Source organism: Thiorhodococcus minor, from assembly GCF_010820565.1.
Lineage (GTDB): Bacteria > Pseudomonadota > Gammaproteobacteria > Chromatiales > Chromatiaceae > Thiorhodococcus > Thiorhodococcus minor.
In genome coordinates, this window is record NZ_JAAIJQ010000043.1 from 1 (window position 1) to 47,600 (window position 47,600).

44 protein-coding genes and 2 pseudogenes are annotated in these 47,600 nt (G+C 65.1%); 17 read left to right on the forward strand and 29 right to left on the reverse strand.

Annotation, left to right across the window (positions count from 1 at the left end; all coding sequences use genetic code 11):
• Positions 1 to 134 precede the first annotated feature (134 nt).
• The 3 genes and pseudogenes from G3446_RS14810 to G3446_RS14820 form a co-directional block, all read right to left on the reverse strand.
• A pseudogene (locus G3446_RS14810) lies at positions 135 to 440 on the reverse strand (HepT-like ribonuclease domain-containing protein); the annotation flags it as partial.
• A complete protein-coding gene (locus G3446_RS14815; RefSeq protein ID WP_164453607.1) occupies positions 412 to 702 on the reverse strand; it encodes a nucleotidyltransferase domain-containing protein in 291 nt (96 codons plus the stop codon). The gene G3446_RS14815 and the pseudogene G3446_RS14810, both read right to left, overlap by 29 nt.
• Before the next feature lie 393 nt (positions 703 to 1,095).
• Positions 1,096 to 1,611 (reverse strand): MOSC domain-containing protein, encoded by a 516-nt coding sequence (locus G3446_RS14820; RefSeq protein WP_164453608.1) that lies wholly within the window; start codon positions 1,609 to 1,611, stop codon positions 1,096 to 1,098.
• 149 nt (positions 1,612 to 1,760) lie between these two features.
• Here G3446_RS14820 and G3446_RS29450 point away from each other — a divergent pair, with 149 nt between their 5' ends.
• On the forward strand, positions 1,761 to 2,336 hold the full coding sequence (locus tag G3446_RS29450; protein WP_483414735.1) for a Y-family DNA polymerase: 576 nt from the start codon (positions 1,761 to 1,763) through the stop codon (positions 2,334 to 2,336).
• Positions 2,337 to 2,427: 91 nt separating this feature from the next.
• Here G3446_RS29450 and G3446_RS29455 read toward each other — a convergent pair.
• Both G3446_RS29455 and G3446_RS14835 read right to left on the reverse strand, forming a co-directional pair.
• Positions 2,428 to 2,670, reverse strand: a pseudogene (locus G3446_RS29455) (threonine/serine exporter family protein); the annotation flags it as partial.
• A gap of 285 nt (positions 2,671 to 2,955) precedes the next feature.
• Positions 2,956 to 3,186: a DUF1640 domain-containing protein gene (locus G3446_RS14835; protein ID WP_164453609.1), complete on the reverse strand. Its 231-nt coding sequence runs from the start codon at positions 3,184 to 3,186 to the stop codon at positions 2,956 to 2,958.
• Between the two features lie 459 nt (positions 3,187 to 3,645).
• Here G3446_RS14835 and glgX point away from each other — a divergent pair, with 459 nt between their 5' ends.
• The gene (glgX, locus tag G3446_RS14840) at positions 3,646 to 5,943 is read left to right on the forward strand and encodes a glycogen debranching protein GlgX (protein WP_164453610.1); all 2,298 of its coding nucleotides are present in this window, start codon (positions 3,646 to 3,648) and stop codon (positions 5,941 to 5,943) included.
• A gap of 201 nt (positions 5,944 to 6,144) precedes the next feature.
• Here glgX and G3446_RS14845 read toward each other — a convergent pair whose 3' ends face one another.
• Together G3446_RS14845 and xseA are read right to left on the reverse strand one after the other, a co-directional pair.
• The gene (locus G3446_RS14845) at positions 6,145 to 6,834 is read right to left on the reverse strand and encodes a histidine phosphatase family protein (protein WP_164453611.1); all 690 of its coding nucleotides are present in this window, start codon (positions 6,832 to 6,834) and stop codon (positions 6,145 to 6,147) included.
• A gap of 122 nt (positions 6,835 to 6,956) precedes the next feature.
• Positions 6,957 to 8,333: an exodeoxyribonuclease VII large subunit gene (gene xseA / locus G3446_RS14850; RefSeq protein ID WP_164453612.1), complete on the reverse strand. Its 1,377-nt coding sequence runs from the start codon at positions 8,331 to 8,333 to the stop codon at positions 6,957 to 6,959.
• A gap of 141 nt (positions 8,334 to 8,474) precedes the next feature.
• On the opposite strand from xseA, the gene guaB reads away from it, so the two are divergent.
• From guaB to tadA, 4 genes are all read left to right on the forward strand, one after another.
• Positions 8,475 to 9,941, forward strand: coding sequence for an IMP dehydrogenase (gene guaB / locus G3446_RS14855; protein WP_164453613.1), 1,467 nt, complete (start codon positions 8,475 to 8,477; stop codon positions 9,939 to 9,941).
• Positions 9,942 to 10,042: 101 nt separating this feature from the next.
• The gene (locus G3446_RS14860; protein WP_164453614.1) at positions 10,043 to 10,660 is read left to right on the forward strand and encodes a Uma2 family endonuclease; all 618 of its coding nucleotides are present in this window, start codon (positions 10,043 to 10,045) and stop codon (positions 10,658 to 10,660) included.
• Between the two features lie 15 nt (positions 10,661 to 10,675).
• A complete protein-coding gene (guaA, locus tag G3446_RS14865) occupies positions 10,676 to 12,250 on the forward strand; it encodes a glutamine-hydrolyzing GMP synthase (RefSeq protein ID WP_164453615.1) in 1,575 nt (524 codons plus the stop codon).
• Positions 12,247 to 12,756, forward strand: coding sequence for a tRNA adenosine(34) deaminase TadA (gene tadA / locus G3446_RS14870; RefSeq protein ID WP_342450123.1), 510 nt, complete (start codon positions 12,247 to 12,249; stop codon positions 12,754 to 12,756). Before guaA ends, tadA begins: the two co-directional genes overlap by 4 nt.
• On the opposite strand, the gene G3446_RS14875 is transcribed toward tadA, so the two are convergent.
• The gene (locus tag G3446_RS14875; RefSeq protein ID WP_164453617.1) at positions 12,735 to 13,832 is read right to left on the reverse strand and encodes a transporter substrate-binding domain-containing protein; all 1,098 of its coding nucleotides are present in this window, start codon (positions 13,830 to 13,832) and stop codon (positions 12,735 to 12,737) included. The genes tadA and G3446_RS14875 overlap by 22 nt on opposite strands.
• A gap of 264 nt (positions 13,833 to 14,096) precedes the next feature.
• On the opposite strand from G3446_RS14875, the gene G3446_RS14880 reads away from it, so the two are divergent.
• The 3 genes from G3446_RS14880 to G3446_RS14890 all read left to right on the forward strand — a co-directional run bounded on the left by G3446_RS14880 (position 14,097) and on the right by G3446_RS14890 (position 18,819).
• Positions 14,097 to 15,866, forward strand: a complete 1,770-nt coding sequence (locus tag G3446_RS14880) for a hypothetical protein (protein WP_164453618.1) — start codon at positions 14,097 to 14,099, stop codon at positions 15,864 to 15,866.
• A 74-nt stretch (positions 15,867 to 15,940) separates the two neighbouring features.
• On the forward strand, positions 15,941 to 16,732 hold the full coding sequence (locus tag G3446_RS14885; RefSeq protein WP_342450121.1) for a DUF2272 domain-containing protein: 792 nt from the start codon (positions 15,941 to 15,943) through the stop codon (positions 16,730 to 16,732).
• A 221-nt stretch (positions 16,733 to 16,953) separates the two neighbouring features.
• Positions 16,954 to 18,819: a DUF4082 domain-containing protein gene (locus tag G3446_RS14890; RefSeq protein ID WP_164453619.1), complete on the forward strand. Its 1,866-nt coding sequence runs from the start codon at positions 16,954 to 16,956 to the stop codon at positions 18,817 to 18,819.
• A 196-nt stretch (positions 18,820 to 19,015) separates the two neighbouring features.
• Here the strand turns inward: G3446_RS14890 and xthA are convergent, their stop codons facing one another.
• Positions 19,016 to 19,834, reverse strand: a complete 819-nt coding sequence (gene xthA / locus G3446_RS14895; RefSeq protein WP_342450122.1) for an exodeoxyribonuclease III — start codon at positions 19,832 to 19,834, stop codon at positions 19,016 to 19,018.
• 342 nt (positions 19,835 to 20,176) lie between these two features.
• Here xthA and G3446_RS27645 point away from each other — a divergent pair, with 342 nt between their 5' ends.
• From G3446_RS27645 to G3446_RS14925, 6 genes are all read left to right on the forward strand, one after another.
• Positions 20,177 to 20,956 (forward strand): peptidoglycan-binding domain-containing protein, encoded by a 780-nt coding sequence (locus G3446_RS27645; RefSeq protein WP_209262440.1) that lies wholly within the window; start codon positions 20,177 to 20,179, stop codon positions 20,954 to 20,956.
• Between the two features lie 347 nt (positions 20,957 to 21,303).
• Positions 21,304 to 23,124, forward strand: a complete 1,821-nt coding sequence (locus tag G3446_RS14905) for a SulP family inorganic anion transporter (RefSeq protein WP_164453620.1) — start codon at positions 21,304 to 21,306, stop codon at positions 23,122 to 23,124.
• On the forward strand, positions 23,121 to 23,783 hold the full coding sequence (murU, locus tag G3446_RS14910) for an N-acetylmuramate alpha-1-phosphate uridylyltransferase MurU (protein WP_164453621.1): 663 nt from the start codon (positions 23,121 to 23,123) through the stop codon (positions 23,781 to 23,783). The genes G3446_RS14905 and murU overlap by 4 nt, the downstream gene beginning before the upstream one ends.
• 143 nt (positions 23,784 to 23,926) lie before the next feature.
• Entirely contained in the window at positions 23,927 to 25,348 is a 1,422-nt protein-coding gene (locus tag G3446_RS14915; RefSeq protein ID WP_164453622.1) for a glutamate-cysteine ligase family protein, read from the forward strand.
• Between the two features lie 49 nt (positions 25,349 to 25,397).
• The gene (locus G3446_RS14920) at positions 25,398 to 25,805 is read left to right on the forward strand and encodes a secondary thiamine-phosphate synthase enzyme YjbQ (RefSeq protein WP_164453623.1); all 408 of its coding nucleotides are present in this window, start codon (positions 25,398 to 25,400) and stop codon (positions 25,803 to 25,805) included.
• Positions 25,806 to 26,092: 287 nt separating this feature from the next.
• Positions 26,093 to 27,130: a M14 family metallopeptidase gene (locus tag G3446_RS14925; RefSeq protein WP_164453624.1), complete on the forward strand. Its 1,038-nt coding sequence runs from the start codon at positions 26,093 to 26,095 to the stop codon at positions 27,128 to 27,130.
• 21 nt (positions 27,131 to 27,151) lie between these two features.
• Here G3446_RS14925 and G3446_RS14930 read toward each other — a convergent pair whose 3' ends face one another.
• The 20 genes from G3446_RS14930 to G3446_RS15025 form a co-directional block, all read right to left on the reverse strand.
• The gene (locus G3446_RS14930; RefSeq protein WP_245232522.1) at positions 27,152 to 27,943 is read right to left on the reverse strand and encodes a YdcF family protein; all 792 of its coding nucleotides are present in this window, start codon (positions 27,941 to 27,943) and stop codon (positions 27,152 to 27,154) included.
• A complete protein-coding gene (gene lipA / locus G3446_RS14935; RefSeq protein WP_164453625.1) occupies positions 27,940 to 28,914 on the reverse strand; it encodes a lipoyl synthase in 975 nt (324 codons plus the stop codon). The genes G3446_RS14930 and lipA overlap by 4 nt, the downstream gene beginning before the upstream one ends.
• Before the next feature lie 102 nt (positions 28,915 to 29,016).
• Positions 29,017 to 29,589 (reverse strand): isopentenyl-diphosphate Delta-isomerase, encoded by a 573-nt coding sequence (idi, locus tag G3446_RS14940; protein WP_164453626.1) that lies wholly within the window; start codon positions 29,587 to 29,589, stop codon positions 29,017 to 29,019.
• Positions 29,586 to 30,941, reverse strand: coding sequence for a RuBisCO large subunit C-terminal-like domain-containing protein (locus G3446_RS14945; RefSeq protein ID WP_164453627.1), 1,356 nt, complete (start codon positions 30,939 to 30,941; stop codon positions 29,586 to 29,588). The genes idi and G3446_RS14945 overlap by 4 nt, the downstream gene beginning before the upstream one ends.
• Before the next feature lie 3 nt (positions 30,942 to 30,944).
• Complete coding sequence (locus G3446_RS14950; RefSeq protein WP_164453628.1) at positions 30,945 to 31,373, reverse strand: secondary thiamine-phosphate synthase enzyme YjbQ; 429 nt, start codon at positions 31,371 to 31,373, stop codon at positions 30,945 to 30,947.
• Positions 31,374 to 31,466: 93 nt separating this feature from the next.
• Positions 31,467 to 31,655 (reverse strand): light-harvesting antenna LH1, alpha subunit, encoded by a 189-nt coding sequence (gene pufA / locus G3446_RS14955; protein WP_164453629.1) that lies wholly within the window; start codon positions 31,653 to 31,655, stop codon positions 31,467 to 31,469.
• A gap of 90 nt (positions 31,656 to 31,745) precedes the next feature.
• The gene (gene pufB / locus G3446_RS14960) at positions 31,746 to 31,886 is read right to left on the reverse strand and encodes a light-harvesting antenna LH1, beta subunit (protein WP_164453630.1); all 141 of its coding nucleotides are present in this window, start codon (positions 31,884 to 31,886) and stop codon (positions 31,746 to 31,748) included.
• Between the two features lie 131 nt (positions 31,887 to 32,017).
• Positions 32,018 to 32,152, reverse strand: a complete 135-nt coding sequence (gene pufA, locus G3446_RS14965; RefSeq protein WP_164453631.1) for a light-harvesting antenna LH1, alpha subunit — start codon at positions 32,150 to 32,152, stop codon at positions 32,018 to 32,020.
• Positions 32,153 to 32,235: 83 nt separating this feature from the next.
• Complete coding sequence (gene pufB, locus G3446_RS14970; RefSeq protein ID WP_164453632.1) at positions 32,236 to 32,382, reverse strand: light-harvesting antenna LH1, beta subunit; 147 nt, start codon at positions 32,380 to 32,382, stop codon at positions 32,236 to 32,238.
• A gap of 160 nt (positions 32,383 to 32,542) precedes the next feature.
• Positions 32,543 to 33,628: a photosynthetic reaction center cytochrome PufC gene (gene pufC / locus G3446_RS14975; RefSeq protein WP_164453633.1), complete on the reverse strand. Its 1,086-nt coding sequence runs from the start codon at positions 33,626 to 33,628 to the stop codon at positions 32,543 to 32,545.
• Positions 33,625 to 34,596, reverse strand: a complete 972-nt coding sequence (pufM, locus tag G3446_RS14980) for a photosynthetic reaction center subunit M (RefSeq protein ID WP_164453634.1) — start codon at positions 34,594 to 34,596, stop codon at positions 33,625 to 33,627. The genes pufC and pufM overlap by 4 nt, the downstream gene beginning before the upstream one ends.
• A 16-nt stretch (positions 34,597 to 34,612) precedes the next feature.
• Positions 34,613 to 35,449 carry a photosynthetic reaction center subunit L gene (gene pufL, locus G3446_RS14985; RefSeq protein WP_164453635.1) on the reverse strand — a complete coding sequence of 279 codons (837 nt, stop codon included), beginning with the start codon at positions 35,447 to 35,449 and terminating at the stop codon, positions 34,613 to 34,615.
• Positions 35,450 to 35,566: 117 nt separating this feature from the next.
• A complete protein-coding gene (gene pufA, locus G3446_RS14990; protein WP_164453636.1) occupies positions 35,567 to 35,761 on the reverse strand; it encodes a light-harvesting antenna LH1, alpha subunit in 195 nt (64 codons plus the stop codon).
• 83 nt (positions 35,762 to 35,844) lie between these two features.
• On the reverse strand, positions 35,845 to 35,985 hold the full coding sequence (pufB, locus tag G3446_RS14995; RefSeq protein ID WP_164453637.1) for a light-harvesting antenna LH1, beta subunit: 141 nt from the start codon (positions 35,983 to 35,985) through the stop codon (positions 35,845 to 35,847).
• A gap of 1,250 nt (positions 35,986 to 37,235) precedes the next feature.
• On the reverse strand, positions 37,236 to 38,684 hold the full coding sequence (gene bchZ, locus G3446_RS15000; protein WP_164453638.1) for a chlorophyllide a reductase subunit Z: 1,449 nt from the start codon (positions 38,682 to 38,684) through the stop codon (positions 37,236 to 37,238).
• 214 nt (positions 38,685 to 38,898) lie between these two features.
• Positions 38,899 to 40,365, reverse strand: coding sequence for a chlorophyllide a reductase subunit Y (gene bchY / locus G3446_RS15005; protein WP_164453639.1), 1,467 nt, complete (start codon positions 40,363 to 40,365; stop codon positions 38,899 to 38,901).
• Positions 40,366 to 40,385: 20 nt separating this feature from the next.
• On the reverse strand, positions 40,386 to 41,339 hold the full coding sequence (locus G3446_RS15010; RefSeq protein ID WP_164453640.1) for a chlorophyllide a reductase iron protein subunit X: 954 nt from the start codon (positions 41,337 to 41,339) through the stop codon (positions 40,386 to 40,388).
• Positions 41,336 to 42,304 (reverse strand): chlorophyll synthesis pathway protein BchC, encoded by a 969-nt coding sequence (gene bchC / locus G3446_RS15015; protein WP_209262442.1) that lies wholly within the window; start codon positions 42,302 to 42,304, stop codon positions 41,336 to 41,338. The genes G3446_RS15010 and bchC overlap by 4 nt, the downstream gene beginning before the upstream one ends.
• A 333-nt stretch (positions 42,305 to 42,637) precedes the next feature.
• A complete protein-coding gene (locus tag G3446_RS15020) occupies positions 42,638 to 43,714 on the reverse strand; it encodes a methyltransferase (RefSeq protein ID WP_425338405.1) in 1,077 nt (358 codons plus the stop codon).
• A 105-nt stretch (positions 43,715 to 43,819) separates the two neighbouring features.
• Entirely contained in the window at positions 43,820 to 44,689 is an 870-nt protein-coding gene (locus tag G3446_RS15025; protein WP_164453642.1) for a polyprenyl synthetase family protein, read from the reverse strand.
• A gap of 117 nt (positions 44,690 to 44,806) precedes the next feature.
• Between G3446_RS15025 and crtD the strand changes: the two genes are divergently transcribed.
• Positions 44,807 to 46,303, forward strand: coding sequence for a 1-hydroxycarotenoid 3,4-desaturase CrtD (crtD, locus tag G3446_RS15030; RefSeq protein WP_164453643.1), 1,497 nt, complete (start codon positions 44,807 to 44,809; stop codon positions 46,301 to 46,303).
• Positions 46,304 to 46,386: 83 nt separating this feature from the next.
• Positions 46,387 to 47,217, forward strand: a complete 831-nt coding sequence (locus tag G3446_RS15035; protein WP_342450124.1) for a carotenoid 1,2-hydratase — start codon at positions 46,387 to 46,389, stop codon at positions 47,215 to 47,217.
• The last annotated feature ends 383 nt before the right edge of the window (positions 47,218 to 47,600 follow it).

The following is a 47,600-nucleotide window of genomic DNA, read 5'->3' on the forward strand; positions in this document are numbered from 1 at the left end:
GTACGCGCCGCGTCGGGGATGTCTGGGAGGGTGATCGGAGCGGGCATGCCGGGAGCGATTCGAAGGTCAGGATTCGGAGCCGAGGCAATACTCTAACGGATCTCCTCAGCCAAGGCTGCCACGACTTATTGAGAAGTTACGTCATCGATTCCCAAATAGCCGCGGATCAAACGATTTCGTGTCGCGATGATGAGACGCCAAGGGATTTGAGGGTTGGCCGAATGCACATCATCGGGAATATGCGTCGCGGCCTCGCCAATCAGCTCAAGGTTTCGGAGCGTGGCGTCGTAGACGAGCGAGTTGCCGACGAATGTCTGCTGGTCCAGTCCCTGTGAATAGGCCGATACCTTCTCTCCAAATGCGATCATGTCGTCGAGGTAGAAGCCCCACTCTCGTTTGCTCTCGGTGGGGTCAGACACGAATCGCCTCGCGTTCGACATAAGGCACCAGCTCTCGGCGCAGTGCCTTGCGAGTGACGAGATCAACCGAGCGCCCAAGAAGGTCTTCGAGATAGAACTGAACGCCGAAGTAGCGCTGCGAGGTCGAGGGTCCATCGAAGGACACCAGGATATCGATGTCGCTGTCCACCCGCTCATCGCCACGAACGGTTGACCCAAAGAGCGCCAGCTCGGAAACACCAAAGCGTCGAGCCAGATCCGCCTTGTGCTCGGCTAGAAGCTTCAGCGTTCGTTCTCGGTTCACGTGTTCACCTCTACAGCAGGAGCAATAGCTCGATGTCGCGCCTTATGCGCGTTGATTGGATCAAGTTGCGCTGCAGCAAGCCTAGCATGGGACTCCCTGAGTCGCGATGACCTGAGGTGAGGCTTTTCAGCCAGAACCGAGCTTACACGGATCGCAACCAACACCTGGCTGTCCGCAAGAGACAATGTGCATGGCACGTCGAAACGTCACTCGCTTAAGCCGCTCGCCGATGCCGTTGCAACAGGGTCCATCAAGACGGGTCGGCGCGGCCAAGCCCCAGAACGCCATGAGAGCAGACTGAGTGACTCACTCGAGCGCACGGCTCTCAAGACGGCCAAATCCTCGAGGCTCCGATCGAATCGCGCGCATCTGAGGCCTCTCGCGGGCTCGGATTCACTCGACCTTGTCATCGGCGCCATCCTCGACGGGACCAAGCGCAACGACGTCATCCCCAACCGCAAGACGACCGGCGCGGATGATGCGGGCCGTCAAGCCGCCGTGCCCACGCATCGCGTTGTAGCCACCGGCGCCAAGGACCTCCTCCATGCGCGAGCAGGGATGGGCTAACCCCGAGCCCTCCAGCACAGCCGCGCCGATCTGGAACCGCCACCCCTTGAGTGCGAGCAGGTTGATCCCGGAGACCACCAGGTTGCGGCGCAAGACCTCGGGCGCCGGTGCAACACAACCCAGCAGCGCCCCGATCACCGCCAGGTGCTCGGCCTGAATCAGGGTGACTTGGCGCGAGCCGCGCCCGCGTGCGCGATAATGGTCGCCCTCCAGACCCTGGCCAGCCAGGGCGACGACAGTCTGGGGCGTCTGAACGGATGCACGCCGTTCGGGACGCAGACCGATCCACTCCAGGCGCCCGGAGCGCGGGAAGCAGGCCTGCAGCGCATGAATATCTGGCATAGGATTCAGAGAAGCCGAAGTGAAGGATGACACAGCCTGCCGTGGATACCCGTTTGGCTCAACCAGGGTGTCGTGCCCGCCCCTTGGACGAAGCCCGCCAGCGCAGGGAACCTCACCAAATGACGACAATACCTGAGCCCGATCGACCCATGTCCCGTCTGATCCTACATGTCGATCTCGACGCCTTCTACGCGTCGGTCGAGCAGCGCGACCATCCCGAATGGCGCGGTCGGCCGGTGGTGGTCGGTGCCGAGCCGGGTACGCACGGGGTCGTCGCTACCTGCTCTTACGAGGCTCGCCGCTTCGGCGTGCACTCGGCCATGCCGATCGCGCACGCGGTGCTTCGGCTGCCGCCCGAGACGGTCCCCGATGTGGATGAGGATCTGCGCGACGGGCGCGGCGTCAGTGATGAAGGCGATGATGCGCATGTCCGCGCCGCAGTTGGGACAGACCAGGGGCAGCGACGCGAACAGCCGGGCCAGCAGCATGGCCCAGAGATCGCTTGCCGGGGAGCGAGCGTTCGGCGCCGGGGCGGGCAACGGTTTGGCGACCTCATCGCGGGCACTTGGGTTGTCGGCTGCAGCACGTCCATACGCGATGGCTGGCGCACGCAGGGGCGAGTTGGGGGCGATCACGCCGTGGTAGCGATGGCGGTGGCACCGAGGCGGCGGCCAATCTGCGAACAAGCTGTGCCGCGAGATGGTCGATCACTTCCAGTGGCGTGAGCGTCAGCGCCCTGGTGCCAGGCGCTCGAGCGCGAACGGGGGCCGAGCACAATCGCGCAGCAGCGGGCGTGGCTCCGGGCCTCAGCTCCAGCGTCAAGGACTCCATGGCGGCGATGCGGCCGGCGTTGACGCTGATGGCCGGAATCGTCTCAACCAGGGTGTGGCTGCGACCGCCCTGCCGGCAGGTCGCGATCAGGGTGTTGAGCGTCACCGCGGCGTGAACCGCGTCGAGCCCCAAGGCAGCGCCAACCCGGCTCGTCTCCTCCTTGACGCGATAGACGCCAGTGCCGGCGGCGGCCATCAGCGCGCCTGCGCGAACGACCGTCTGGCACAGGGCGTCGAGCGCGGAGGCGTCCCGACAGGGCTAGATCGACGAAGGGGGCGGGGTCACAAGGGCACACCAGTGGGGGCGGAAAGGACTAGGGACAGGAGAATGGCGGGTCGGTTCCGGGCGGGCGTCCGCGTGGTGAACGCCGGCGCCACGTCAATCAGGTCTGCGAAAGAGGCGGCAGGGAAGGGATCGCGCGACGAGAGGCGCGACCGAGCTGTTAGTCGCTGCGCGTCGATCGTTCGGTAAGGCGGGGAAGAGAGGCGGACTCGATCGGCGTCGATCGCCCGGCTACAGCAACTCGACCAGCGTCGCAACCGCCGCGATTGCCGCCATCATCATGGCGCCAAGCTTGATGACCAAGCGATACTCAGGCTCACGCAAGTCGGTCTTGGTCGCAAGCTCAGCCTCGATATGCGCCGCACGAAACGCCTCGGCAATGGCCCCCGCCTGGCTCTCTGGATTGCCAAAGTCCTTCAGGGTCCGGATGAATTTGTGCGTATCGAGGACAATCGTACTCATCGAGCCGTCCCGTTCAGGTCAAGGGAAACAGTGTGAGCTCCGCCTAAGCCAGTCAATACCTCCTGACCTGATACTCACAGAAACCGACAGGTGTCCCGCTGGAGCGACGCGAGCAAGTCATCACCCCGCGCACATTGCATCAGGCTGGCGGCGCGATCGAACGCCATACGAGCTCACGAGGCTGCTCAGATCAGTCACGACTGGCCATTCCCTGTCGGTTGGCATTAACCTAGTCCCTCTAGCCCACGCTTGAGACCGCGCCTAGGTCTCTGCCCTCACCGCTCGACCCGACGCCCCATCCTTGACCCTTGGAGCGGGGCGCCGGAATCTTTAACCAAGGGGACAATGCCCTTTGGTCGCCGCCCTCCAGTCTGTATCGAGACGGCATCATGCGCGCGGCCCCCATGGCCGCGGCGAATCTCCAAGACCCCCAGCAGGACGACCGCGAGGCACGCTTCCATGGACCTAACATCTCTTTCCGGCAAGAAGCGGCTCCCCTCCGGGACTTCGCCAAAGCGCGAGTCACGCGTTCAGGAAGGATCGCCGCATCGTCTCGGCGCCACCTGGGACGGCCGCGGCGTCAACTTCGCGCTTTTCTCCGGCAATGCCACCAAGGTCGAGCTGTGCATCTTCGACCAGCATGGCCGCCGCGAGATCGAGCGCATCGAGCTGCCGGAGTACACCGACGAGATCTGGCACGGCTACCTGCCCGACGCGCGCCCAGGCGCCGTCTACGGCTATCGCGTCCACGGCCCCTATGAGCCATCGGCGGGCCATCGCTTCAATCCTAACAAGCTGCTCCTCGATCCCTATGCCAAGGCGCTGGTCGGCAACCTGCAGTGGAGCGACACCCTCTTCGGCTATCGCTACGGCTCCCCCAAGGGCGATCTCTCGTTCGACCGCCGCGACAGCGCCCGCTCCATGCCGAAGTGCCGCGTCATCGACCCGGCCTTCACCTGGGGCCGTCATCGCCGGCCGAAGATCCCCTGGGAGCGCACCATCCTCTACGAGACCCAGGTGCGCGGCTACACCATGCTGCACCCCTTAGTCCCACCGGCCAACCGGGGCACCTTCGCCGGCATGGCGCAGCACGAGGTGATCTCCTACATCAAAGGGCTGGGCGTCACCTCGGTCGAGCTGCTGCCCGTGCACGCCTTCATCGACGATCACTTTCTGGTCGAGCAAGGGCTGCGCAACTACTGGGGCTACAACACAATCGGCTTCTTCGCCCCGGACCCGCGCTATTTGGCCAACCCGATCATCAACGAATTCAAGGAGATGGTCGCGCGCCTGCACGATGCGGGGCTGGAGGTCATCCTGGACGTGGTCTACAACCACACCGCCGAGGGCAACGAGCAGGGACCGACGCTGTCCTTCAAGGGGATCGACAACGCCGCCTACTACCGGCTGATGCCGGACGACCCGAGGTACTACATCAACGACACCGGGACCGGAAACACCTTCAATCTCACGCACCCGCGGGTGCTGCAGCTGGTGCTGGACAGCCTGCGCTACTGGACGACCGAGATGCATGTGGATGGCTTCCGCTTCGACCTGGCAACCATCCTGGGCCGCGAGCTGCACGGTTTCGACCCCAGCAGCGGCTTCTTCGACGCCATCTGCCAGGACCCGGTGCTCGCGGGCGTCAAGCTGATCGCGGAGCCCTGGGACATCGGCCCGGGCGGCTATCAGGTCGGCAACTTCCCGCCCGGCTGGGCCGAGTGGAACGACCGCTACCGCGACACGGTGCGCGCCTTCTGGAAGGGCGACGAGGGCAAGCTGCCGGAGCTGGCGGCGCGGCTGAGCGCCTCGGGCGACCTCTTCCACAAGCGCGGGAGACGCCCCTGGGTCTCGGTCAACTTCGTCACGGCGCACGACGGCTTCACCCTCCAGGACCTCGTCTCCTACAACGACAAGCACAACGAGGCCAATGGTGAGGACAACCGCGACGGCCACGCGCACAACCTGAGCTGGAACCACGGCGTCGAGGGACCGACCGAGGACGCGGCGATCAAGACGCTGCGCGCGCGTCAGAAGCGCAATTTTCTCGGCACCCTGCTGTTCTCGCTCGGCACCCCGATGATCCTGGCCGGGGACGAATTCGGCCGCACCCAGCACGGCAACAACAACGCCTATTGCCAGGACAACGAGACCAACTGGATCGATTGGACGCGCATCGACGAGGACGGCAAGCTGCTGGCGGACTTCACCCGCGAGCTGATCAGCCTCCGCCAGTCCTACCCGCTGCTGCACCGCAACCGCTTCCTGACCGGGGAGTATGACGCCGAGCTGGACGTCAAGGACGTGACCTGGCTGACGCCGGAAGCCACCGAGATGACCCCCGAGCAATGGCACGACGTGCACGCACGCTGTCTCGGCGCACTGCTCGACGGCCGCGCGCAGGCGTCTGGGATCAAGAAACCTGGGGCCGACGCCACCCTGCTCCTGGTCGTCAACGCCCACCACGAAAGCCTGCCCTTCCGGCTGCCCGAGGTGGTGGGCAGCAAGTCCTGGCTCTGCCTCATCGACACGGCGGCACCCGAGCGCAGCGAGCCGCCGAGTATTCAGTCGGGTGGGACCTACGAGGTTGGCGACCGCTCGCTTCTGCTGTTCGCGCTCAAGCCGGAGCGCAAGTCCTGGCTCACCCTGAGGTCGCTCGCAGAGATGATGCAGCGGGAGACCGAGGCGAAGCGCAGGCGGGACCAGGGAATCGACGCAGGCCTGGGCCGGCTGATCAAAGACGGAAGACCGAGGTGACGCGGTAGACGGGTGGAGACGCATACGCGGCCCCGCCAACGATCGGGCAACCCTGGGAATCTTGACCTCTCGATCAACAGGTGTCGGCCTGGAGGCCGACACTCCCAGGGCCGGCGAGACGTCCTCGAAACGCGCATGGGCCATCCCTGACTCATCTTCGCGGCCTTCGCGTCTTTGCGGTTCAAATCGCCGACTTCAGGCTCAGACATCGCCGCCGCGCTTATCCGGCGCGCTCCACCAGCGTGACAGCCGCTGCTCGAAGCAGCGCTCGGGCAGCCTGTCGTAGTGCGAGATGTCGTTGAAGAGCTTCAGCCGGGCGCGGACGTCGTTGGCGAACTCCAGAATGGTCAAGGCGGCCGGGCTCTGATCCAGCCGGTCGCGATATCCGCGCGCGTCGAAGCCCAGCAGGCTGCTGATCAGCAGGCGGTTCGTGCCCTTGTGCGAGACGATCAAGACCGAGCGATGCCGATGCCCTTGAACGATACGCCGGATCACGGGCAGGGCGCGCGCGAGCACCTGCACGCCGGACTCGCCCCCCGCCGGCGCAATGGTCAAGGGATCTTCTTGCCAGGCGTCGTACTCCTCGCCGAACGTCTGCTCGATCTCGTCGCGCGTGCGCTCTTCCCAGTGCCCGTAGGCGATCTCGCGCAGATCCGGCTCAGCTCGCACCTCGCAGCCATGAGGTGCGGCGATGATGCGCGCCGTCTCCAGGGTGCGGCCCATCGGGCTGGCGTAGATGCCATCGAGGGTGTCGCAGCGCAGCCGCTCGGCCAGGGCAGCCGCCTGGCGACGGCCCTCCTCGGAGAGCGGCACATCGGTGGATCCGGCAAAGCGGTCTTCGGCCGTCAGCTCGGTCGCGCCGTGCCGCACTAGATAGATTCGCGTTGGCATGGTGGCTCCTTGTCAGAACTTGGAATGCGTTGGCGATCCACACAGCATGTGGCCCCGTGCAGGGGTTCCAAGGCATTCAAGTACTGAAGCCCCGGACCAGTCGCGGCGGGCATGACAGGCCCTCAGTCGCTCGAATCGTCGTGGACGACGGCCTCGAAAGTGCCTCCGGCGACACGCGCCCGAACCCGGTCACCCGCCTCCACCTGCGCCGGATCGCGGACGATCTCGCCCTCGGGCAGCTTGGTCAAGATGGCATAGCCGCGTGTCAGCGTCCCCAAAGGACTGCGCGCCTCCAAACCCGAGACCGCGCGCATGAGGCGCTCGCGGCGGTGCGCCAGCAGCTCACTTTGCGAGCGGATCAGGCGCTGCTGAAAACTGGCAAGCCTGAGCTGCGCGCGCTCGATTCTGCGATCGGGCGACACGGCCGCAAGGCGATCCATCAAGGGCTGCAGACGCCGCCGCGAGCGCGCAACGCGCTCCGCGATGAGCGCCCGCAGCCGGATCTCGGCACGGTCCAGCCGCTGGGCCTGCTGCTGCAGCCGCGCCGCCGGATGCAAGAGCGCCAGGTGGCGGGTGACGGCGGTCAAGCGCTGACGGGATGCGTCGATCTTGCGCTGCTGGGCACCGTTGAGGCGGGTCGAGAGCGCAAGCACACGTTGACGCAGGTGCTCTGCCGACGGCGCGACCAGCTCGGCCGCCGCCGAGGGTGTCGCGGCACGGCGGTCGGCCGCCAGGTCGGCGATGGTGAAGTCGATCTCGTGGCCGACGCCGCTGACGACCGGGATCCCTGAAGCGCGAATGGCGCGTGCCAAGCCCTCGTCGTTGAAGGCGTTGAGGTCTTCGAGCGAGCCCCCACCCCGGGCGAGGATGAGCACATCACAGTCGGCCCGCGCGTTGGCGGTCTGCAGGGCGGCGATCAAGGACGCGGGCGCGGCCTCGCCCTGGACCTGGGCCGGATAGATCATCACCGGCAGTCCGGCGAAGCGTCGGCCGAGGACCGTGAGCAGATCGCGCAGGGCGGCACCGGATGGCGAGGTGATGAGCCCGACCTGGCGAGGAAAAACGGGAATGGCCTTCTTGACGGCCTCGTCGAAGAGACCTTCGGCGGCGAGCTTTTGCTTGAGGCGCTCGAAGGCCAGTCGCAACGCGCCCTCCCCGCCTGGCTCCATGTGCTCCACGACCAGCTGGAAATCGCCCCGGGGCTCGTAGAGGGTCACGCGGGCGCGCACCAGAACCTGCTGACCGTTCTCCGGTCGAAACGGCAACAGGATCCGCTTGGACCTGAACATGGCGCAGCGCACCTGCGCGGCCTCGTCCTTCAAGCTGAAGTAGATGTGTCCCGAGGCCGGCTGGGCCAGATTCGAGAGCTCACCGCGCACCCAGAGCAGCGGAAAGCTGCCATCGAGCACGGCGCGGACTTCGCTCGTGAGACGAGCGACGCTGTAGATGTCGCGGTTGAAGTCGGTACTGGATGCCGCGGCGGCAGACGTGATGGGCATGCGAATCTGTGACCTCGTGCTCAGTCCAACGCGACGAATGGCTGCACCGAGCGAACATAACCGAGTTTACTGGTCGAAATATAGATTTTATACTTATCTGTTATCTTCCAGCTTTGGAACCGATCCGCGGAGCCGATTTCCATGCGCCTGATCCAGGAAGCCCTCACCTTCGACGACGTCCTCCTCGTCCCTGCCCACTCCACCGTTCTGCCCAACGAGGTGGATTTCCAAACCAAGCTCACGCGCCAGATCGACCTGCGCATCCCGCTCGTCTCCGCGGCCATGGACACGGTCACGGAATCCCGCCTGGCGATCGCCATGGCGCTGGAAGGCGGCATCGGCGTCATTCACAAGAACATGAGCGCCGAGCGCCAGGCCCGCGAGGTGCTGGCGGTCAAGAAATACGAGAGCGGCATCATCCGCAACCCCATCACGGTGCCGCCGAGCATGAGCATCGGCGAGGTCGTTCAGCTGACCCATGCCAACAACATCTCCGGCGTGCCCGTGACGGACGAGGGTGAGCTGGTCGGCATCGTGACCGGCCGCGACCTGCGCTTCGAGACCCGGATGGACGCCCCGGTCTCGGCCATCATGACCCCCAAGGACAGGCTCGTCACCGTACAGGAAGGCGCCAGCCGGCAGGATGTCATGAACCTCCTGCACAAGCATCGCATCGAGAAGGTGCTGGTCGTCAACAAGGACTTCGAGCTGCGCGGCCTGGTGACGGTGAAGGACATCCAGAAGGCCAAGGACTTCCCCAAGGCCTCGCGCGACGGCCAGGAGCGCCTGCGCTGCGGCGCGGCGGTCAGCGTCGGCAAGGGCACGGAGGAGCGCATCAGCGCCTTGGTCGAGGCCGGTGTGGATGTCATCGTGGTCGACACCGCCCATGGGCACTCGCAAGGCGTGCTGGACCGCATCAAGTGGGCCAAGGCGCACTACCCAGAGCTGCAGGTCATCGGCGGTAACATCGCGACCGCGGCGGCGGCGCATGCGCTCGTCGAGGCCGGCGCCGATGCGGTCAAGGTCGGCATCGGCCCGGGCTCCATCTGCACCACCCGCATCGTGGCGGGCGTCGGCGTGCCTCAGATCACTGCGGTCGCGAATGTCACCGAGGCGCTGCAGGGCACCGGGGTCCCCTTGATCGCGGACGGCGGCCTGCGCTTCTCCGGAGACATCGCCAAGGCGATCGCGGCCGGCGCAAATAGCGTCATGATCGGCGGCCTCTTCGCCGGCACCGACGAGTCCCCCGGCGAGGTCGAGATCTACCAGGGCCGCTCCTACAAGTCCTACCGCGGCATGGGCTCGCTCGGCGCCATGGGCTCGTCCGAGGGCTCGAGCGACCGCTACTTCCAGGAAGGCACGGAGAAGGAGAAGCTGGTCCCGGAGGGCATCGAGGGCCGCGTGCCCTACAAGGGCAGCCTGCTCAACGTCATCCACCAGCTCATCGGCGGCCTCGGCTCCAGCATGGGCTACACAGGTTGCGCGACCATCGACGAGATGCGCACCAAGCCGGAGTTCGTCCGCATCAGCGGGGCCGGAGCGCGCGAATCTCACGTCCATGACGTGCAGATCACCAAGGAAGCGCCGAACTACCGGATCGACAACTGACCTCAGCGCACAGGGCGTTGAGCAGCCGCCGGAAGCCCCCTGTGCGACCGGAGGCACAGCCTCGAATCCCGACGCTGACCAGACCTCAGGAGTCCGGGCAAATGCTCAGCCAAACCGACTACCAGCAGCGTGACGACAGCCCGAGCGAAGATCACATCGTCTGCCTCCACGATGTGAGCTGGGAGGGCTACGAGCAGCTCCTGGAGATGCGCGGCGATCACTCGGCGCCGCGCATCTCCTATCTGGAAGGAGAGGTCGAGATCATGAGCCCGTCCCGGACACACGAGGCGATCAAGTCGCTCATCGGCTGCCTGGTCGAGACCTACTGCCTCGAGCGCGATATCGCCTTCTCCGTGCTGGGCTCCTGGACGCTCAAGTCCAGCGACCGCACCCGAGGCGCCGAGCCGGACGAGTGCTATATCTTCGGCGACCCGGGAGTGGAGCGCCCGCATCTCGCCATCGAGGTCGTCTGGACCTCGGGGCGCATCGACAAGCTCGAGATCTACCGCAAGCTCGGCGTGGCGGAGATCTGGTATTGGCGCAAGGGCAGCATCCAGCCCTACCGTCTGCAAGACGAGCGCTACGTCCCCATTGCACAGACTGAGGTCTTGCCCGGGCTCGACCTGCAGCTACTGACCCGCTTCCTGGATCAGCCGACCACATCCCAGGCCATCAAGGGCTTCCGCGAAGCCCTGCGGGCCACATCGAACGACCACTAGCCAAGCCGACCGCACATGTCCAACATCCACGCCGACCGTATCCTCATCCTCGACTTCGGATCGCAGTACACCCAGCTGATCGCCCGCCGGGTGCGCGAGGCCGGCGTCTATTGCGAGCTGCATCCCTTCGACATGGATGCACAGGCCATTCGCGACTTCGCGCCGAGCGGCGTCATCCTCTCCGGTGGCCCGCAGTCGGTTCACGAGGAGGAGACGCCGCGCGCCGATCCGCTGGTGCTCGACCTCGGCGTGCCTGTCCTCGGCATCTGCTACGGCCTGCAGACCATGACCGCCCAGCTCGGCGGCGATGTCGTGCCCGCGACCCACCGCGAGTACGGCTATGCCCAGGTTCGCGCGCGCGGTCACTCGCAGCTGCTGCGCGACATCGAAGACCACACCAGCCCCGAAGGCTATGGCCTGCTCGACGTCTGGATGAGTCACGGCGACCGTGTCGAAAGCCTGCCGCCTGGCTTTCACGTCATCGCCGAGACCGACAACGCCCCGCTCGCGGGTATCGCCGACGAGGAGCGCCGCTTCTACGGCGTACAGTTCCATCCCGAGGTCACCCACACCCGCCAGGGCCAGCGCATCATCGAGCGCTTCGTCCACGACATCTGCGGCTGCGGACGCCTCTGGACAGCGAGCAACATCATCGAGGACAGCATCGCGCGCGTGCGCGAGCAGGTCGGCAGCGACAGGGTCCTGCTCGGCCTGTCCGGCGGGGTCGACTCCAGCGTGGTCGCCGCCCTGCTCCACCGCGCCATCGGCGATCAGCTCACCTGCGTCTTCGTCGACAACGGGCTGCTGCGCCTCGGCGAGGGCGATCAGGTCATGAGCACCTTCGCCCGCCACATGGGCGTGAACGTCATCCGCGTGGATGCGGAGGACCGCTTCCTGGGTCGGCTCAAGGGGGTCAGCGACCCCGAGCAGAAGCGCAAGATCATCGGCAACACCTTCATCGAGGTCTTCGACGACGAGGCCAGCAAGCTCCAGGACGTCAACTGGCTCGCCCAAGGGACCATCTACCCGGACGTCATCGAATCCGCCGGCGCCAAGACCGGCAAGGCCAAGGTCATCAAATCCCATCACAATGTCGGCGGCCTGCCCGAGGAGATGAACCTTCAGCTCGTCGAGCCGCTGCGCGAGCTGTTCAAGGACGAGGTTCGCAAGATCGGGATCGAGCTGGGCCTACCCTCGGAGATGGTCTATCGCCACCCCTTCCCCGGCCCCGGCCTCGGCGTGCGCATCCTCGGCGAGGTGCAGAAGGACTTTGCCAAGACCCTAAGGCTCGCGGACCACATCTTCATCGAAGAGCTGCGCCGCGCCGACCTCTACGAGCAGGTCTCCCAGGCCTTCGCCGTCTTCCTGCCGGTGCGCTCCGTCGGCGTGGTCGGCGACAATCGACTCTACGCCCACGTCATCGCCCTGCGCGCGGTGGAGACCATCGACTTCATGACGGCCCGCTGGGCGCACCTGCCCTACGACTTCCTCGACCTGGTCTGCCGCCGCATCGCCAACGAGGTCGAGGGCGTCTCGCGCGTCGTCTACGACATCACCGGCAAGCCGCCGGGCACCATCGAGTGGGAATAGCCCCATCGCCGGAGGATGAGCGCTGGATGAAACGGGCGCTCATGCTTGCCCGGCGGGCCTCGGAAGTGGGTGAGGTCCCGGTCGGCGCCGTTCTGGTCGGTGACGGCGAGGTCATCGGCGAGGGCTGGAACTGCCCGATCGGCGAGAGCGACGCCACCGCCCACGCCGAGATCCAGGCGCTGCGCGACGCTGGCGGTCACATCGGCAACTATCGGCTGCCAGGCACGACCCTGTACGTCACGCTCGAGCCCTGCGTCATGTGCGCTGGCGCCATCGTCCATGCGCGCGTGGCAGAAGTCGTCTATGGCGCCACAGACCCCAAGGCCGGCGCCTGCGGGAGCGTCTTCGACCTGCTGCCCTCGGACGGCAGGTTCAACCATCGGACCGAGTGCCGCGGCGGGGTTCTCGCGGATGACTGCGGCGAGACCCTGAGGGCCTTCTTTCGCGCGCGGCGTCGCAGCAAGTCGACCGGCGAGGCAGGGGCTCAGCCCGCGTGCCCGAGGTAGCCCTCGACCATGGGCGTCCATTCCGGGCTTTGGATCATTCGCAGAATCCACCGATTGACGGTCTCGCGCAGCTCGGCCTCTGGCGGCAGCGCGATCCCATAATCCTGCCGCAGCAGAATGCCCGGCAGCACACGGAGCTCACCCGCGTGCTCCGAGCTGACCAGATATCTCAGGATGGGGAGGTCATAGACGACGGCATCCGCCCGCCCCGCGGCCAGCCTGTCCAGGGCCTCGGCGACATCCCCGACGGACCTGTAGCGGACGAGCTTCTGGTCGAGGAAACGGGCGCTCGTGCTGCCCTCGGCCGTCACCACCCGCTTCCCATAGAGGTCGCCGAGCCCACTCACGCTCTGCCCTAGCTCGCCCACGGTCAGCGAGCTTGCGATGGCGGCCGTGAAGCTGGACACCACCACGACACTCGTAAACATCCAGACCAGACCGATCAGGCGGCCGGCGAAGGTCACGGGGGCCTTGTCGCCATAGCCGACGGTGGTCATGGTGACGGCGGACCACCAGATCCCCGAGCCGACGCCCTGGGCCGGCTTGCCGGAGAACTGAGCGTTGCGACGACGCTCGGCAAGCCACACCAGGGCCCCAATCAGGGTGAGGACACCCAGCAAGGCCGCCAGGGATTGCAGAAAGGCGCCCGAGGCTACCCCCCGGAGCGCGGAGAACCAGGTCAGCTCAGGCCGCTGCGGGACCGCCACCCCGAGTCCGGAGGTGAAGAAGGGGTGCGTAAAGTCGACCCGCTGCTCACGCTCGGCGGTGATGGTCAGGGCCGCGGCCGCGGCGTCGATCTCCCCAGCCGCAACCGCACCCAACATCTCATCGAGCCCCATCTCCCGGAGCCGGATCCTCAGCCCCTCCTCATCTGCGATGCGACGCAGCAGCTCGATGGTGATGCCATCCCAGCCTTGGTCCCGCTTGATGGCGAAGGGCGGTGCATCACGCGTCGCAATCACGAGCTCGCGCGAGCCGGAGGGCTCGTCGGCCCCCGCCTTTGCAGGCAACATCGCCAGCAACAGCAGGCTCAACGGAATCAGGATCAGGGATGCGTGGCGGTCTATGCTCCTCATCGCGAATACCCTCTCCTCGCATGCGTGCCTTGTCCGGCGCGGACCTGCCGCAAGTCAGCGGCGCGGCGCCTGGACCCCGGGCATGGTACAGGAGCCGTCGCGCAACTGCCTCGACCCCAGAGGGCTCGACGCGCAGGCCAGACGCCGAAGAGCCTCGGGACCCAGGCCTTCCAGCCCGGCCTGAGACTCGGGCCGACGGTCCCACGGGCGGCGAATCCGGGATACACTCACCTGAATGTTGAGCCAGACAGTGGGCAACCTCTGATGTCAGCAGCCAGCTTGCTCAGGGTCCTATGCATCGGCCTCCTCGGCCTCGCCGGATTCATTCAGCCTGCCGGGGCCGACTGCCGGCAAGGCGCGGAGGTCCATCTGTGGACCGCGCCTCTCGAGCCAGCGCCGGGCTATCCGCTGGAGGTCTTCGCGGTCGCGACCGACGGCCGCCTGGACGATGTCGTGGTCACGGATCCCTCGGGCAGCCGCAGCCGCCTGCGCAATCTCAGCAGCGGCGGCCCGCCCTGGAGCAACTACGGGACTGTCTTCCGCCCCACCCAGGGGACCTACCGCATCGAGGCGCTGCGGCGCGGCCAGGTCGCCGCCTGCACCCAGATCCGGGTCGGTGGTGGCAGCAGCGATCGCGGCTCGGGCGAATGGGATCTGGCCGCCGAGGCCCTCTATTCGGCGTGGATCGAGCACCTCTTCAACGCGCCGCTCGATCGGCCGCTGAGCTTCAAATCGCTGGGACCCGTGCTGAGGGATCCGGCGCAGAATTTTCTCTACAACTACCTTGGCGCGCGCGAGGACGAGCGCCTGCCTGCCGAGCCGGATTGCGCGGACCTGCCTTATTACCTGCGCGCCTACTTCGCCTGGAAGCTCGGCCTGCCGTTCGCCTACCGCAGCTGCGACCGGGGAAGCAGCAACCGCCCGCCCAGATGTCAGTCGCCGACCATCGAGACGGGCTTCGTCGGCACCCGAGCTTCGGTAGCCAGGTTCCGGCAGGTCGCACGGGCGGTCATCAACACCGTCCACTCCGGCAGCGTCCGCACCCGTCTGGACGACGACAAGACCGACTTCTATCCGGTTCCGCTGAAGCGCGACGCCATGTGGCCCGGAACGCTCTACGCCGACCCCTACGGCCACATCATGATCATCGTCAAATGGGTGCCGCAACAGGGACGGCGCAGCGGACTGCTCCTTGCCGTCGACGCCCAACCGGACAACTCGGTCACCCGCAAGCGCTATTGGGAGGGCAACTTCCTCTTCGCGCAGACCCCGAGCGCCGGGCCGGGCTTCAAGACCTTTCGGCCGCTGGCCCGCAGCAGGGGAGCAGGTTGGCGCGTCTTGCCGAGCGCGGCCCTCGACGGCCGCTCCGGACTGCCCCGCTTCTCGACCGAGCAGGCCCGCATGGATCCCGAGGACTTCTATGCCCGCATGGAGAAGCTCATCAATCCCTACGGCCTAGATCCGGCGTCCGCTTACGAGACCACCCTGGACGCCCTCATGGAGCAGCTGCAGACGCGCGTCACCTCGGTGGACAACGGGGAGACCTACATGCGCGCCCATGCCGGAACCGTCGTCTCCATGCCCAGCGGGTCCGCCATCTTCGAGACCACCGGCCCTTGGGAGGACTACGCCACGCCGTCGCGCGACATGCGCCTGCTCATCGCCATGAAGGTTCTCGACGAGCTGCCAAGGCGGATCATGCGCTTTCCCCAGCTCTATGTGCTGAACGGCGAAAGCCCCGCACGCGCGGCGAGCCGCATCGAGCGGCTGCACGGGCAGCGCCTGCGCGAGCGCTCCATCAGCTACGAGCGCAGCGACGGCAGCACTTGGCGTCTGACATTGGGGGAGATCTACGACCGGCGGCAAGCGCTGGAGGTCGCCTACAATCCGAACGATTGCATCGAAACACGCTGGGCTGCCCCAACCGGCAGCACGGAGGCGTCGACCTGCCGCCGCACGGCACCGCGGGCCCAGCGCCAGCGCATGGAGCAATACCGATCCTGGTTCCGCGAGACGACACGCCCGCCCCGCTAGGGCGGCGCCCTGCGGAAGGCTATCCGATACACCGCCCACCTCATCTATGCTCACCTCGTTAAGGAGTGCGCCCCGTGTCGATCCAAAGCATCGCCGGAAGCTGGCCAGGAGCGGCAGCCACCATTCTCGTCAGCCTGCTCCTCGTCGCCTGCGCCACCCCGCCGCAGCCGGGCGCCACCGGGCAGCGTGCGTCGGGGAGCTGGGCCGGCACCCCCATTGGCTCCCCTCCGGTGCCGAGCCCGGCCATGAAACGCACCATGATCTCCAGGGCGAATCAGGAATGGAGCTACTTCGGCCGCCAGACCGTCGTCTTCAAGGGCACCGAGGAGAGCATCCCGCACGTCGGCGACTGGGAAGACGACGACTACCGCTACAGCCGTCGCGTCAACAGCTATTGGCGCGCCGTCGGCAAGCCCCGCATCGACGGCATGGACTGCAAGAAGCCTTGGTCCGCCGCCTTTATCAGTTGGATCATGAAATCCTCAGGGGTCCCCGAGAGCCAATTCAGGCGCACGCCAGCACATTGGGTCTACCTCACGGACATGATCCAGAACGCCAGCCTCCCGGGCCGCTATTTCGTGCCCCGCCGCCTCAGCGACTACAGCCCGCAGCCTGGCGACCTGGTCTGCGCCTACCGCAAGCCCTCCTACGTCCGGACTTTCAACGGCTACACCAGCGCATCCGCACTCAAGGGTGTCAGGGGGCACTGTGACCTGGTGGTCACCAACAATGGTCGGACCCTAGACGTCATCGGCGGCAACGTCCGCAATTCCGTCTCCAAGAGCACCCTGGAGCTCGACAGCCAAGGCCGCATGCAGCAAGTCCCCCGGAGGCCCTGGCTCCTGATCCTGGAAAATCGGCTCTAGCCGCGAAACTCGGGCAGGCGTCACGCTTCAGACAATCCAGGCCAGCTGACCCCGCACGTCCTGGATGGACGGCCAACCGAGGGATCGAGGCCTTGCTATCATCGCGACCCGCAAGTCACAACCGCTCGGGCCGAGCCAGCCGCCCTCTCGCATCTGCGCGTCTCCTGATCGCGCAGACGCACGTCCGCTCAAGCATCTGCGATCAAGCAAGGAGCAGCACCATGAATCCACTCAAGCCCAGGCTCGCGGCAGCTAGCGCCCTCCTTCTCCCCCTTGGAGCACAAGCGAGTCTCGGGACCTCACTCTATTTCTTCAGCGAATCAGGCGACTACATCGGCCAAGGCGTCGAGTCGACCTGGACCCAGGCGGACGGCACCTTCAACGTCTCGCGCAACTACGACGACGGCATTACCGTCAGCTTCAACGGCGACGACTGGTGGACGCTCAACTTCGCGGCGCCCGGCGAGGTCACCATCACTCCAGGTGTCTACCAGGACGCCGCGCGCTTCCCGTTTCAGAATGGCGATCAGCCAGGTCTCAGCGTTTCCGGCTCTGGACGCGGCTGCAACACACTCACAGGCCAGTTTCAGGTTCTGGAAGTCAGCTACGAGGCCGATGGAAGCGTGGCGCAGCTCGCGGCGGATTTCGAGCAGCACTGCGAGGGTGACCCGGCGGGGCTATTCGGCTCCATCCGTGTCAATTCGGACCTGCCGGTCACCAGGGGTCACAGCCTGCTTCGCTTCGACAGCGAGACGGGCGACTACATCGGCCAGGGCCTCGTCCACACCTGGACACCAGAAGACGGCAGCTTCGGCGCGGAACGCAACTTCGACCAAGGCGTCTCTATCGATTTCGATGGCCTGACGCCATCCACCTGGTGGTCACTCGACTTTGCGGCGGCCCAGGCCGTCGACCTCGAGCGCGGCGCCTACGAGGACGCGACACGTTTCCCATTCAACGCGGAGAGCGAGCCTGGTCTCAGCATTTCCGGTTCTGGACGCGGCTGCAACACCCTGAGCGGACGCTTCGACGTCCTCGAAGCCCGTTATTCCGACGCAGGCAGCGTGGAGCGCTTCGCGGCCGATTTCGAGCAGCATTGCGAGGGGGCGGATCCCGCGCTGTTCGGCTCGATTCGCTTCGACTCCTTCGAGGAGATCAGCGATGGATTCACGCTTCTGGGCTTCGACAGCGAGCCAGGCGACTACATCGGCCAGGGTCACAGCCAAACATGGCGCCGCTCCACCGGCCAGTTCAGCGTCTCACGCAATTATGACGAAGGCGTCACCCTTCGCTATGAGGACGACGATCCAGGCGAGGACTGGACGCTCGACTTCGCCGCCCCCGGCAACGCAGCGCTCGAGGTCGGCACCTACGACAGCGCGACCCGTTTCCCCTTCCAGGCGGCGACCGATCCCGGGCTAAGCGTCTCTGGATCAGGACGCGGCTGCAACACCCTCACCGGCACCTTCGACGTCCTCGAGATCGCCTACACAGATTCCGGGGACGTGGAAAAGCTGGCGATCGACTTCGAGCAGCACTGCAACGGCGCCGAGCCCGCGCTTCATGGCGCAATCCGCTTCAACTCACGCATTCAGGTATCCGAGACGCCGATCGAGGACGGCGACGGCGCGGCGACGCCTTGGCAGACAAATGCCAGCGGCTACCTGCGGACCGACATCGGCTTCAACTACGCCATGGGCTACCGCTTCACCCCGCAAGAGGCTGGTGAGATCACCGCGCTAGGCGGCTTCTTCAACGGGACCAAGACGGTTCGCCTCTTCGACGACACCACTGGACAGGTGCTGGCGGAGACCAGTGTCACCGCGGCCAACGACTGGGCCTATCAGGAGATCGACGCCGTTCCGGTCGTCGCCGGCCAGAGTTACCGCGTGGCTGTCTACCTCGCCGGCTCGGGTGCGAGCTACCGCTACGGCACTGAGTCTTTTCCGAGGACATACGGGGATATTCGAATCGAAGGCACTGTCTACGCACCGACCTATCAGGACGCATCCGCCCGGCCCAGGTACTTCTGGGCCGGCACCATCATGTACGGTCAAGCGGACGTCCGCTTCGCGCCCCTGCCCTAGGGTTCCATCCATCTTGTATCGCAGGGATGCGTGACGCTGGGAGTGTTGACCTCCAGGTCAACAGGTGTGTTGTCGGCCTAGAGACCGACACTCCCAGGCTGCGAGCAGGCTGAGGCCAATTTCAGGCGCACTCCCCTTGATGCTGGCGGCTGGCGGCTGGCGGCTGGCGGCTGGCGGCTGGCGGCTAATTCTTCACTCAAAGTTCGAGCCGAATCCACACCGGACAGTGGTCGGAGGGCTTCTCCATGCCGCGAATCTCGTAGTCGATCCCGGCATCGACCAGACGCTCGCGCAGCGGAGCAGAGATCAGCAGGTGATCGATGCGCAGCCCGTGCTTCGGGTCGCGCTCGAAGCCCCGCGAGCGGTAATCGAACCAGCTGAACCGATCGTCAACATCCGGATAGAGCGCGCGGTAGGCATCGGTCAGCCCCCAGTCGGCGAGGGCCTGGAGCCACTCGCGCTCTTCCGGCAGAAAGCAGCACTTGCCCGTCCTGAGCCAGCGTTTGGCGTTGTTCGGGCCGATGCCGATATCCAAGTCGACCGGGGCGACGTTCATGTCCCCCATGACGACGACGTTCTGATCCGGCGAGAACTGGTCCTGGAGATAGGCCAGCAGGTCCGCGTAGAACTTGCGCTTGCCGGGAAACTTCACCGGATGGTCGCGGCTCTCGCCCTGGGGAAAGTAGCCATTGATGACCACGACCTCTTCCCCACTCGGTAAGGCATAGCGCCCCGTAATGGCGCGACGCTGCGCGTCGGCGTCGTCATTCGGAAACCCCTTGCCGACCGCGGCGGGCTCGACCTTGCTGAGCAAGGCGACACCATAGTGGCCCTTCTGGCCGTGGAAATGGGTCGCATAGCCCAATCCCCGCGCCCAGTCGATGGGGAATTGCTCGTCGGCGACCTTGCACTCCTGGAGCCCGAGGATGTCGGGGTCGTGCGCGGCCTTGATGGCCTCGACCTGATGGGGCCGGGCGCGAATCCCGTTGATGTTGAAGGACATGATTTTCAGCACGGGCGAGGACCTCCGGATAGTGCAGTGGCGCAGAAGGCTAGCATGGCATCCCGGCAACCCAAAAGGCGCGGCGCCTTGGGTCATACCAGTCGCCCATCCTCCGCTCCTCCCACGCACGACACTGGATCACCGGGCGGCCCGAATCGGACCGATCTCGAGTCGATTTGAGCCTATGCTGAGCAGGACGCCCTCGCATTCACGACAACGATTCTCGCGCTTCTAAGGCGACCGGCCTGGCTCGACGCAAAATCACCCTCGCCGCATGCCCGAATGGCACGCTCGCTGCATCGACCAATCCGTCAGGCGCTCACCAAGCGCAAGCCAACCGAGGAGGCGATTTCCATGAGCTACCCCTATCTCCGCTACGGCGACCAGCTGCCCGCGGTCGGCGTCCTCCAGAAGCTGCTGAGCGCGACCGGCGCATCCCTGAGTGCGGACGGCATTTTCGGCTCGCGGACCCGAGAGGCGGTCCGCCAGTTTCAGCGCCCCAGAGGGCTGGGCGTCGACGGCATCGTCGGCAAGAATACCTGGCCAAGGATCGCGGTCGCCGGAGTCGGCCGAGTCAATGTGGTGGACTGCGTCGACGTCTTCGACCCGGACCTGATGCGCATGGAAGTGCGCGACATCCGGCGCGTCGGCGGCAGCCCCATCGTCATCGGCGGCATGTCGAATGGGGTCGAGCAGGCCGTCATGGACGTCATCCGGGCAACGCGCCCGGGCACGGTCTTCCTGCTGCGCTTCCATGGACATGGCGCAGCCGGCGCGGCGGGGATCTCGGACGGACAGGGCGGCATTCCGGGCGAGCATCTTTCCAGCATTCATACCGGCAACCTGGCCAGACTCAGGCCAGTGATCGGCAGACTGCGCACCATCTTCAGCGCCTATGGCTGCGTGCAGTTCATGCACTGCTCGACCGGGCGAGGCCCGCACGGCCGTCAGCTGCTCAACGACATCGCCAGCGAGCTGCAGGTACCCGTCTCCGCCGGCACCGTGGACCAGCTCGGCGGCGGACTCAGCACCTTCCGCTTCGAGGGTCCGACCTTCACCGCCATTCCCGGCGGCGGGACACTCAGATCATGGTGCCGGGCACTTCCCGACTTCGGCGGGATGAGCGTTCCTTAGGGACAGGTTGCCCTAGAAGACCGTCCAGCAAGTGTTTCCCGCTTTGGGGTATCGGCTCAAGAACGGCTGAGCCGCCCGCAAGCGGGCTCCTGCGCGAGCGGCGGCGCCGTCGGAGGCCGCAAGCGGGCGACGCCCTCGGCACCGGGCGCCCCATGTACGAAGGCATCTCAGCGCAGCCCCTCGATTCAGCAGGATCCGGGCATAGCCATGGACAGATAAACCCCTTACAATAGTAGGAATTTACGCTTCGCCCACCGAATCGGCGCGATGCGGCGCTATACCCCGATCCACCGGAAAGGGCGGCAGGCCGCCGATGTCCTCGCTGATCCGCAGTACGCCATAACCCCATGAATTTCCTACAGTCGCTCCAACAGAGAATTCGCGGCCAGCATCCGCTGGACCTGTCCAAACAAGCCTTGCGCTCGCTGGACTGGTCATGGACCACGCCGTATAAGGCCTGGCTCCCACTCGTCGGTCCAGCCAGCCTGCGCGCCGACCTGGTGGCCGCGCTCACAGGGGCGATCGTCGTACTCCCCCAGGGCGTCGCCTTCGCGACCATCGCCGGGATGCCGCCCGAGTACGGTCTCTATGCGGGCATGATCCCGGCCATCATCGCCGCCTGGTTCGGCTCCTCGCGCCATTTGGTGTCAGGTCCCACGACAGCGGCCTCGGTCGTCCTCTTCTCGACCCTGTCCGCCATGGCCATCCCCGGCACGCCGGACTACGTCATGCTCGCGCTGACCCTCACCTTCATGGTCGGCGTGATCGAGCTTGCGCTCGGCTTCGCGCGCATGGGCGCCCTGGTCAACTTCATCTCCCATTCCGTGGTCGTCGGCTTCACCGCGGGCGCTGCCGTGCTCATTGCAGCCAAGCAGCTCAAGCACTTCTTCGGCGTCGAGATGGACAGCGGCGGCCACCTCCACGACATCATCATCCGCTTCGGGCAGCACGTCCTGGAGATCAACCCCAGCGCGACCCTGGTCGCCGTATCGACCTTGGCGCTCGGCATCGCCTGCAAACGCTGGCTGCCCAAGATTCCCTACATGATCGTCGCCATGCTCGGCGGCAGCCTGGTCGCTCTCGGTCTCGACGCCCTCTTCGGTCCCGAGACCACGGGCATCGCCACGGTCGGCGCCCTGCCCGCAACCCTGCCCCCACTGTCGGCGCCCTCGCTGACGCTGGACCACATCCGCGAGCTGGCCCCCTCCGCCTTGGCCGTGACGCTCTTCGCCCTTACTGAAGCCGTCTCCATCGGTCGCGCGCTCGGCGCACGCGGTGGCTATCGCATCGACGGCAACCAGGAATTCATCGGGCAAGGGCTGTCCAATATCGCCGGATCCTTCTTCTCGGGCTATGTGGCCACCGGCTCCTTCAACCGCAGCGGCGTCAACTACGAGGCCGGCGCCCGGACCCCACTGGCCTCCGTCTTCGCCGCCTTCATGCTGATGGCGATCGTTCTGCTGGTCGCGCCCTATGCGAGCTATCTGCCCAAGGCCGCCATGGCCGGCGTCCTCTTCCTGGTCGCCTGGGGACTGATCGACCGCGACGAGATCAAGCACATCCTGCACTCGTCCAAGCGCGAGACCTCGGTCCTCGCGGTCACCTTCTTTTCCGCCATCTTCCTGGAGCTGGAGCTGGCCATCTTCGCGGGTGTGCTCCTGTCCTTGGTGCTGTACCTGGAACGGACCTCGAAGCCGAAGATTCACACCATGGCCCCCAACCCGCACCTGCCGAGCCAGGCATTCTCCAGCGAGCCGGGCCTGACGGAGTGCCCGCAGCTGAGATTCATGCGCATCGACGGCTCGGTGTTCTTCGGCTCCGCGCCCCATGTCGAGCAGTATTTCGATCGCCTGCGCGCCGAGCACCCGGACCAAAAGTACCTGGCGCTCTTCTCCAACGGCATCAATTTCGTCGACCTGCAAGGCGGGCTTGCGCTCTTCCGCGAGATGCAAAGGCGCCGCGAAGACGGCGGCGACCTCTACCTCATCAACGTCAAGCAGGGCCTCTGGGAGGCACTCGAGCGCTGCGGCTGCCTCGACGAGCGCGGCTCGCGCAACATCTTCCAGTCCAAGACGGCCGCCGTGCGCGCCATCTATCAGAAGCTCGACAAGTCGGTCTGCGCGACCTGTGACAAACGCATCTTCTGGGAGTGCAGGCAGGGGAAATGAAGGCCATGATCCTTGCGGCGGGACGCGGCGAACGCATGCGCCCGCTGACCGACCATACGCCGAAGCCTCTGCTGCAGGCCGGCGGCAAGCCGTTGATCCGCTACCATATCGAACGGCTGGCCGCGGCCGGCATTCGCGACCTGGTGATCAACCACGCGCACCTTGGCGAGCAGATCGAGCAGGCGCTGGGCGACGGCTCCCAATTCGGCGTGCGCATCCGCTACTCGCCCGAGGCGGAGGCGCTCGAGACCGGCGGGGGCATCTTCAAGGCGCTGCCCCTGCTCGGCGGCGCACCCTTCCTAGTGGTCAACGGCGATGTCTGGACCGACATCGACCCAGGCAGCCTGAGGATGGCCGACGGCGATCTCGCCCATCTCGTCCTGGTCGACAATCCGCCGCACAACCCGTCGGGAGACTTCGCCTTGACGGGGGACCGCGTCCAGCCGAGTGGCTCGCCCAAGCTCACCTTCAGCGGCATCGGAGTCTACGACCCCAAGCTCTTCGCCGGCTGTCGGCCCGGCGCCTTCCCGCTTGCCCCCCTGCTGCGGGAGGCCATGGCGCAAGGCAAGGCTGGAGGCCAGCATCATCGCGGCCAGTGGCTGGACATCGGCACACCCGAGCGGCTGGCCGAGCTCGACCGCAGCCTGAGCCAGGCGTAGCGCGCGCTCGACCGCCCCCAGACACCCGCCGAGCGTTCCCGCCGCGCGCGAGCCCGACCGCCGGTCAGCGTCGGACAAAAATCCCCCATCAGGCCCCAGCTCCCGCATAATCAGGCCACGCAAACCACCGCTGGGGAGCGCGCATGGGCCAAGAGATTGCCGCGTCGCATTTCACCAAAGGGGACTTCAATCGGTTTGCCGCACGCTTGCGTGAGGAAACCAAACTGCTCGAGCGCTGGCTGAAGGAGGGGCTGCTCGACGACAGCGAGCCGACCGCGGGGTTCGAGCTGGAGGCCTGGCTGGTCGCCCCGGACGCCACACCCACGCCAAAGGTCGAGGAGCTGCTGACCCGGCTGCGGGACCCGCTCGTGGTTCCGGAGCTGGCTACCTTCAATGTCGAATTCAACGGCACGGCGAGACCGCTGAGCGGCAGCGTCTTCTCCCAGCTCGCCCAGGAGCTCACGCAGACGCTTGCCCACGCCAATGCATCGGCGGCCGAGCTAGACAGCCGGCTCGCCATGATCGGCATCCTCCCGACGGTTCGCCCGGAGCACCTGACGGCGGAGTTCATGACGCCGCGCGAGCGCTACCGAGCCCTAAACGAGCAAGTCTTCGCACTGCGCCATGAACGCCCGCTCAAGCTGTTGATCGAGGGGCGCGACCGGCTCGAGCTGACCTGGCACGACGTCATGCTGGAGGCCGGGGCCACCTCCTTCCAGATCCACCTCAAGGTGCGGCCGAGTGAGGCGGCGCGGGTCTACAACGCCTCCAAGATCGTCAGTGGCCCCATGGTGGCCATCAGCGCCAACTCGCCCTACCTCTTCGGCCGCGACCTCTGGGACGAGACCCGCATCCCGCTCTTCGAGCAAGCCGTCTCAGTTGGCGGGGCGATGCTGCAGGAGCGCGTCAGCTTCGGCTTTCGCTACGCACGTCACTCGATCCTGGAGACCTTCCAATCGAACCTGGACCGCTATCCCGTCCTTCTGCCCCATGTCGTGGAGGATCCGCCCGAGCTGCTGCCGCACCTGCGCCTGCACAACGGCACCATCTGGCGCTGGAACCGTCCCCTGATCGGCTTCGAGCCGGACGGACGCCCGCACCTGAGAATCGAGCATCGCGTCGTCCCCGCAGGACCCTCGGTACCGGATGCGATCGCCAATGCCGCCTTCTATTTCGGCATGATGCAGGACCTGGCACATGCGGAGATCCCCCCGGAGAGCGTGCTCATGTTTCTGCACGCGCAGAAGGGCTTCTACACCTGCGCGCATCAGGGGCTCGAGGCCGAGATCCCCTGGCTGGATGGACGAGCCCTGCCCGTAACCAGCATCTTGGAGGAGGACCTGCTGCCGCGCGCCAGATCTGGCTTGCAGCACCTCGGTGTCGATCCGGCCGAGATCGCGCATTGGCTTGGCATCATTGCGGCGCGGCTCGGCACCAGGCGTACAGGAGCACGCTGGCAGCGTGCCTGGGTCGCGCGGCATGGCCCCGACATGGCCGGGCTAACCTCGGCCTATCTCGCGCATCAGGCCAGCGGCAAACCCGTGCACACCTGGACGCTGGATTGATGTCGAAAGCGCAGTCAGCCGCCAGCGATCAGCAACCGGAGATTCAGTCTTGTATCGAGAAAGCATCCATCTCTCGACCACGACACGCGAGGTCCTGGTGGACATCACGCCGCAGGTGCGCGCCGTGGTGGAGCGCAGCGGCGTTGGCAACGGCCTGGTGAACGTCTACGCCCAGGGCGCGACGGCGGCCATCATGATCCAAGAGAACTGGGACGACAGCGTGCAGACCGATGTCGTCGAGCTGCTGCGCAAGCTCATCCCGCGCGGCGTCTGGCGGCACGACGCCCAAGACGGCAATGGCGACTCACACCTCAAGGCGGGGCTAATCGGTCCCTCCGAGAGCATTCCTCTCATCGAGGGGCAGCTTGGCCTGTCGACCTGGCAGAATGTCTTCTTCTGCGAGCTGGACGGCCCCCGGCAAGCGCGCCAGGTCCTGTGCACAGTTCTCGGTGCATGAGGCGTTAGGCGGTTTCTCAGAGTTGCCGTACCAACAATCCATCGTACTCCGGAAGCCAGCGCAGGAATGAAGACGCAGAGCCGCTGAGTGGAGCCTTGATGGCGCTGATCCCCGAGACGTCGCCCGCAAGCGGGCTCCGACACGCCCGTCTCGGTAGGAGCCCGCTTGCGGGCGATTGGTACGAAGATTCCCGGAAATCGCGTTAGCGGAAGACGACAGCAAGCATCCGACCCCATACTCGTTAGATCGACATCCTCTTCGCCACCGCAAGACCGAGACCGACCCAGATGTTGCAAGAGATCGACACACTCCCCGACGACCTCCTCAAGGCCGAGAGCCGTGAGCTCGGTGCAGTACTTGGCGCACCGACACTGATCCATCTAGAGGGCAGCAAGAAGCCGCCGCTCTTCGTCTCGGTGCTCTTGCACGGCAATGAGACCGTCGGGTGGGATGCCATCCGGGGCCTGCTGAGGGAGCGGCTGGAGCGTTTCGGCGAGCTGCGGCTGCCGCGAGCACTGAGCCTATTCATCGGCAATGTCACGGCGGCGGCAAGCGGCGTCAGACGGCTACCCGGACAGCCCGACTACAATCGTGTCTGGCCCGGAAGTCCGCTCGAGCCCAGACTCGAGCACGACCTCATGGCCCGCGTCATGGACATCATGGCCGAGCGCGGCGTCTTCGCCAGCCTCGATCTGCACAACAACACCGGCCTCAACCCGCATTACGCCTGCGTCAACGTCGTCGACAATCGCTTTCTGCGCCTCGCAACACTCTTCAGTCGCACCATCGTCTACTTCATCCGGCCCGCGGGCGTGCAGTCGATGGCCATGGCACGACTCTGCCCGGCCGTGACCGTGGAATGCGGCAAGGTCGGCGATCAGCAGGGTATCGAGCATGCACGCAGATTCATTGATGCCGCCCTGCATCTGACCGAGCTCCTGGATGAGCCCTTGGCGCCGCAAGATATCGATCTCTACCATACGGTTGCGCAGGTGCGGGTACCGGACGATGTGCACTTCAGCTTCTCGGCCGGGGAAGGGGACCTGATCCTGGACCCCGAGCTGGAGCGGATGAATTTCTGCGAGCTCCCACCCGGGACCCTCTTCGCCACCTGCCGCGACGACGGCGGCATCGGCCTCGATGTCCGCAACGAGATTGGACAGGACGTGGGCCCGCGCTTCTTCAGTCTCGACCAGGGGCAGCTGAGACTGCGCCAGAGCGTGATGCCTTCCATGCTGACGCTCGACGAGACGGTGATCCGGCAGGACTGTCTGTGCTACCTGATGGAGCGCTATGGCAGCCATGTGCCGCATCGCACCGGATAGGACAGCCCCGGCAATTGCCGATCAGGCGGCGACCTGCTCCGCCGGCGAGGCCCCCTGCGCCCAGGCGCGCAGCTGATACCAAAGTCGCCCAAGGTGCTCGTGAATGGCGTAGGCGCTCGTCGAGAAGGCCTTGATGGAGGGCAGCCAATCGGAATAGCCCATGTCGCCGCGCCAATCGGGCCGGTACACGAAGGCGGTCGGGGCGGGCGTCACTTCGAGGCCCACCTGCTCGAACAGCTCCACCGCACGCGGCAAGTGCCAAGCGTCGGTGACGAGCAAGATGCCGCCGATGCCGTCACGCGCTAGTAGGGGCGCAGTCAGGGTCGCATTCTCCCAGGTCGTCCGGCTCTCGGTCTCGACACCTGCCACCCGGACTCCGTAGTCGGCGATGAGCGCATCCGCCATCAGCCGCCCCACTGGCGCGCCCTCGTCCTCCAGCCGCCCGCCCGTGACATAGAGCGGCAGCCCGGTGCTGCGATGCAGCAAGGCTCCATAGCGAATGCGCCGCAAGCTGCCGTCGTCGACCGTATCTCCCCCGTACTCAGGGGCATTGATCCGACGCCCGGCGCCCAATACCACGATGGCCTGCGCTGCTTCGGGGACGGCCTCGAGGTCGATCGGCGGATAGGGCTCGAGCGGACGCATGAGGCTGGTCGCGATCACGGGCAGACACATGAGGGTCAGGGTCGCGAAGGCGACGAAGGTCACCAGCCGCGCTGCGACCCCATGCCGCAGCCAGAGCGCCAGTGCCAGCATCAGGATGATGATGCCGGGCGGGATCAAGAGGCTCTTGATGATGCTGTAGAGCATCATCGAATCAGATCGCCGGCCTGCTGATCCGCGTGGTAGGAAGAGCGCACCATGGCGCCGCTAGCGACGTTGGAGAAGCCCATGTCCTCACCCAGCAGGCGCAGCTCATCGAACTCATCCGGTGTCCAATAGCGAACGACGGGGAGGTGATCTCGGGTCGGCTGCAGATACTGGCCCAGGGTCAGCATCTCGCAGGCGTGATCTCGCAGGTCGCGCATCACCTGCAGGACCTCCTCGCGCGTCTCACCGAGACCCAGCATGAGGCCTGACTTGGTCGGCACGGCGGGATGCTGTGCCTTGAAGTCCGCCAGCAGGCGCAGCGATCCGGCATAGTCCGCACCAGGCCGTGCCTGACGATAGAGTCGCGGCACCGTCTCAAGGTTGTGATTGAAGACGTCGGGAACGGCGTCGCCCACGAACTGAGCAAGGGCCACCGCTTCCCGACCGCGGAAATCAGGAACCAGCACCTCAAGCCGGGTGCCCGGATTTCGGGCTCGCACCGCACGCAAGCAATCGGCAAAGTGCCCGGCCCCACCGTCGCGCAGATCGTCCCGGTCGACCGAGGTGATGACGACGTAGCGCAGCCCCATGCTCGCAATGGAATCCGCGAGGTGCGTCGGCTCGCTCGGATCGATCGCCTCCGGCCGCCCGTGCGCGACATCGCAGAAGGGACAGCGACGGGTGCAGACGTCGCCGAGGATCATGAAGGTCGCCGTCCCGTGATTGAAGCATTCACCGAGGTTGGGGCACATGGCCTCCTCACAGACGGTCGCGAGCTTGCTCTCGCGCAGCAATCTCTTGATCCGCGCGACGCTGGGCCCGACCGGCGCTTTCGCACGAATCCAGCTCGGCTTGCGCAGCGGCGGGTCCTTGGACTCGATCTTGACGGGGATGCGCGAGACCTTGTCCTTGCCGCGCTGATGGGTATCCGGGGTGGCGCGCGATGGCGCGCTCAGGGAATCAGATTCACTCATGGAGCCCTTTTTCATCCAGCTGCAAAAGCCGGTGCTATGGGGTCTGGAGACAGGAGATAAAGGCGCTCGGCGAACAACGCCGAGCGAGAAGGGAAATTTCTCTCAGTCTGGGAGCACCCTCGCCACCAGGATGTGGAACCAGGGGGTGAACCAATCGGGGTGCAGTTGCAGCGCGCGCCGGATCGCAGCCGGTGCCATCCAGCGCCAGGCCCCGATCTCCGTGGGATCAGGATGCGGATCGCCCGCATAGACGCCGCGAAAGATGTGCAGATATTCGTGCTCGATCAGACCCGAGCCCGCGTCTTCCGCGCGATAGACAAGCTCGTCACCCGCGGTGAGGTGCACGCGGATACCGAACTCCTCCGTCAAACGCCGACCCGCGGCCATGCGCGTGTCTTCGCCCGGGCGAGGATGACCGCAGCAGGTGTTCGACCAGCGCGAGGCAAAATGATACTTGCTGTCCGCGCGGCGCTGCAGCAGCAGCTCGCCCTCGGCGTTGAACACCAGGATCGAGAACGCCCTGTGCAGATCTCCGTCGTGGTGCGCCTCGAGCTTGCCGGCCACGCCCGTGGCACGGTCGGTCTCATCGACCACGATGACCCGCTCCCTGGCGTCGCGCTGTGCGGCCCGCTCAAGGTCTTCTGCCCCGAGGGGCGGAACGATCTGGGCACTCAACTATCACCTCCAGTGCGCTTCTGATCGGATTGCTCGGCCGGTGCCGGATCGCCAGGCTTACGGAAGGCGCGGATCGCCTCCCGGAGCGCCTCGTGGGCGGCTGCGTGCGTGTCGATATCGACACCATTGGCGATCGCGTCCCAGGCCTGGCGGACGCTGGCCGCGCCACCGCGCGGTCCCATCGGGTGCCCGAAGACACCGCGCCCTGGAACGAAGCCGAAGTCGGCGGAGCCGACCTTGCGGTAGAGAGGCTCCAAGGTGCCCGCCCAGTCGCTCCCACCAGGAACCGGGAGACTCGGCTTGATCGGCCCCATGGGATCCAGGCAAGCCGCTACATTATCACGCACTTCGTCATCGCTCGTGTGCATCCGCGCGCCGAAGCCGGGCATGATGATGACATCGAATCCCGCAAGCCGCTGCAGCTTGGTGAAGACCTTGGTGTGAATGCCAAAGTGATCGAGACGACTGAAGGGGGCAATGAAGGGAAAATGGGCGATGAGGGGCACCCGCGCATGCTTGCGCAGCATCCGCACGCCGCTCAGGCCAACCGGCATGGCGTTGATCAGGACCGCGTTCGCACCATTGGCCACTGCGATATCGTGGAGATCGACCATGCGATCGACCTCGTCGGTAATGTTGGCGAGATACATCTTCGGAACGCCAGTCTCCTCCTCGGCCCGCTTTCGCGCCGCACCCAGCAGGGCCGAGCGCTTCTCGAGCGGACACCAGGGCGTGTCGGCCAACATCTCGTCGTCCTTCGCTACATCCAGCCCACCGAGCCAGCTGGCGTAGCCAAGCTCGCTAAAGGCCTCGGGCGGCAATCCGATGTTGGGCTTGATGACGCCGAAGAAGATCGGGCGATTGTAGGCCTGAAGCAGATCTCGAATCCCTTGGACCCCGAATCGAGGGCCATCGAACGCCGCGAGATAGGCATCCGGAAAATGGATATCGAGCAGCTTGACGACCGGGAGCCCCGGGGCGAAGAAGGTTCCCTCACCGCAGACCGCGCTGAGCAGGTTCGGAATCCTTGGCCCAAAATTACCGTGCGGATGGGCAATGCGCACACGGCACGCCGACACCCCGCCATCCGGGGGCTTGGCGATGTCGTAGCTGAACTCGGGCCGGCCGGCTGCGAGCACCTCGAGGTCGATGACCCTCGCGCCAAAGGTCGACCTCAGGTCTTCATCGTAACCGACACGCCGCCACTGAGCCGTCGACTGCTCGGCACAGAAATGCGCCGCCGCAAGATCCGGATCGCCAGAGCACTCGAAGTAGTAGTCGAGCGTGATGTAGGCGTCCGGGTCCAGCGTCCTAGCGTCCGCGAAGAACCCCGACCACTCAGCGTCTCTCATGCTCTAGACTTCCCCCGCGACCTGCACCGTCAGCTTGCGCTGCTCGCGCGGTCCATCGAGCTCGACGAAGAAGATCGACTGCCACTCCCCTAGCAAGAGCTTCCCGTCCGCCACCAGGATCGTCTCCGAGGCATTCATGAAGAGGCCAATGAGATGGGAATGGGTATTCGGACGACCATCCACTGGAGCGATGTCGTGTCGGTAGTCGCGCGCAGGAGGGGCGAGCGTCGTCAGGAAGTCCAGCATGTCCCGCTGCAGCTTGGGCTCCTTCTCATTGAGCGCCACGAACGCGGTGGTGTGCGCCGATGCGATGGTGACCTGCCCATTGCGCACTGCGTAGCGCTCGAATATCTCCCGAACGGAGCCCGAAACATCAATGATCTGAATCGGCATTTCAGTTGGGATGATCAGGCTCTCGCATTGAAACCGCATTTCGCACGCTCGCGTTTTCAGAGGCTCAAATAGCAACGGGCGGGGCGAGAATCATGCTCTCCCCCCGCCCGTCGGGACTCTCGACTGCCAGGCTTACTTTCCCGAGGGGAGGACGCTCATACCTGCAGTCACTTCCACGGGCTGATAATCCGGGCCTTGCAGCCAGTCGAATCCATCGGAATACAGCAGCATGTAATGGATCGACAGGGCGAGCAAAAATAGGAACGCGAACAGGCCGATCAGGGCTGTACGTGGATCGAAGATCTGCCAAATCTTGTGCATCTAGATGTCTCCTGAGCAAAGTACGGGAAGCCGGTGCTAGCTTCACCGGCCTCCCGTCTTCAGATCCGCTCGGTGGCGGATACTTGGCAATTACAGCCAGGGACGCCAGAGCCAAGCAAGGATGTGCGCGATGATGACGATGCCAAAAAACATGGTCATGCTCTGCACGAAGATCGCGTGGAATTCTTTCGCCTCTTCTTCGGTCAGTCCGGTCATGCTCTTGTCAGCCATTGAATTAACCTCAATATCTTGTGTTCGACCTGTCGGCCGTTACCGCGAGCACTCTCGCGGCTAGGATCGCTCTGGACGCGTCAGAGAGCACCTTGCAAGCGCCTCGGACGCGACCAATTCCTGAAGTGGTCTCAGGAGCCACTCAGCCAATTGAATGCCGGGCTGCTGAGCAGGATGAAGTGGATCAACAGCGCCAGCACGAACAGGAACCCGAACAGGGCAACCAAAGTTCTACGCGGATCAAAGATCTGCCAGATTTTATGCATGTGTATTCTCCGGTCTCTTACTGGTGGGCGCTGCCGTATACAACAACCGCCCGGTCGGTCACTACCACAAGAACCCTAGGCTATTACAGCCAAGGACGCCACAACCACACGAGGATGTGCGCAACAACGACGATCCCCGTGAACGCGACGAAACTGGACACGAAGATGCCGTGAAATTCCTTGGCCTCGTCTTCACTGAGTCCAGAAGTCGAGCGATTCTCGCTAGCCATTGGATATCCCTCACAGATTGTCAGGATGGCTTAAACGATTCGGTTACTTACCATCGCCGGCCAATGAATGCGATCAACGCCATTCACCGCCAGCTTCCTTTGCAACGCCTTCATCCGTGTGGCGCTGCGCGGGCGTCCCTGCCCTGCGTCTATCCTATGGCTACAGCTTTTGCTGAGCAGGTGCTGCGTCTTCCGCTGGTGCCGGCTCGGCTGGCGCCGCCTCTGCAGCAGGCTCTGCTGCCTTCGGCATACCTTGGAGAGCCGGATAGTCCTTCGCCATCTGCGCACCATACAGCGGCTTGTAGACTCCCTGGTGACAGGTCATGCAGCTGACCTTGAAGGGATCGCCGTAAGGGCCTTTGCGCGACTCGGGAAGTACGTCGTTGAGCGGCCAGATGTAATCCTGGTTGAGCTCACGCACGTGACGGATGGCGTACCAAGCCGTCGTCCGCTTCGGCGTACTCTGGTCCCAGGCGAAGAAGGAGCGCGTGTTGTGGCAGAAGGTGCAGTTCACGCCCATGGCGTCGGAGATCTGCATCATTAGGCCATAAGTCCACTCCGCCTGCTTGATCGACGTGCGGTTACCTGCCGGCAGAGCCGTTTGGCCAATCACCCGGATCTCGTTCGCCTGATCGAGGAACGGCGTGTATGGATCATAGGGCAGCGAAGCATAGGCAACCGTCGAGGCACCATAGTTCTGGCCGGTGGGCTTCATGCCAGACGGCTGACCCGGACCTGGATCGGTCGCCCACACGTACTCAGGAACCGGCTTGCCGCGATGGCAGGTGTAGCAGGTGACGCCAGTGTCAGCGACATGATCCTTCCAGTCGGCATTGGTGTCACGCACCAGCTCGAACATCCGACGCGAGACGACCTTGGTGTAGATGTCGTCCGACGCCCAGTTACCCGGGACGTGGCAGTAGTTGCAGCCTTCCTTCGGAGAGACCCAGGTCGTCACCGCAACCATGGTCCGCGTGAATTCCGCGACCGTCAGATCGCTCAGGACCTGGACGTTCTCATAGACATCCGAGACCTTGGCACCACCCTCCGCCGCCGGAGGAATCGCCGCGGGCGGCATATTGTCCTTTAGGCTTGCCTCGAGCAGACGCGGATTGTAGTTCTGCTCCATGCCAAGACCGCGGTAGCCGTTCTGGACGATTTCTGGCGGCGGACGCTCGCAGCCCAGCAGGACGACGGAAGCGACGACCGCAGCCAAGGGGACAGAGACTTTCTTGCCGATATTCATTGCGCCACCCCCGTTGCATACGGATCGACGACGGTCACTTCCGACGGATAGCCCGGAGCGACGCCGTGCTTCACGGCCCAGAGGTACCAGTTCTCGACTACGGTTCCGGTTAGCAGGATACCGATGCCAGCGGTGATCACCGTCAGAACCGCGAACCACCAAGCCCAACGGTGGATGGATTCCATGGAGGCATTGAAGCCCATGGTCCAGCGCCAGAAGATGGCTGCACGCTCTGCCGCCGTACCGCGATCAGTGATCTGATCGATCTCGCGGTCACCACCGAAGCGGCTAACGGCCAGGATGGTCGCGCCGTGCATCGCGAAGAGCAGGGCCGAGCCATAGAGGAAGGCGATCGACAGCATGTGGAACGGATTGTAGTAGAGGTTGCCGTAGCGAATCGAGAAGGCAGCCGTCCAGTCCAGGTGCGGGAAGATGCCGAAGGGAACCGCTTCCGCCCAGCTGCCCATCATGATGGGACGGATGAAACCGAGGCTGAGGTAGAAGAAGATCGCCGCCGCGAAGGCCCACGACAGATGCTGACTCATCCCCAGGGCTTCGGCGCGCTTATAGGTGCGAACCCACCACAGGAGAATCGACATGGTCAGGAAGAAGCCTGCCATCAGCCACCAGCCACCTTCCGACAGTGGAGGAATGCTCAGGCCGTATTGCGGCGCCGGCGGCTCGAGACCTAGCCAGAAGAAGTGCTTCACGAACTGGATGATGCTCCAGTCCACCGAGGCCAGCATATTGAAGCCGATGATGAAGATGGCAGTGAAGCCAAAGATCAACGACAGCGTTCCGGTAAAGCCGAGGTAGATAGGACCGACCTGAGCGTCACCGATCTTTCCGAGCCAGTAGGAGAAGATCGGATTGCCGATGCGTGGCAGATGGCCTTTCGGCAAGGGTACACCGGGGTAAGCCGGAGAGCGCACCTGCACGCTGTTAAATATGTTCTGATATTCGGGCATTGTAGTCTCCTAGATCCTACCAGAGCGGGAGCTCAAGCCACCAGTTCCACCATTCCGGCCAACCGCGGGTCCAGAAGGGGCCACTGATCACGATACAAACCGCGCTCCAGAACACCGCGCTCAGCGCCAGGAAGAGGCCGAGGCGATGGATCGCCAGTGCACCGATAGAGTAGCCAACGATATCGCGGAAGAAGGTGTTCTCGTGCTCGCTGGTCTTGACCTCTTCGCCCTTCTGCGGATTCGTCACCGACAGGATCAGAGACCCGTGCATGGACAGCGCCAGGCAGTTGGTGAAGAAGAAGGTGATGGCGAGCATGTGAGCCGGGTTGTAGTGGAAATGCAGGAATTGATATCCCACATTCGAGACCCAATCGAGGTGACTCAGGATGCCATACGGGAACCCATGACCCCAAGCACCTAGCAGGATCGGACGCACAACCACGAGCACCAGATAGGCACCAATGGCAAACGCGAAGGCGAAGGGGATGTGAAAGCCGATTCCGAGCTTACGGCAAATCTCGACTTCTCTCAGCGCCCAGCAAATGAAGGCGCCAGCCGCACAGATGGTAATGATCTGCCACAAACCGCCTTCGGTGAGCGGAGCCATTCCAAGGCCGTAACTGAGATCAGGGGGAGCAATACTGATCTGCCAGATATTGTAGGTTTGGAGCTCGGCGTTAGGCCCGATGGTCGCACCCCAAACGATCAGGAGCACGCCCAACAGCGTAAAGAAGGCACCTGCGACCCCGAAGAAGCCGACATAGAACGGCCCCACCCAGAAGTCGAATAGGTCTCCCCCTATCAGCGTCCCGCCACGGACGCGGTATTTTCTCTCAAAACTGAGCATGGCCATCGTAAAATCCTCTGCTGGGGAGGCACCCCTGGCGGCTGCCTCCTCTTAGCACTGCCAGCGGCGGGTAAGACCTGTCATGACGACAGGCCTTACCTACCACCCCCGAGAAGGACGCGATTACCTCTGGGGGACAACCGGCGTCACTTGCTGAACGGTGGCAGCCGGAACACCGTCTTCGAGCCAGTTGAACTCGGCAGTGCTGAGCAGAATCATATGAATGGCGAGGCCAAGGACGATCAGGAACGCGAAGAGCGCGACCAGCATGCGACGCGGATCGACGAGCAGCCAAATTTTCCAGAGATCAGGGGACATCACGTTTCTCCTAGAGATGAATAGATTCAGGGCTTAAAAGGATCGGTTGATCGCAACTGGATCAACGCTCAACCCAATCTGAATTACAGCCAGGGACGCCACAGCCAAGCGAGGATGTGCGCAATGATGACGATCCCGAAGAATGCCGTCATGCTCTGCACGAAGATGCCATGGAACTCTTGTGCTTCTTGCTCGGTCAGACCAGTCATGCTCTTGTCAGCCATTTGTCAATCCTCCGAATCTGGGGATAAAGCCTTAGTTAAGCCGCACTCAGCCCGTGCGGCATGGGGGCGCCGTGAACCAACCCGATCACGGCCGAGAAGCCACCCGAATACACACGGGCACACTCTCTTCAAACTGAGCCCAGTCTGGGCTCGGAACTACTTGAGCGCCTTTCCTGGCACTCGATCAAATACGGCTACCGCTCGGCGGGACGCTATCTCCCTGGAAGCCAATGCGCTGATCGCGGGTGCGACGGCCTGCCGGAGACTGAATCGAGACCTGTTGTACTTGATACCGACTCACGAGCCTTGCGCCAATTGCCAAAACGGGGTGGCTGGATTTGTGGTGTCAGTCTAGCTTGACTGACACAGATGTCAATCTACATTTACACATCAATTCCAGTCGGTGCTGACCGAGGACAGCGAGACCGCATCCGGGTCCGAAGACCTGTCTACGGGCGGACCGACTGGCGCGTCGACATCGCCGAAAATCAGCCGACAGAGGGGTCAGCCAAGACCAAATATCGCGGGAGCTGACCCTGAGGACATGGCCAGGGAGATGTGACACGAATCACGCCGGGCGGAATGCTGACACAGGTGCCATTGCGCCTGAAGGCCTTGATGAAGCTCTACTTGAGCCCCGTCAGGAAACGGCAACTTTTTGGTGAGGGCTGCGAGGGAGGGGCCAGTCCCTGGCGGGAAGGCAGGCCCGAATGGAGAGCCGATAAGGCGCGGCCAGCGGCCAGCTTTTAGGGATCAGTCGGTCGGCCAGCGCGTGCGACTTGGCCAGGCTCACTCAGTGGCCGAAGGCGCGAAAAGGCGAGAGCCTCGACGAGACAACAGCCAGAAGCCCATCGCCAGCGGCTCACGAGTCTCTATATTAGGCAGCAGATCGCGCCAGCGACAGCTCACCCGCAAGCGAGCAGCCGCAAGCCAACCCACAGTTCGGCGTAAGGCGGTTCCCGGAGAAGCTTATACCAGAGAGGAGGCCGAGGCGCCGGCTTCCCCTAGGAGCGGCGCCCCGCCGCCACTGAGGCGGTCGGAGCTAATCCGTCGCGCCGGGGCGGCGCCCCCACCCAATGCCTGCCCGATGGCGCCTGATCGAATCGCCTTTGGTGAGAAGACTCTCGGAGATCGCCTAGAGGCTAGGACGCACCGCCAGAAGGCAGGCTGAGCCAAGGGATCGCGGCGCAAGCGCACAGGGGTCAAGGCGACCAGGAGGGATCAGCCGCCCGAGATACCCCTTGACCGGATCAGCTCAGCTGAGACGCCTGAGCGGCTGTGACGCGCGCCGCGGACACCCGCTCCTCACCTGCAGTGCGGGCAGCGCGCTCCGCGGCATCGCGCAGCCGTTTCGCCGCGGAAATGCGCACCAGGACGGGCTGCGACTCGACGATGCGATCGAAGAGGGCCCGCGCGTCCTCGTCCCAGGGCAGCTCGCGATGCAGCCGCGCCGGCGTGGCATCCACCTTGTCCAGGTCGGTCCCCAACGGCAGGATATTGAAGAGCGCATCGAACAGGGCGTTGCAGACCTCCTGCACCAGGTAGGTCGCGCCGGCGTAGCCCATGAAGGGCGTACCGGTGTGACGACGAATCACGGTTCCCGGGAAGGACGCCGGAATATAGGTGGCGCGGCCGCCGATCTCTGACAGGTACATGCGCTCGTTGTAGCTGCCGAAGACGATCAAGGGCGTCTTCTCGTGCACCGCTTGGCGAATGACGTCATTGTCCGGCTTCACGCCGGCCTTGCGGGCGAAGGCGAAGTTGCATGGCAGACCCAGCTCGTCCTCCAGATAGTGCTTCAGGCCGCGCGCGTAGGTCTCGGTCGCGGCGACACCGAAGCTCGCCGTGCCGAAGAAATCCTGGGTCACCGAGCGCCAGAGATCCCAGATGGGCTTGATGGTCGTGTGCTTTTCCTTCTCGATGAAGGGCTCGGGATCCAAGCCCAGGATCTCGCCCAGCGCGCGCAGGAACTTGGTGGTGCTGTGCAGCCCGATTGGCGCTTGCAGGAAGGGCCTGTCCAGCGCCTCGCAGAGCTTGCGCCCCACCTCCCGATACATGCAGACATTGGCATCGGCATCGGCCAATTTGGCCACATCCCCCAGGTGGCTGCCGAGCGGAAAGGTCATATTGATCTCGGCGCCGATCCCCTCCACCAAGCGACGGATCTCGGCGAGATCCGAGGGCGTGTTGAACATGCCATACATGGGGCCGATGATGTTGACCCTTGGCCGCTCGCCTTCCTTGCGCTTGGGCTTGGGCTTGGGCGCGGCACCCTTCTTCGGACCGTACTGGGTCCACAGCCAATACATGGCGCGGTCGGCGCTCTGCCACTGATCCTCGTCGATGGTGCGCGGCAAGAAGCGCACGATCTTGGTCCCCTCGGGCGTAACGCCGCCGCCGATCATCTCGGCGATCGAGCCCGTGACGACGACAGCCGGGCGCTGCGGATCCAGCGTCTCGTAGGCACGGCGCATCGCCTGCTCGGTACCGCTCTGCCCCAGCTCCTCTTCGCCGAGCCCGGTCACGACCACGGGGAGCTCGTGCGGCGGCAGGCCATCGGTGTAGTGCAGGACCGCGGTTACTGGCAGATTCTCGCAGCCCACGGGACCATCGATGATGACCTGAAGGCCCTTGATGGCTGTGAAAACATAGACAGAGCCCCAATAGCCGCCCGCGCGGTCGAGGTCATTGATCAACATCGGTAAAGCGTCCTCTATCTGGGACCAGAAACCTGAATGGAAGCCATGGCTCGCAGGGCGCGCAAACGGCGCCAGCTCCGTGGGTAGGCGCCGAGAATCTTCGCCTCACGCGAATGCGGGCCGGACCAGCCGCCGCCCCTTCCCGGCCGGGAAGGAAGCGCGGCTTGGAGATCCGATCCACTCACCCGCAGTCAGCACCCCGAGCGACACGGAATCAGGCCGGCTTGGCCGCCCGCTTCGCCACAGCCTGCTTCGGCGCAGGCGACACGGGCAGATCTTGCCAAACGCCGCTGGTATCGCCCTCACCCACACCCTCGAAGAAGGCGCGCATTGCCTTGAAGCGCTCCTTGTTGCCGAGCGCAGCATTGATGACCTGCGCCAGCGAGCCAGCGCCCGCCGGCCCCATCAGCGGACGCGCCGAAATGAGGTTGGTGAAGTAGAGCGCCGGGATCTGCAGCTCCTTGGCCGCCTGGACGACGGGCGTCGTGCCGATCGCGAGATCGGGATCCAGCGACTTGACCGCGGCCAAGTCCTGCTCCAAAGACGCGCGGAACTGAACGGGAACGCCACGCGCCTCCAGCCAGGCGAGATCCGGCTCGTTCCAGGGCGTTCGCGGGCAGGCCGTGCCGACATAGGGCACCTCCGCACCGGACTCGATCAACAGCCGCGCGACCAGCAGCTCAGAGCCCTCGTAGCCCGAGACGATGACGCGCCCCTTGATCGGCATGGCCGAGAGCGCGCCGCCGATGGCCGGCAAGAACTTGTTCTTGGCGGCATCGACCTTGTCCTGAGCGATGCCGCAGGCCTGACCGATCGCATCCAGCCAGGCGGCAGTGCCGTCGCGCCCCACGGGCGCGGAGCCCACGATGGGGCGGCCGGCGGCCGCCAGCTCACGGCAGGAAGCTGTGTATTGAGGATGGATGGCCGCGCCGACGCGGCAATCCAATGCCGCATAGAGCTCACGCCATTCGCGCGTGGGGACCACAGGCCCGACCGCCAAGCCCAGCGGCTCGAGCATCATGCCGATACCAACCGGATCCGCCGGAAACATCTCACCGAGCAGCGTCACCGTCGGACGCTCGCTACGCCCGCCGCGCGGCGCCTGGACCGGCCCCTGCTCCGCCTCGTGACGGGCATACTGCAGCATGGCACCGGCCATGACGTCCTTGGCCTCCGCATGGGTCGGCACGCCAAAGCCAGGCACGTCGATGCCGAGGATACGCACGCCGTTCAGCTCCTTGGGCAGCAGCCGCAGGGGTACGCCGGATGCCGTGGGCACACAGAGATTGATGGCGACGATGGTGTCGAGCTTGTCCGGATCCGCCAGTTTGAGCACCGCCTCGCGCGCATCCTCGAACAGACGCCCAGACACGAGCGATTCCGAATCGAAGGGCACATAGCCAACCGAGCGGCGCGCGCCGTAGAAATGCGAGGTGAAGGTCAGGCCGTAGACGCAGCAGCCGGAGCCGACCAGCACCATGGCCGTGCGCCGCATCCGCAGCCCGACACGCAGGGCGCCGAAAGCCGGACACATGGTCTGCGGCTGATCGTGAGGGCCGGCCGGATAGTCCGCCGCAAGGCGCTCGAGCAGCTCGGCATTGCCGGACGCCGCCGCAGCGGACTTCAGGGTCTCGGCGCTCGCGCAGCCAGGCCCATCAGGGGCTTGATCATGATCGGTCATGAGAAGATTCCGCGGCTGTTTCAGACGTCGTCGTAGACGACTTCGAGCGACGGCTTGGCGATGGCGGCCGCGTCGCACATGTCTTCCGGACGCGCCGGCTCCAGCTTGACGTGGCGCCCGACATCGTCGCCCTTGAAGAGGTCCAGCAGGGCCTCGTGCTGGAGCGGCTTGGGGCGCACCGGCGGGGCCTCGGCGGCGTTGGTCGCCAGCTCCTCGAACAGCGGACCCCAGTCACCGCCGGGGCGGCCGACGATCTCGTAGTTGGCGCTCTTGCGGCGGATCTCGTCGTTCGCCGGGATGGTCGCCAGGATCGGAATACCGGCCGCCTTGGCGAAGGCCTGGGCCTCGCCCGTGCCGTCGTCCTTGTTGATGACCATGCCCGCCACGCCAACATTGCCGCCCAGGCCGGTGAAGTACTCCACCGCCGAGCAGACGTTGTTGGCGACATAGAGCGACTGCAGGTCGTTGGAGCCGACGATCATGACCTTCTGACAGAGGTCGCGCGCGATCGGCAGACCGAAGCCGCCGCAGACCACGTCGCCCAAGAAGTCCAGCAGCACATAGTCGAAGTCCCACTCGTGGAAGCCCAGCCCCTCGAGCAGCTCGAAGCCGTGGATGATGCCGCGGCCACCGCAGCCGCGCCCAACCTCGGGACCGCCGAGCTCCATGGCGAAGACGCCGTCGCGCTTGAAGCAGATGTCGCCAATGGCCACCTGCTCACCGGCGCGCTTCTTCTCGCTCGAGACACCCAGGATGGTCGGACAGTTGCGCCCGCCGAACAGCAGCGTGGCCGTGTCGCTCTTGGGGTCGCAGCCGATCAGCAGCACCTTCTTGCCTTGCTGGGCCATCATGTAGGACAGGTTGGCCAGGGTGAAGCTCTTGCCGATGCCGCCTTTCCCATAGATGGCGATGATCTGCGTCTCCTTGATGGCCGGCGACGCGGCCGGCGCGGGACCTTTGACGGGTACATTCACGAGATCGATCTCCAATCAAGAATCATCTTCAGGCAGCTGGGATCACCGAATGCCGTGCGATAGGCGCTGTCGGCCTCGGTCGCGGGCACGCGATGGGTGATGAGCCCATCCAGGGACAAACGGCCAGACTCCAAGAGGGAGCGCACCGCGGCGAGATCGGACGGCTGGAACTCGGCCGCGATGCGGAAGCGCGCCTCGCGCATGAAGGCGGGCGGAAAGGTGAAGCACACGGGCTGGCTGTAGAAGCCGCCGAGGATGATCTCGCCACCACGCGCCATCCGCGCGACCAGGCTATCCAGGATGCCGGGGTCGCCGCTCATGTCGCAGATGCTGCCGTAGTCGCGACGCTGATCGTCGTCCGGAGACATCACATCATAGCCATGACCCTCGGCACCCGACCTCCGCACCTGGCTGGTCTCCCAGACCACAGGACGCGAGCCCTCGCCCAAGGCCGCAATGCGCGCCAGCAAACGCCCCAGCACGCCATGCCCGACGATCAGCTCGACGTGTGGCGACTCGGGGCCGGCAATGGCATGGTAAGCGGTCGCCGCCAGCGCCAGTAGCACGGCCTGCTCACCGAGCGCATCGTCGACGGGGAGCAGGCGCTTGCCCGGCACCACGACCCGCGAGGCCGCCCCACCGAAGAGGCCGCGAACTTCGCCATAGCACACGGCACCGGGGACGAAGACGCGCTGCCCGACCTCGAGCCCAGCCTGCGCGCCGGCGTGGACGACACGGCCCACCGACTCGTAGCCAGGCACGAGCGGATAGCCCATGCCTGGGAATTCCGGCATCCGCCCGGACCAGAGCAGACGCTCGGTCCCTGTGCTGATACCGCTCCATTCGATGTCGACCACGACATCCTCGTCGGTCGGCGGCGTCAGCGCCAGCTTGCGCAGCGACAGGCGCTCCGGCTCCTCGAGCACGACCGCCAGGGCTTCGAGATTCGGGATAGTAGCGCTCAAAACGTGACTCGAAACAGGTTGATACTGAAGGATGGGACAGTTTAACGAAAGTTGACTGTCAGTCTAGGGCGAGTGCTGTGGATCTTGATCTGAGATAAGGCGATTGCCGGAAGTTCTTATACCAGGTGGCGCCGGATTGAGGTCCGCCTTCAAGGAGCGCCGACAGGAGCATCGCTGGGCGATGTGACTGGCGGGGCGGCACAGAAGGCGGGCGTCACGACAAGCCAGATGGCATGGGAATTGGCAGAAATCGCCGAAGTCGATTCGGCGACGGGAGCGCATCCCGCGCCGCAGGGGAACAGGCCTCGAGACGGCCCCCGAAGGACGCGCGGCTCAGCCTGCGCGACGGGCGACCATGACCTGGGTGAGAATCGGCCGGCGCGTCGGGAGCTGACGGACCTGATCGAAGCAGGTATCGCGCAGCATCTGCTCGACCTCCACCGGGGGCCGCGGACGTCCGCTGCCCATTGCGAGCAGATAGAAGCCGAAATAGGCGTCGCCAATGGGCTCGGCCCCAGGCGTTCCTGACATGGGCTCGGCGACCAGCAGGCGCCCACCCTCGGGCAGCGCATGGCAGGTCGCCTCCAGGAAGGACTGGGCCATCCCGTCGTCATGGTCGTGCAGCACGCGCACCAGTGATACGACATCGGCCCCCTGGGGCAGCGGATCGCGCAGCACATCCCCGCCGACGGCGATCGCCCGATCGGCCAGCCCCTCGCGCTCGAAGCGCGCCCGAGCGCGCTCGGCGACAGCCGGCAGATCGAAGAGGATGACGCGCAGATGCGGCCAGCGCTTGGCCGCCGTCACCAAGAAGGTGCCGTCCCCGCCCGCCACGTCCAGCAGGCAGTGATGCTCCTCGAGCGAGTAGGCATCCAGCACGTCAGAGGCGATCAAGCGCTGCGAGTCCGCCATGAGCTCGGTATAGCCGCCGACCGCGTGCTCGGCCGCCGAGGCCGGACGCTCGGAGCCGACATAGGCCCAGTATTTCAGCAGCTCGCGCCGCTCGGCCTCGCCGCGCAGCAAGGCGACAGGGTCTTGGAGATCCGCATAGGCCATAGCGTGATGCTCCACCATGGCCGCGATTCCGGGATTGCCGAGCATCGCCGCGCCCAGCTCGCCGAGGGCGAAGCGATCGCGACCACGCGCCTCGGCAAGCCGCAGACTCGCCGCGGCACGCAGCAGGCGACGCGCCTCATCCGGCGGCAGCCCCAGGCGATCCGCCAGATGACCGGACGACTGCACCCCCTCGGCCAGAATCTCGAACAGTTTCAGCTGCACGCAGGCGAAGAGGACTTGCGAATAGACGAAGCCGGCAACGATGTCGAACAGCTCGCGCGAGCGACGCCGCGCGAGCCAGCGGGTGAAAGGAAAAGCTGCAGCCCAGCGTTGAAAGCCAGGACTGGAGAGCACACGATTACGGACAGCGAGGAGGCGATCAGGGAGCCACACAGAAGGTACTACCGCAAGTTAGCTCGAGCCGCCGAAGCTGACGGCCCGTGCCTCTGTCTCAAGGCATCATGCCGCGCGCTGCGCGAGGTCCTTAGGCATGATATGGCGGGATTCGGCCATCAGGACCTCGGCCAGTTTGTCACGCCCCGGACACTCCGGGATGGCGTCGATCGCGCCCTTGACAAGTTGACGCAGCCGATCGATGGCGCCGTCGACCCCAAGCTCCCCGGCCGCGCTAGGGCGATTGAGCAGTGCGTCCCGGCCGACCGGCTTGCCGACCTCCTGGGCACTGGCGGCGACGTCACGCAGATCATCCGCGACCTGATAGGCCTCGCCAATCCGGTCACCGACGACGCGCCAGGCATCGGCGTCCGCGCCGGCGACTTGGGCACCGGCCGCCGTAGCGGCCGCGAACAGAGAGCCGGTCTTGGCGCGATGATAGTCTTCGACGGACACCCGCGGCTCGCACTCCCAAGCCTGGCCGGCGGTAATGCCATGCGGCATCCCGACCGAGCGACTGACGGTCAGCAAGAGAGGGCCGAGGCGCTCGGGAGTCGCAGCCAGGCTGCGCGCCAAGTGCTCGAAGGCGAGAATGATCAAGGCATCTCCGGCCAGGACCGCGAGCGGCTCGCCGAAGGCTCGATGAACCGAGGGGACGCCGCGACGCAGCGGGGAATCGTCGAAGCAGGGCAGGTCGTCATGGACCAGGGACGCACAGTGCAGCAGCTCGATCGAGGCCGCCACGGCATCCGCTGCCGCGTAGTCGGTGCTCCCACAAGCCGCGGCCACGGCAAGGCAGAGCCTAGGGCGCACGCGCGCACCGCCGGGGAAGACGGAATGACGGACTGCTTCAGCAAGACGTGGAGGACAGCCCGAGGTGGCCACACTATCTATGGCAGAGGCCAAGGCCTGCTCGATTCTTGTTGTGGCATCCATCGGCGCTCCCCCGGTAACCGCAGTCAAATGTAAGGAATAGTTGACACTTATGTGTGTCATGTACAATAGACATCTCCATCCGATGCGTCAACGCAAACGCAGGGAGGCCATACAGTGATGCCCACCCAGAAGGTTGTCGTCATCGGCGCCGGCATCGGCGGACTCGTCACCGCCGTCCAGCTCGCCGCTCGCGGGCTCCAAGTGCAGGTACTCGAGCGCGCCGCCGCACCGGGCGGCAAAATGCGCGAAGTTGCTGTCGGGCCGAGCCGAATCGATGCCGGCCCGACCGTCTTCACCATGCGCGGAATCTTCGAGGACGTCTTCGCGGACGCAGGCGCGAGGCTCGAAGATCACCTGCGGCTGGAGCCGCTCGAGATCATAGCACGCCATGCGTGGAGCGAGCATGAGCGCCTTGACCTCTTCGCCGACCATGAGCGCACCGTCGATGCGATCGGCAACTTCGCGGGCGCGGCGGCAGCAAAGGGTTACCAGGCCTTCTGTCGGCAGGCACGCATGATCTACGAAACCCTGGACGACACCTTCATCCGCGCCTCCCGCCCGAGCTTCTTCGGACTCATGGGGCGCTGCGGTCTCAGCGGCTTCGGCAACCTGAGCGGCATCAAGCCCTACGACAGCCTCTGGCAGATCCTCGGGGGCTACTTCGAAGACCCGCGCCTACACCAGCTGTTCGGCCGCTACTCGACCTACTGCGGCTCGTCGCCCTTCCAAGCGCCTGCCACGCTCATGCTGATCGCGCACGTCGAGCAGCAAGGCGTATGGTCCGTCGTCGGCGGCATGCATCAGATCGCATTGGCCCTGGCGGGCCTCGCCGAGCAGCATGGCGCCACCATCGAATACGGTTGCGAGGTCGCCGAGATCCTGACCGAGCGGGGCTCGACCACTGGCGTCCGACTCGCCAATGGCGAGAGCCGCCGGGCCGACGCCGTGGTCGTCAACGCCGACCCTGCCGCCGTCGCCAACGGCCTGCTCGGCAAGGGCGCCAGCCGCGCCGTCGCGCGCGTCGGGCCGAGCAGCCGCTCCATGTCCGCCATGACCTGGTGCCTGACGGCCGAGACCCAGGGCTTCCCCCTGGTGCGGCACAACGTCTTCTTCGGCGGGAACTATGCCTCCGAGTTCGACGACGTCTTCAAGCGCAGCAGGCTGCCGCGCGACGGCACTGTCTATCTGTGCGCCCAAGACCGCAGCGACCACGGCGGCGACGTCCGCAGCGGCCCCGAGCGGCTCTTCCTTCTCTTGAACGCGCCCCCACGTGGCGACCTGGATTCATTCGACGCAGCGGAGATCGAGCAATGCGAGCAGCGGGTTTTCAATCACCTGGAGAACTGTGGTCTGCGGGTGCTCAGACAGGCGGGGAGCTGCCAGGTCACGACGCCCGCGGAGTTCAATCGACTCTTTCCGGCGACCGGCGGGGCCTTGTACGGCCAAGCGACCCACGGATGGCGAGCGTCCTTCAATCGCCCAGCCTCGCGCACGCGGATCCCGGGCTTGTATCTGGCGGGCGGGAGCACCCACCCGGGAGCGGGCATCCCGATGGCGGCGATGTCCGGCCGCTTGGCGGCAGCCAGCCTGATCGAGGACCTCGGTTCGACCTGAGCATCGACCGCAATGGCTACCTCTGGTGGTATGTCGATGCGCTCAGCGACGACGAGGAGCATGGGCTCACCCTCATCGCGCTGATCGGCAGCGTCTTCTCCCCCTACTACGCCTGGTCGCGCCAGCGCGGCGATGCCGATCCGCTCAACCACTGCGCGCTGAACGTCGCCCTCTACGGTCGCCGCGGCAAGCGCTGGGCCATGACCGAGCGCGGCCGCAACGAGCTGGAGCGTACCGCCGACAGCCTGACCATCGGTCCGAGCACCCTCCACTGGGAAGGCGACGCACTCGTCATCGACATCGACGAGATCGGCGCCCCCATCCCCTCGCGACTGCGCGGCCAGGTCCGCGTCTACCCCGCCGCCGTCAACGGCCGCGACTTCGCGCTGGACTCGGCGGAGCGTCACCGCTGGTGGCCGATCGCGCCCATCTCGCGGGTCGAGGCGAACTTCGACAATCCCAAGCTGAGCTGGAGCGGCGCCGGCTACCTGGATTCCAATCGCGGTTCGGAGCCCTTGGAGCAGGCCTTTCAGGGCTGGGACTGGTCGCGCGCGGAGCTGAAGGACAGCGCCGCCATTCTCTATGACACCCGGGCACGCGACGCCCAGGGCGCCTCACTTGCCCTGCGTTTCGACGCGCAGGGTCGGGCGGAAGATTTCGAGCCGCCGCCGCGCGTCCCGCTGCCGACGACCAGCGTCTGGCGCATCGGCCGCGGCACCCAGTGCGAGCCCGGCCACGAGGCCAAGGTGATCGACACCCTCGAAGACACCCCGTTCTACGCCCGGTCGGTCGTCGAAACGCGCCTTCTGGGGCAGAAGGCACACTCGGTCCACGAGAGCCTCTGTCTCGATCGCTTCAGCTCAGGCTGGGTGAAGGTGCTGCTGCCCTTCCGAATGCCGCGGATCAGCCGATAGCGGGCAGCCCCGTAGGGTGGACAAGCACAGAGACTGTGAGAGTAATCCAAGCGCACCGCGAAGATCGCAGATTGGTGTAGGTTGGGCCGACGCAGGGGGGCCAACAATCAAAGCGTTAGGCTAGCCGCCATGTTGGGCTTCGTACCTCAGCCCAACCTACGCAGAATTTCTTCACAGTCTCACAGCGCAGTCCACCAGCGCCACCGGCGCACTTCATTGCGCTGCCCCAAGACCAATACCGGAAACCGAAGAGTAGCGGATAGCAGCCAGCAGCTCTGCCCGGAGGAAAGAGATTTCGAGCAAAGCGGAAGCTGGAAGCTGGAAGCTGGAAGCTGGAAGCTGGAAGCTGGAAGCTGGAAGCTGGAAGCTGGAAGCTGGAAGCT

What these genes read in the sequence shown, in the direction of transcription:
- G3446_RS14820 (WP_164453608.1), bottom strand. Translation starts at nt 1,611, where the DNA reads ATGCCAGATATTCATGCGCTGCAGGCCTGCTTCCCGCGCTCCGGGCGC.
- pufA (WP_164453629.1), bottom strand. Translation starts at nt 31,655, where the DNA reads ATGCACAAGATTTGGCAGATCTTCGATCCACGTACAGCCCTGATCGGC.
- G3446_RS14835 (WP_164453609.1), bottom strand. Translation starts at nt 3,186, where the DNA reads ATGAGTACGATTGTCCTCGATACGCACAAATTCATCCGGACCCTGAAG.
- G3446_RS14930 (WP_245232522.1), bottom strand. Translation starts at nt 27,943, where the DNA reads ATGATGCTCTACAGCATCATCAAGAGCCTCTTGATCCCGCCCGGCATC.
- guaB (WP_164453613.1), top strand. Translation starts at nt 8,475, where the DNA reads ATGCGCCTGATCCAGGAAGCCCTCACCTTCGACGACGTCCTCCTCGTC.
- bchY (WP_164453639.1), bottom strand. Translation starts at nt 40,365, where the DNA reads ATGACCGATCATGATCAAGCCCCTGATGGGCCTGGCTGCGCGAGCGCC.
- G3446_RS15025 (WP_164453642.1), bottom strand. Translation starts at nt 44,689, where the DNA reads ATGGATGCCACAACAAGAATCGAGCAGGCCTTGGCCTCTGCCATAGAT.
- murU (WP_164453621.1), top strand. Translation starts at nt 23,121, where the DNA reads ATGAAGGCCATGATCCTTGCGGCGGGACGCGGCGAACGCATGCGCCCG.
- glgX (WP_164453610.1), top strand. Translation starts at nt 3,646, where the DNA reads ATGGACCTAACATCTCTTTCCGGCAAGAAGCGGCTCCCCTCCGGGACT.
- G3446_RS14950 (WP_164453628.1), bottom strand. Translation starts at nt 31,373, where the DNA reads ATGCGGTTTCAATGCGAGAGCCTGATCATCCCAACTGAAATGCCGATT.
- pufB (WP_164453632.1), bottom strand. Translation starts at nt 32,382, where the DNA reads ATGGCTAGCGAGAATCGCTCGACTTCTGGACTCAGTGAAGACGAGGCC.
- G3446_RS29450 (WP_483414735.1), top strand. Translation starts at nt 1,761, where the DNA reads ATGTCCCGTCTGATCCTACATGTCGATCTCGACGCCTTCTACGCGTCG.
- G3446_RS14890 (WP_164453619.1), top strand. Translation starts at nt 16,954, where the DNA reads ATGAATCCACTCAAGCCCAGGCTCGCGGCAGCTAGCGCCCTCCTTCTC.
- pufA (WP_164453631.1), bottom strand. Translation starts at nt 32,152, where the DNA reads ATGCATAAAATCTGGCAGATCTTTGATCCGCGTAGAACTTTGGTTGCC.
- pufB (WP_164453637.1), bottom strand. Translation starts at nt 35,985, where the DNA reads ATGGCTGACAAGAGCATGACTGGTCTGACCGAGCAAGAAGCACAAGAG.
- lipA (WP_164453625.1), bottom strand. Translation starts at nt 28,914, where the DNA reads ATGAGTGAATCTGATTCCCTGAGCGCGCCATCGCGCGCCACCCCGGAT.
- pufM (WP_164453634.1), bottom strand. Translation starts at nt 34,596, where the DNA reads ATGCCCGAATATCAGAACATATTTAACAGCGTGCAGGTGCGCTCTCCG.
- G3446_RS14860 (WP_164453614.1), top strand. Translation starts at nt 10,043, where the DNA reads ATGCTCAGCCAAACCGACTACCAGCAGCGTGACGACAGCCCGAGCGAA.
- crtD (WP_164453643.1), top strand. Translation starts at nt 44,807, where the DNA reads ATGCCCACCCAGAAGGTTGTCGTCATCGGCGCCGGCATCGGCGGACTC.
- pufC (WP_164453633.1), bottom strand. Translation starts at nt 33,628, where the DNA reads ATGAATATCGGCAAGAAAGTCTCTGTCCCCTTGGCTGCGGTCGTCGCT.
- G3446_RS14845 (WP_164453611.1), bottom strand. Translation starts at nt 6,834, where the DNA reads ATGCCAACGCGAATCTATCTAGTGCGGCACGGCGCGACCGAGCTGACG.
- G3446_RS14915 (WP_164453622.1), top strand. Translation starts at nt 23,927, where the DNA reads ATGGGCCAAGAGATTGCCGCGTCGCATTTCACCAAAGGGGACTTCAAT.
- G3446_RS14875 (WP_164453617.1), bottom strand. Translation starts at nt 13,832, where the DNA reads ATGAGGAGCATAGACCGCCACGCATCCCTGATCCTGATTCCGTTGAGC.
- G3446_RS27645 (WP_209262440.1), top strand. Translation starts at nt 20,177, where the DNA reads ATGAGCTACCCCTATCTCCGCTACGGCGACCAGCTGCCCGCGGTCGGC.
- G3446_RS14905 (WP_164453620.1), top strand. Translation starts at nt 21,304, where the DNA reads ATGAATTTCCTACAGTCGCTCCAACAGAGAATTCGCGGCCAGCATCCG.
- pufB (WP_164453630.1), bottom strand. Translation starts at nt 31,886, where the DNA reads ATGGCTGACAAGAGCATGACCGGACTGACCGAAGAAGAGGCGAAAGAA.
- pufA (WP_164453636.1), bottom strand. Translation starts at nt 35,761, where the DNA reads ATGTCCCCTGATCTCTGGAAAATTTGGCTGCTCGTCGATCCGCGTCGC.
- xseA (WP_164453612.1), bottom strand. Translation starts at nt 8,333, where the DNA reads ATGCCCATCACGTCTGCCGCCGCGGCATCCAGTACCGACTTCAACCGC.
- guaA (WP_164453615.1), top strand. Translation starts at nt 10,676, where the DNA reads ATGTCCAACATCCACGCCGACCGTATCCTCATCCTCGACTTCGGATCG.
- G3446_RS14925 (WP_164453624.1), top strand. Translation starts at nt 26,093, where the DNA reads ATGTTGCAAGAGATCGACACACTCCCCGACGACCTCCTCAAGGCCGAG.
- G3446_RS14945 (WP_164453627.1), bottom strand. Translation starts at nt 30,941, where the DNA reads ATGAGAGACGCTGAGTGGTCGGGGTTCTTCGCGGACGCTAGGACGCTG.
- bchZ (WP_164453638.1), bottom strand. Translation starts at nt 38,684, where the DNA reads ATGTTGATCAATGACCTCGACCGCGCGGGCGGCTATTGGGGCTCTGTC.
- pufL (WP_164453635.1), bottom strand. Translation starts at nt 35,449, where the DNA reads ATGGCCATGCTCAGTTTTGAGAGAAAATACCGCGTCCGTGGCGGGACG.
- G3446_RS14880 (WP_164453618.1), top strand. Translation starts at nt 14,097, where the DNA reads ATGTCAGCAGCCAGCTTGCTCAGGGTCCTATGCATCGGCCTCCTCGGC.